Annotated in this window: 58 protein-coding genes and 1 pseudogene (2 of these 59 cut by a window edge); 41 read left to right on the top strand and 18 right to left on the bottom strand. The window is 66.1% G+C overall.

Translation table 11 applies throughout. From position 1 onward, the window contains the following. The 6 genes from aroC to UU9_RS16000 form a co-directional block, all read left to right on the top strand. Positions 1 to 94, top strand: partial view of a chorismate synthase gene (gene aroC, locus UU9_RS16025; protein WP_007082813.1) — the final stretch only. Its footprint begins 998 nt before the window's first position; only the last 94 of its 1,092 coding nucleotides appear in the window; its start codon lies beyond the left edge, outside the window; the stop codon is at positions 92 to 94. Positions 95 to 110: 16 nt separating this feature from the next. After that, entirely contained in the window at positions 111 to 1,127 is a 1,017-nt protein-coding gene (locus tag UU9_RS16020; protein ID WP_007082812.1) for a 2-hydroxyacid dehydrogenase, read from the top strand. A 16-nt stretch (positions 1,128 to 1,143) separates the two neighbouring features. Continuing rightward, complete coding sequence (locus UU9_RS16015; RefSeq protein ID WP_007082811.1) at positions 1,144 to 2,172, top strand: aspartate-semialdehyde dehydrogenase; 1,029 nt, start codon at positions 1,144 to 1,146, stop codon at positions 2,170 to 2,172. 363 nt (positions 2,173 to 2,535) lie between these two features. Further along, complete coding sequence (locus UU9_RS16010; protein WP_007082810.1) at positions 2,536 to 4,896, top strand: motility hub landmark protein FimV; 2,361 nt, start codon at positions 2,536 to 2,538, stop codon at positions 4,894 to 4,896. 95 nt (positions 4,897 to 4,991) lie between these two features. Next, positions 4,992 to 5,759: a tRNA pseudouridine(38-40) synthase TruA gene (gene truA, locus UU9_RS16005; RefSeq protein WP_007082809.1), complete on the top strand. Its 768-nt coding sequence runs from the start codon at positions 4,992 to 4,994 to the stop codon at positions 5,757 to 5,759. After that, positions 5,756 to 6,382 carry a phosphoribosylanthranilate isomerase gene (locus UU9_RS16000; protein WP_007082808.1) on the top strand — a complete coding sequence of 209 codons (627 nt, stop codon included), beginning with the start codon at positions 5,756 to 5,758 and terminating at the stop codon, positions 6,380 to 6,382. Before truA ends, UU9_RS16000 begins: the two co-directional genes overlap by 4 nt. 173 nt (positions 6,383 to 6,555) lie before the next feature. Here the strand turns inward: UU9_RS16000 and UU9_RS15995 are convergent, their stop codons facing one another. After that, positions 6,556 to 7,509: a LysR family transcriptional regulator gene (locus UU9_RS15995; RefSeq protein ID WP_007082807.1), complete on the bottom strand. Its 954-nt coding sequence runs from the start codon at positions 7,507 to 7,509 to the stop codon at positions 6,556 to 6,558. A gap of 105 nt (positions 7,510 to 7,614) precedes the next feature. Between UU9_RS15995 and trpB the strand changes: the two genes are divergently transcribed. From trpB to accD, 3 genes are all read left to right on the top strand, one after another. Next, positions 7,615 to 8,826, top strand: a complete 1,212-nt coding sequence (trpB, locus tag UU9_RS15990) for a tryptophan synthase subunit beta (protein WP_007082806.1) — start codon at positions 7,615 to 7,617, stop codon at positions 8,824 to 8,826. A gap of 131 nt (positions 8,827 to 8,957) precedes the next feature. Beyond that, on the top strand, positions 8,958 to 9,794 hold the full coding sequence (gene trpA, locus UU9_RS15985; RefSeq protein ID WP_007082805.1) for a tryptophan synthase subunit alpha: 837 nt from the start codon (positions 8,958 to 8,960) through the stop codon (positions 9,792 to 9,794). A gap of 45 nt (positions 9,795 to 9,839) precedes the next feature. Beyond that, on the top strand, positions 9,840 to 10,709 hold the full coding sequence (gene accD, locus UU9_RS15980) for an acetyl-CoA carboxylase, carboxyltransferase subunit beta (protein ID WP_007082804.1): 870 nt from the start codon (positions 9,840 to 9,842) through the stop codon (positions 10,707 to 10,709). Positions 10,710 to 11,145: 436 nt separating this feature from the next. Here accD and UU9_RS15975 read toward each other — a convergent pair whose 3' ends face one another. Next, complete coding sequence (locus UU9_RS15975; RefSeq protein ID WP_007082803.1) at positions 11,146 to 11,709, bottom strand: phosphatase PAP2 family protein; 564 nt, start codon at positions 11,707 to 11,709, stop codon at positions 11,146 to 11,148. Beyond that, positions 11,678 to 12,838, bottom strand: coding sequence for a glycosyltransferase family 4 protein (locus tag UU9_RS15970; RefSeq protein WP_007082802.1), 1,161 nt, complete (start codon positions 12,836 to 12,838; stop codon positions 11,678 to 11,680). Before UU9_RS15970 ends, UU9_RS15975 begins: the two co-directional genes overlap by 32 nt. A 156-nt stretch (positions 12,839 to 12,994) precedes the next feature. Between UU9_RS15970 and UU9_RS15965 the strand changes: the two genes are divergently transcribed. From UU9_RS15965 to hisIE, 16 genes are all read left to right on the top strand, one after another. Then, a complete protein-coding gene (locus UU9_RS15965; protein WP_007082801.1) occupies positions 12,995 to 13,429 on the top strand; it encodes a DUF4399 domain-containing protein in 435 nt (144 codons plus the stop codon). A gap of 71 nt (positions 13,430 to 13,500) precedes the next feature. Next, positions 13,501 to 14,901: a glutamate--tRNA ligase gene (gene gltX, locus UU9_RS15960; protein WP_007082800.1), complete on the top strand. Its 1,401-nt coding sequence runs from the start codon at positions 13,501 to 13,503 to the stop codon at positions 14,899 to 14,901. A 173-nt stretch (positions 14,902 to 15,074) separates the two neighbouring features. Next, entirely contained in the window at positions 15,075 to 15,353 is a 279-nt protein-coding gene (locus UU9_RS15955; RefSeq protein ID WP_007082799.1) for a hypothetical protein, read from the top strand. A 38-nt stretch (positions 15,354 to 15,391) separates the two neighbouring features. Beyond that, entirely contained in the window at positions 15,392 to 15,874 is a 483-nt protein-coding gene (locus UU9_RS15950) for a transcriptional repressor (protein WP_007082798.1), read from the top strand. Between the two features lie 140 nt (positions 15,875 to 16,014). After that, entirely contained in the window at positions 16,015 to 16,446 is a 432-nt protein-coding gene (locus UU9_RS15945; RefSeq protein WP_040671214.1) for a MerC domain-containing protein, read from the top strand. Positions 16,447 to 16,610: 164 nt separating this feature from the next. Next, positions 16,611 to 17,471 (top strand): cation diffusion facilitator family transporter, encoded by an 861-nt coding sequence (locus UU9_RS15940; protein ID WP_007082796.1) that lies wholly within the window; start codon positions 16,611 to 16,613, stop codon positions 17,469 to 17,471. An 86-nt stretch (positions 17,472 to 17,557) separates the two neighbouring features. Next, positions 17,558 to 17,719 carry a 30S ribosomal protein THX gene (locus tag UU9_RS17665; RefSeq protein ID WP_007082795.1) on the top strand — a complete coding sequence of 54 codons (162 nt, stop codon included), beginning with the start codon at positions 17,558 to 17,560 and terminating at the stop codon, positions 17,717 to 17,719. A 156-nt stretch (positions 17,720 to 17,875) separates the two neighbouring features. Further along, entirely contained in the window at positions 17,876 to 18,208 is a 333-nt protein-coding gene (locus tag UU9_RS15935) for a YerC/YecD family TrpR-related protein (protein ID WP_007082794.1), read from the top strand. Further along, positions 18,205 to 19,098, top strand: coding sequence for an ATP phosphoribosyltransferase (hisG, locus tag UU9_RS15930; protein WP_007082793.1), 894 nt, complete (start codon positions 18,205 to 18,207; stop codon positions 19,096 to 19,098). The genes UU9_RS15935 and hisG overlap by 4 nt, the downstream gene beginning before the upstream one ends. Before the next feature lie 22 nt (positions 19,099 to 19,120). Beyond that, positions 19,121 to 20,446 carry a histidinol dehydrogenase gene (hisD, locus tag UU9_RS15925; protein WP_007082792.1) on the top strand — a complete coding sequence of 442 codons (1,326 nt, stop codon included), beginning with the start codon at positions 19,121 to 19,123 and terminating at the stop codon, positions 20,444 to 20,446. After that, complete coding sequence (hisC, locus tag UU9_RS15920; RefSeq protein ID WP_007082791.1) at positions 20,443 to 21,495, top strand: histidinol-phosphate transaminase; 1,053 nt, start codon at positions 20,443 to 20,445, stop codon at positions 21,493 to 21,495. Before hisD ends, hisC begins: the two co-directional genes overlap by 4 nt. Continuing rightward, positions 21,492 to 22,556: a bifunctional histidinol-phosphatase/imidazoleglycerol-phosphate dehydratase HisB gene (gene hisB / locus UU9_RS15915; RefSeq protein WP_007082790.1), complete on the top strand. Its 1,065-nt coding sequence runs from the start codon at positions 21,492 to 21,494 to the stop codon at positions 22,554 to 22,556. Before hisC ends, hisB begins: the two co-directional genes overlap by 4 nt. Further along, positions 22,556 to 23,146, top strand: a complete 591-nt coding sequence (gene hisH, locus UU9_RS15910; RefSeq protein ID WP_007082789.1) for an imidazole glycerol phosphate synthase subunit HisH — start codon at positions 22,556 to 22,558, stop codon at positions 23,144 to 23,146. The genes hisB and hisH overlap by 1 nt, the downstream gene beginning before the upstream one ends. A gap of 10 nt (positions 23,147 to 23,156) precedes the next feature. Beyond that, entirely contained in the window at positions 23,157 to 23,888 is a 732-nt protein-coding gene (hisA, locus tag UU9_RS15905; protein ID WP_007082788.1) for a 1-(5-phosphoribosyl)-5-[(5-phosphoribosylamino)methylideneamino]imidazole-4-carboxamide isomerase, read from the top strand. Further along, the gene (gene hisF / locus UU9_RS15900; RefSeq protein WP_007082787.1) at positions 23,882 to 24,652 is read left to right on the top strand and encodes an imidazole glycerol phosphate synthase subunit HisF; all 771 of its coding nucleotides are present in this window, start codon (positions 23,882 to 23,884) and stop codon (positions 24,650 to 24,652) included. The genes hisA and hisF overlap by 7 nt, the downstream gene beginning before the upstream one ends. A 17-nt stretch (positions 24,653 to 24,669) precedes the next feature. After that, positions 24,670 to 25,296 carry a bifunctional phosphoribosyl-AMP cyclohydrolase/phosphoribosyl-ATP diphosphatase HisIE gene (hisIE, locus tag UU9_RS15895; protein WP_007082786.1) on the top strand — a complete coding sequence of 209 codons (627 nt, stop codon included), beginning with the start codon at positions 24,670 to 24,672 and terminating at the stop codon, positions 25,294 to 25,296. Between the two features lie 21 nt (positions 25,297 to 25,317). On the opposite strand, the gene UU9_RS15890 is transcribed toward hisIE, so the two are convergent. Continuing rightward, positions 25,318 to 25,557 carry a hypothetical protein gene (locus UU9_RS15890; protein ID WP_007082785.1) on the bottom strand — a complete coding sequence of 80 codons (240 nt, stop codon included), beginning with the start codon at positions 25,555 to 25,557 and terminating at the stop codon, positions 25,318 to 25,320. 295 nt (positions 25,558 to 25,852) lie between these two features. On the opposite strand from UU9_RS15890, the gene UU9_RS15885 reads away from it, so the two are divergent. Beyond that, complete coding sequence (locus UU9_RS15885; RefSeq protein ID WP_083839005.1) at positions 25,853 to 27,115, top strand: JmjC domain-containing protein; 1,263 nt, start codon at positions 25,853 to 25,855, stop codon at positions 27,113 to 27,115. Positions 27,116 to 27,123: 8 nt separating this feature from the next. Here the strand turns inward: UU9_RS15885 and UU9_RS15880 are convergent, their stop codons facing one another. From UU9_RS15880 to UU9_RS15860, 5 genes are all read right to left on the bottom strand, one after another. Next, positions 27,124 to 27,915: an MliC family protein gene (locus tag UU9_RS15880; RefSeq protein WP_007082783.1), complete on the bottom strand. Its 792-nt coding sequence runs from the start codon at positions 27,913 to 27,915 to the stop codon at positions 27,124 to 27,126. A gap of 92 nt (positions 27,916 to 28,007) precedes the next feature. Then, positions 28,008 to 29,012 (bottom strand): C13 family peptidase, encoded by a 1,005-nt coding sequence (locus UU9_RS15875; protein WP_007082782.1) that lies wholly within the window; start codon positions 29,010 to 29,012, stop codon positions 28,008 to 28,010. A 20-nt stretch (positions 29,013 to 29,032) separates the two neighbouring features. Next, positions 29,033 to 29,719 (bottom strand): acireductone synthase, encoded by a 687-nt coding sequence (gene mtnC, locus UU9_RS15870; RefSeq protein WP_007082781.1) that lies wholly within the window; start codon positions 29,717 to 29,719, stop codon positions 29,033 to 29,035. Positions 29,720 to 29,787: 68 nt separating this feature from the next. Further along, on the bottom strand, positions 29,788 to 30,348 hold the full coding sequence (locus tag UU9_RS15865) for a 1,2-dihydroxy-3-keto-5-methylthiopentene dioxygenase (protein WP_007082780.1): 561 nt from the start codon (positions 30,346 to 30,348) through the stop codon (positions 29,788 to 29,790). Further along, positions 30,345 to 30,992, bottom strand: coding sequence for a methylthioribulose 1-phosphate dehydratase (locus tag UU9_RS15860; RefSeq protein ID WP_007082779.1), 648 nt, complete (start codon positions 30,990 to 30,992; stop codon positions 30,345 to 30,347). Before UU9_RS15860 ends, UU9_RS15865 begins: the two co-directional genes overlap by 4 nt. Before the next feature lie 162 nt (positions 30,993 to 31,154). On the opposite strand from UU9_RS15860, the gene UU9_RS15855 reads away from it, so the two are divergent. Continuing rightward, positions 31,155 to 31,490: a high-potential iron-sulfur protein gene (locus tag UU9_RS15855; protein WP_007082778.1), complete on the top strand. Its 336-nt coding sequence runs from the start codon at positions 31,155 to 31,157 to the stop codon at positions 31,488 to 31,490. A 386-nt stretch (positions 31,491 to 31,876) separates the two neighbouring features. On the opposite strand, the gene UU9_RS15850 is transcribed toward UU9_RS15855, so the two are convergent. After that, entirely contained in the window at positions 31,877 to 33,355 is a 1,479-nt protein-coding gene (locus UU9_RS15850) for an amino acid permease (RefSeq protein ID WP_007082777.1), read from the bottom strand. Positions 33,356 to 33,444: 89 nt separating this feature from the next. Further along, complete coding sequence (locus UU9_RS15845; protein WP_007082776.1) at positions 33,445 to 34,974, bottom strand: amino acid permease; 1,530 nt, start codon at positions 34,972 to 34,974, stop codon at positions 33,445 to 33,447. 172 nt (positions 34,975 to 35,146) lie between these two features. On the opposite strand from UU9_RS15845, the gene UU9_RS15840 reads away from it, so the two are divergent. Then, positions 35,147 to 35,695, top strand: coding sequence for an NUDIX hydrolase (locus tag UU9_RS15840; protein ID WP_007082775.1), 549 nt, complete (start codon positions 35,147 to 35,149; stop codon positions 35,693 to 35,695). 91 nt (positions 35,696 to 35,786) lie between these two features. Here UU9_RS15840 and UU9_RS15835 read toward each other — a convergent pair whose 3' ends face one another. The 4 genes from UU9_RS15835 to UU9_RS15820 form a co-directional block, all read right to left on the bottom strand. Continuing rightward, positions 35,787 to 36,308: a 3-hydroxyanthranilate 3,4-dioxygenase gene (locus UU9_RS15835; protein ID WP_007082774.1), complete on the bottom strand. Its 522-nt coding sequence runs from the start codon at positions 36,306 to 36,308 to the stop codon at positions 35,787 to 35,789. Positions 36,309 to 36,543: 235 nt separating this feature from the next. Continuing rightward, positions 36,544 to 37,614: a PLP-dependent cysteine synthase family protein gene (locus UU9_RS15830; RefSeq protein ID WP_007082773.1), complete on the bottom strand. Its 1,071-nt coding sequence runs from the start codon at positions 37,612 to 37,614 to the stop codon at positions 36,544 to 36,546. 154 nt (positions 37,615 to 37,768) lie between these two features. After that, a complete protein-coding gene (gene parE / locus UU9_RS15825) occupies positions 37,769 to 39,658 on the bottom strand; it encodes a DNA topoisomerase IV subunit B (RefSeq protein WP_007082772.1) in 1,890 nt (629 codons plus the stop codon). Positions 39,659 to 39,773: 115 nt separating this feature from the next. Further along, a complete protein-coding gene (locus UU9_RS15820) occupies positions 39,774 to 41,576 on the bottom strand; it encodes an aminopeptidase P family protein (protein WP_007082771.1) in 1,803 nt (600 codons plus the stop codon). 176 nt (positions 41,577 to 41,752) lie between these two features. Here UU9_RS15820 and pyrG point away from each other — a divergent pair, with 176 nt between their 5' ends. The 8 genes from pyrG to truD all read left to right on the top strand — a co-directional run bounded on the left by pyrG (position 41,753) and on the right by truD (position 49,673). Next, complete coding sequence (pyrG, locus tag UU9_RS15815) at positions 41,753 to 43,423, top strand: CTP synthase (RefSeq protein ID WP_007082770.1); 1,671 nt, start codon at positions 41,753 to 41,755, stop codon at positions 43,421 to 43,423. 34 nt (positions 43,424 to 43,457) lie between these two features. Beyond that, positions 43,458 to 44,291 (top strand): 3-deoxy-8-phosphooctulonate synthase, encoded by an 834-nt coding sequence (gene kdsA / locus UU9_RS15810; RefSeq protein WP_007082769.1) that lies wholly within the window; start codon positions 43,458 to 43,460, stop codon positions 44,289 to 44,291. 67 nt (positions 44,292 to 44,358) lie between these two features. Beyond that, positions 44,359 to 45,660: a phosphopyruvate hydratase gene (gene eno / locus UU9_RS15805; RefSeq protein ID WP_007082768.1), complete on the top strand. Its 1,302-nt coding sequence runs from the start codon at positions 44,359 to 44,361 to the stop codon at positions 45,658 to 45,660. Between the two features lie 18 nt (positions 45,661 to 45,678). Further along, positions 45,679 to 46,020, top strand: coding sequence for a cell division protein FtsB (gene ftsB, locus UU9_RS15800; RefSeq protein WP_007082767.1), 342 nt, complete (start codon positions 45,679 to 45,681; stop codon positions 46,018 to 46,020). Further along, on the top strand, positions 46,017 to 46,712 hold the full coding sequence (gene ispD / locus UU9_RS15795) for a 2-C-methyl-D-erythritol 4-phosphate cytidylyltransferase (protein ID WP_007082766.1): 696 nt from the start codon (positions 46,017 to 46,019) through the stop codon (positions 46,710 to 46,712). Before ftsB ends, ispD begins: the two co-directional genes overlap by 4 nt. Before the next feature lie 46 nt (positions 46,713 to 46,758). After that, a complete protein-coding gene (gene ispF, locus UU9_RS15790) occupies positions 46,759 to 47,232 on the top strand; it encodes a 2-C-methyl-D-erythritol 2,4-cyclodiphosphate synthase (protein ID WP_007082765.1) in 474 nt (157 codons plus the stop codon). Next, the gene (mgtE, locus tag UU9_RS15785) at positions 47,229 to 48,623 is read left to right on the top strand and encodes a magnesium transporter (protein WP_007082764.1); all 1,395 of its coding nucleotides are present in this window, start codon (positions 47,229 to 47,231) and stop codon (positions 48,621 to 48,623) included. Before ispF ends, mgtE begins: the two co-directional genes overlap by 4 nt. 39 nt (positions 48,624 to 48,662) lie before the next feature. Continuing rightward, positions 48,663 to 49,673 carry a tRNA pseudouridine(13) synthase TruD gene (gene truD, locus UU9_RS15780; RefSeq protein ID WP_040671210.1) on the top strand — a complete coding sequence of 337 codons (1,011 nt, stop codon included), beginning with the start codon at positions 48,663 to 48,665 and terminating at the stop codon, positions 49,671 to 49,673. Between the two features lie 97 nt (positions 49,674 to 49,770). On the opposite strand, the gene UU9_RS15775 is transcribed toward truD, so the two are convergent. After that, entirely contained in the window at positions 49,771 to 50,313 is a 543-nt protein-coding gene (locus UU9_RS15775) for a Smr/MutS family protein (protein ID WP_040671227.1), read from the bottom strand. Between the two features lie 194 nt (positions 50,314 to 50,507). On the opposite strand from UU9_RS15775, the gene surE reads away from it, so the two are divergent. From surE to UU9_RS15755, 4 genes are read left to right on the top strand one after another with little or no spacing between them, the layout of a single operon-like run. Further along, the gene (surE, locus tag UU9_RS15770; protein ID WP_007082761.1) at positions 50,508 to 51,305 is read left to right on the top strand and encodes a 5'/3'-nucleotidase SurE; all 798 of its coding nucleotides are present in this window, start codon (positions 50,508 to 50,510) and stop codon (positions 51,303 to 51,305) included. Positions 51,306 to 51,353: 48 nt separating this feature from the next. After that, positions 51,354 to 52,004 carry a protein-L-isoaspartate(D-aspartate) O-methyltransferase gene (locus tag UU9_RS15765; protein WP_050982467.1) on the top strand — a complete coding sequence of 217 codons (651 nt, stop codon included), beginning with the start codon at positions 51,354 to 51,356 and terminating at the stop codon, positions 52,002 to 52,004. Continuing rightward, positions 52,004 to 52,609 carry a YqaA family protein gene (locus UU9_RS15760; RefSeq protein ID WP_007082759.1) on the top strand — a complete coding sequence of 202 codons (606 nt, stop codon included), beginning with the start codon at positions 52,004 to 52,006 and terminating at the stop codon, positions 52,607 to 52,609. Before UU9_RS15765 ends, UU9_RS15760 begins: the two co-directional genes overlap by 1 nt. 35 nt (positions 52,610 to 52,644) lie before the next feature. After that, on the top strand, positions 52,645 to 53,610 hold the full coding sequence (locus UU9_RS15755) for a peptidoglycan DD-metalloendopeptidase family protein (RefSeq protein ID WP_007082758.1): 966 nt from the start codon (positions 52,645 to 52,647) through the stop codon (positions 53,608 to 53,610). A gap of 21 nt (positions 53,611 to 53,631) precedes the next feature. Here the strand turns inward: UU9_RS15755 and UU9_RS15750 are convergent, their stop codons facing one another. Both UU9_RS15750 and yhbY read right to left on the bottom strand, forming a co-directional pair. Next, positions 53,632 to 54,021 (bottom strand): Mth938-like domain-containing protein, encoded by a 390-nt coding sequence (locus tag UU9_RS15750; protein ID WP_007082757.1) that lies wholly within the window; start codon positions 54,019 to 54,021, stop codon positions 53,632 to 53,634. A gap of 14 nt (positions 54,022 to 54,035) precedes the next feature. Then, positions 54,036 to 54,332 (bottom strand): ribosome assembly RNA-binding protein YhbY, encoded by a 297-nt coding sequence (gene yhbY, locus UU9_RS15745; protein ID WP_007082756.1) that lies wholly within the window; start codon positions 54,330 to 54,332, stop codon positions 54,036 to 54,038. An 80-nt stretch (positions 54,333 to 54,412) separates the two neighbouring features. Between yhbY and rlmE the strand changes: the two are divergent. After that, positions 54,413 to 54,508: pseudogene (gene rlmE, locus UU9_RS15740) on the top strand (23S rRNA (uridine(2552)-2'-O)-methyltransferase RlmE); it runs 554 nt beyond the window's last position.

Below are 54,508 nucleotides of genomic sequence, written 5' to 3'. Positions count from 1 at the left end.
GGCGATGGTGGCGCTGGTGCTGATGGACCAGGCGCTGCGCCACCGCGCGCAGTGCGGCGATGTGGGCGTGGTCGAGCCGCGCATCACCTCATGATGGTGAGGGGATACGCATGACGGCCAGGCCACGCGTGTGGGTTTCGCGCCCCACGTTTCCCGATATCGTCGCCCGCCTCGACCCGTATTTCGATGTCGTGGCGGAGCCGCGGGAGGTGATGTTTTCACCGGCCGAGCTGGCGACGAAGATCGCCGATTGCGATGCCGTCATCGTCGGCCTCAAGGAGCGCATCGGCGCCGCCGAGGTGGCCAAGGCCCCGCGTTTGCGTATCGTCGCGAACCTGGGCGTGGGCTACGACAATCTGGATCTCGCCGCACTCACGGCTGCCGGCGTCGCCGCTTCCAACACGGCGGGCGCGCTGGATGAAAGCGTGGCCGATTTCACCTGGGCGATGCTGCTGGGCGCTGCCCGCCGCATCGGCGAGGCCGAGCGCTGGTTGCGCGCCGGGCAGTGGCACGGCACCCGTTTCACCGACTGGCTGGGCATCGACGTGCGCGGCCGCACGCTGGGCATCCTGGGCATGGGCCGGATCGGCCAGGCGGTGGCGCGGCGCGCCGTCGGCTTCGGCATGCAGGTGATCTATCACAACCGTTCGCGGGTGCCGCAGGCGCTGGAAAGCGAGTGCCGGGCGCGCTGGGTGGACAAGGACGAGCTGCTGCGCACCTCCGATTTCCTGGTGCTGGCGTTGCCGCTGACGCCCGAAAGCCGGCATGCGATCGGCGCTGCCGAACTGGCGCGGATGAAACCGACCGCGGTGCTGGTGAACATCGCCCGCGGCGGCATCGTCGACGACGCGGCCCTGGCCGAGGCGCTGGCGCAAGGTCGGCTCGCCGCGGCGGCGCTGGACGTGTTCGAGGGCGAGCCGGTGGTGAATCCAAAACTGCTGGAACTCGACAACGTGTTGCTCAGCCCGCACATTGCCAGCGCCAGCCTCGATGCGCGCCGCGGCATGACCACGATGGCGGTCGACAATGTGGTGGCGTTGTTCGGACACGGTCCGCACGCCGGCCATCCGCCCACGATTCTCAACCCCGAGGTGCTGGCCGCGGCCAGCCCGACCACCCACCCCTGAGCCAAGAACAGCATCCATGAGCAAGAAGAGCAGTTACAAGGTAGCAATGGTCGGCGCCACCGGCGCCGTGGGCGAAACCGTGCTGGCGATCCTCGCCGAGCGTGATTTCCCGATCAGCGAGCTGGTGCCGTTGGCCAGCGAACGCACCGCCGGCAGCGAGGTCACGTTTGCTGGCAAGAAGATCGTGGTGAAAAACCTGGCCGACTACGATTTCGAAGGCGTGGACATCGCGTTCTTCTCGGCCGGCGGCTCGGTCAGCAAGGCGCACGCCCCGCGCGCGGCCGCGGCCGGTGCGGTGGTGATCGACAACACTTCGGAGTTCCGCTACCAGGACGACATCCCGCTGGTGATCAGCGAGGTCAACCCGCACGCCATCGCCGAGTACACCAACCACGGCATCATCGCCAACCCGAACTGTTCCACCATGCAGATGCTGGTGGCGCTGGCGCCGATCCACCACGACGTCGGCATCGAGCGGATCAACGTGGCCACCTACCAGTCGGTTTCGGGCGCGGGCCGCTCGGGCATGGACGAACTGGGCAAGCAGACGGCGGCGCTGCTGAATTTCCAGAGCGCGGAACCGGAGAAGTTTCCCAAGCAGATCGCGTTCAACGTGATCCCGCACATTGACGACTTCCAGCCCAACGGCTACACCAAGGAAGAGATGAAGCTGGTGTGGGAGACCCGCAAGATCCTGGAAGACGACACCATCCAGGTGAACCCGACCGCCGTGCGCGTGCCGGTGTTCTACGGCCACGCCGAGGCGGTGCACATCGAAACACGGGTCAAGATCAGCGCCGAGCGCGCTCGCGAACTGCTGGAGCAGGCGCCGGGCGTGGTGGTGCGCGATCAGCGCGAGGCGGGCGGGTATCCCACGCCGGTCAGCGACGCGGCCGGTACCGACCCGGTGTTCGTGGGTCGTATCCGCGAAGACATCTCGCACGAGCGTGGCCTGGACATGTGGGTGGTGTCGGACAATATCCGCAAGGGTGCCGCACTCAACGCGGTGCAGATTGCCGAACTGCTGATCGCCGACTACCTGTAAGCGCGCCACCTCAGGTTTGCCCACCGTGAACTGCGAACAAGCGGATTCGCGGTGGGCATTCTGCTTTTTGCAGGGCGCCGATAAACCGCGGTCCCGGGCAAATCCCCAGCTTCCTGCAGTACGCGCCGCCGCCATGACCGGGCCGCGAAACCGGTGCGGGCGGTGGCGAAGGGCTTCGTCACCGGTACTTCCGGTAACGTCGCGCCACGGCATGGGCGAGAACGCGCAACAGAAATGTGTCGCAAGTATTCGACCTGCCTATTGTTGATTGGCCAGTTTGTAACTTAAAGTGGCATGCGTTTCGAGAAGCCGCCGGTTTTGGCGGCCATATGAAAGTGCCAGGTTTGTTCGGGGGAACACGTGATGAATCGTTCGTTGAAGTGGTCGGTGCTGATGGCGCTGGCCCTGGGCAGCAGCCAGGTCATGGCGCAAGGCAGTGGGCAGGCCGGTGCGCTGGATCTCGGCCAGATCCAGGTCAAGTCGGCCCTCGGCCAGCCCTTGCTGGCGGAAATCCCGGTGCATTCGAGCCATCCGGCCGACCTGCACAACCTCAAGGTGCAACTGGCCTCGGGCGAGGATTTCGCGCGTGCCGGCATCGCCGGCGGTCGCACGACCTTGCCGCTCGAATTCAAGGTTGTCGACCTCGGCAACGGTCGCCAGGTGATTCGCATCACCAGCAGCACGGCGGTGGACGATCCCTACCTCGACCTGTTGCTGCAAGTCGATGGTGCCGCCGGCAAGAGCGTGCGCGAATACACGCTGCTGCTCGATCCACCCGGTTCGGTCGCCGCTGCACCGGCGTACACGCAAGCTCCGGCGCCGGCACCGCGGGCAGCGCCCGTGCATCGCGCGGCACCGGCAGCCGCTGCACCCGCCGCTGCGCCCGCACCCCGTGCGAACGCGGCGGCCAATGGCAACTATGGTCCGGTTCAGCGGGGCCAGACCTTGTCGACGATCGCGCGCAGCGCCGTGCCCGACGCCGATGTGCACCAGGTCATGCTGGCATTCAAGCGGGCCAATCCCGACGCTTTCTACCGCGACAACATCAATGCGCTGAAGAGCGGTGAGGTGTTGCGCGTGCCCACGCGCGAGGAGATCCAGTCGACCGAGCGTGCGGCTGCCGTCGCCGAAGTGCGTCGCGAAAACAGCGACTGGCGCGCCACCGCCGCCAGCACGCCGACCACCGTGGCCGATGCGGCCACGCGCGCCTCCACCAGCAGCGCGCCGGCTGCCAGTCAGGCGTCGTCGGCCGATCGTCTGGCGCTGGTTCCGGCCAGTGCCGGCAAGTCGTCATCGGGTGCCGACAAGGCCTCGGCGGCGCTCAAGCAGGATCTGTTGCGCAGCCAGGAAAGCATCGCCAACCTGCAGCAGCAAAGCGGCGACCTGAAGGATCAGCTCAAGGAGCTGGCCGACATCAACAGCAAGAACAAACGCTTGCTGGCACTGAAGGACAACCAGATCGCCGAGTTGCAGGCAAAGCTGGCCGCCGCCGGCCAGCCGGTGGCGGGCGCGCCGAAGAGCGCCGCCGTCGTTGCGGCGCCTGCCGCCGCGGCCACGACCAGTGCCGCGAGCAAGGCCGAACCCGCCGCCCTCGCACTGGCTGGCACCGCCGCTGCCCAGCCGACACCGGCACCTGTCGCCGCCGCATCCACGGCAACGACCACCGCAACCACCGCGGCGATGACGGCGCCGGCAAAGACCGAAGCCCCCGCCACGGCCAAACCGGCGGCGCAGCATCCTGCGCCCAAGCCGGCGTCGAAGGCGGCCGAGGCCGAGCAGCCCTGGTATATGCAGCAGGTGACGTGGCTCGCCGCGGGCGGCGTGGTCGTGCTGCTGCTGTTGCTGGCCTTGCTGGGTCGTCGCAAGAAAGCCGTGAAACTGCCGGCAGCGGCGGCATCGTCCTCGCTGGCCGACCGCTTTGCCGCGGCGCCTGCGGATGAATATGGCGGCGATGACGTTGACCAGAACGAATTGCTGGATCAGCTGGCCGAGCACCCGGATGACGTGAGCCTTCATCTGGAACTGGTGAGCCTGTACTACTCGCGCCGCGACGTGGAGCACTTCGAGGCGGCAGCGGAGGCGATGCATGCGCATATCGTCGATCCGCAGCAGGAGGAATGGCAGGACGTGGTGCACATGGGCGAGGATCTTTCGCCCGGTCATCCGTTGTTCGCCGCTCACGACGACATGTCCGCCGAAGATGAAACCCAGCTGCGTCCGGCATTCGATATCGACCACTACGGCGAAGAAACCGAGTTCGCGCCGGTTGCGCCGGCTTCGCCGAAAAAGGTGAGCGAGTACAACTTCAACTTCCAGCTCTCGCCGACACCTGCCTCGTCGGAGCCGCCGAAGGCGCCTTATACCGAAGCCCCGCCGGCGGATGAATTCGGGTCATTCCAATCGGAGGACGACATCCTGCCTCCGTCGCCCGCCGCCGAGTTCGAACCGCTGGACATCGGTGAACCGGTTGCCGAGGAACCTGCTTCCACCTGGAAGTTCGATGACGATGAAGTGGCTGCTCCGGCCGAGTCGCTCGATCACGATGCGGGTGCCGAGCCGGGCGAATTCAGTGACGATCCGGTCGACACCAAGCTCGATCTGGCCCGTGCCTACATGGACATGGGCGACGCCGATGGTGCCCGTGCCATGCTCGACGAAGTGCTGCGGGAAGGCACCCAGATGCAGCGCGACGTGGCGCAGCGGTTGTCCGACAGCCTGAGCTGAGCGGGGAATCGCGCTTGATGCAACGGGCCGGCTTGCCGGCCCGTTGTCGTTGGCGTACTGCTAATCTTTGTTGTTTTCTTTCCGGCTTACACGTCATGCGCATCGCCCTGGGCATCGAATACGACGGGACCGATTTCTTCGGCTGGCAACGGCTGAAGGAGGGTCCCAGCGTGCAGGGCCGACTGGAACAGGCGCTGTCGCGGGTGGCCGATCATCCGGTGGAAGTCAGCTGTGCCGGCCGCACCGACGCGGGCGTGCACGGGCGTTGTCAGGTGGTGCATTTCGATACGCCGGCGCAACGGGACATGCGCGGCTGGGTGCTGGGCAGTTGTTCCAACCTGCCGGACAGCATGGCGGTGCTGTGGGCGCAGCCGGTGGCGGACGATTTCCATGCGCGCTACGCCGCCCGCAGCCGGCGCTACCGTTACCGTATCCTCAACCGTCCCGTGCGCGCGGCGCTGGAGGCGCGCTACGTGACATGGGAGCGCTTGCCGCTGGATGCCGAGCGCATGCACCAGGCGGCACAGGCATTGCTGGGGCTGCACGATTTCAGCGCGTTCCGCGCGCTGTCCTGCCAGGCCAAACATCCCCATCGCACCGTGTTGTCGGTCGATGTGCGGCGCGATGGCGAATACGTCACGCTGGAGATCGAGGCGAACGGTTTCCTGCATCACATGGTGCGCAATATCGTGGGGTCGCTGCTGCTGGTTGGCCGTGGCGAGCGGGCGGTTGAATGGATGGCTGAACTGCTGGCTGGATGCGACCGGCAGGTCGCCGGTCCCACCGGCCCGGCGTCCGGCCTCACGTTTGTCGGGCCGCGCTACGAAGCCCGTTGGGGCCTGCCACCGGAGGTAAGCCAATGACCCGCATCAAATGTTGCGGCATGACCCGCGTCGAGGATGCGCTGCTGGCGGCTCGCCTGGGCGCCGATGCCATCGGCGTGGTGCTTACCGCGCGCAGCAAGCGCCGCGTGGCGCTGGATCAGGCCGCATCGATCGTGGCCGCCATGCCGGCCTTCGTCACCACGGTGGCGTTGTTCATGGACGACGACGCGGAGCTGGTGCGGCAGGTGCTTCACGACGTGCGTCCGGACCTGCTGCAATTCCATGGCGGCGAAACCGACGCCTGGTGCCAGCAGTTCGACCGGCCTTTCCTGAAGGCCGTGGCGATGGGCGAGGGTGCCGCGGCGTTGCCGGCATTGCAGGCTTACCCGCACGCCCGCGGCTTGCTGCTGGATGGTCACGGCGCGGGCGAGGCCGGTGGCAGCGGCAAGACCTTCGACTGGTCGTTGATTCCGGAAGAGCTGGCACCGAGGCTGATCCTGGCGGGCGGTCTGGTCCCGGAGAATGTCGGCATGGCCGTGCGTAAAGCGCGACCCTGGGCCGTCGATGTGGCCAGCGGCATCGAATCGGCGCCGGGCATCAAGGATGCCGCGCGGATGGCGGCGTTCATCGAAGCCGTTCGCGCTGCGGACGGCGCGCTGTAGCTTTCGCAACAACGCGTTGGAGCTTTCCCGCGGCGTGCCCCCTCTCCTTGCCCTCCTCCACCCACAAGGGGACTCCCTTCGGTCGCCGCAGGGGAGAGGGGAATTACGGCTTCTTTCGGTGCTGAGGCGCGGCGTTGGATGAGCTGCGCGCCGCTAAACGTGAAAGCCCGAAGCTACCGTAACCTCCTCTCCCCTGCGGGGAGAGGACCGAGGAGAGGGGCGGATGCTTGCGGGGAATTTCCCTCATCAGCCAGTTCGGCTCGCAGCCAGGCGGCCAATGCCGGTGCACGGCTGTCGTGCAATCGTTCGGGTACGGCCAGGATCCACGCGGCGGCGGTGGGCACGAATCCCCACGGCGCCAGCAGGCGCCCGGCGGCCAGTTCGTCGGTGACCAGCGGCGCGGGGACAATCGCCACGCCCAGACCGGCAACGGCTGCTTCCAGCAGGTAATAGAGATGAGGAAAGCCCTGGCCCGCCGGTGGCGGGACCGACAGATGGGCGGCCTGCGCCCAGTCGTGCGCCGCTTGTGGCCGCGACGCCGTATGCAGCAAGGGTTCGTCGAGCAGGCAGCTTGCGGGTTTTCCCTGCAAGGACGGCCAGCCGCCGTAGCGCGGGCTGACCACGGGGCCGACGGTTTCCGGCGCCAACACTTCCACCCGCCAGCCTTTGGGCCACGGTGGCGCGGCCAGCAACAGAGCGGCATCGAAGCCGTCGAGCGCGTGCGGCAGGGGTTCCTCCAGCGCCGACAGATGCAGGAAAAGATCGGGCAGGTCGCTGCCCAGCCGCTCCAGCCGCGGTATCACCCAGCGCGCCAACAGGCTGCCGGGGCAGCCCAGCACGAACGGTGCGCGGACGGCGTCGCGGCGAATGTCGTGGCAGGCGTCGCGGAGTTGACCCAGCGACATGGCGGTGGCATCACGCAGGCGCTGGCCCGCGGCGGTGAGGGCGATGCCGCGCCCTCGGCGTTGAAACAGGGGCAGGCCAAGCTCGGCCTCCAGCGCACGGATCTGCCGGCTCACCGCACCATGGGTGACGTGCAGTTCGTCGCCGGCGCGGCTCATGCTTTCCAGCCGCGCCGCCGCTTCGAAAGCGCGCAAGGCGTTCAACGAGGGCAGGTCGCGCAACATGTCGTGTGAGTTTTCCTGACGAGTAGTGGGCGATCTTATCGCTTTTTGCGGTGATGGCGCTGGGTTATGGTGGCCACTCTCCGTTGCTGACCACGAGCTTTCCGCATGCCTACCATCGACGACTTCCACGCCTGGCCCGACGAGCACGGCCGCTTCGGCAACTACGGTGGCAGCTACGTCGCCGAGACGCTGATGGCGCCGCTGGCCGAGTTGACCGAGGCCTACCTGCGCCTGCGCAAGGACCCCGAATTCATCGCCGAGCTCGACCGCGACCTGAAGTACTACGTCGGCCGGCCCAGCCCGATCTATCACGCCGAACGCCTGTCGCAGCACGTGGGCGGCGCACGCATCCTGCTCAAGCGCGAAGACTTGAACCACACCGGCGCGCACAAGATCAACAACACGGTCGGCCAGGCACTGGTCGCCAAACGCATGGGTAAACCGCGCATCATCGCCGAGACCGGCGCCGGCCAGCACGGCGTCGCCAGCGCCACGGTCGCCGCGCGACTGGGCCTGAAATGCGTGGTCTACATGGGTGCGGTGGATATCGAGCGGCAGAAGATGAACGTCTATCGCATGAAGCTGCTGGGCGCCGAGGTGGTGCCGGTGACGTCCGGCTCGAAGACGCTCAAGGACGCGCTGAACGAGGCCATGCGCGACTGGGTCACCAACGTGGCCGACACCTTCTACATGATCGGTACCGTGGCCGGCCCGCATCCATACCCGCTGATGGTGCGCGACTTCAATGCCATCGTGGGTCGCGAGGCGCGTGCGCAGATGTTGCAGGATTATGGCCGGCTGCCTGATGCGCTCACGGCCTGCGTCGGCGGCGGCTCCAATGCGATTGGCCTGTTCCACGAATTCCTCAACGATCGCGACGTGCGCATCGTGGGCGCCGAAGCGGCCGGCGACGGCATCGAAACGGGCCATCATGCGGCGTCGCTGGCGGCGGGCCGCCCCGGCGTGCTGCACGGCAATCGCACTTACGTGTTGTGCGACGACAACGGCCAGATCACCGAAACCCATTCGGTTTCCGCCGGCCTGGATTATCCCGGTGTCGGCCCCGAACACTCGTTCCTGAAAGACGCTGGTCGCGCCGAATACGTCGGTGTCACCGATGATGAAGCCTTGCAGGCATTCCATCTGCTGGCGCGCACCGAAGGCATTCTGGCCGCACTGGAATCCAGCCACGCGGTGGCGCAGGCGATCAAGCTGGCGCGCGAGTATCCGAAGGACGGCCTGATCCTGTGCAATCTGTCCGGCCGCGGCGACAAGGATGTGCATACGATCGCCGCGCGCGAAGGAGTGGAGGTATGAGTACGGGATTTGGGAGACGGGATTCGGGATTCGGCAAAAGCGGGCGATCCCGCTATGCATGTGTTCCGCGCAAGCCCATGGCTTTTGCCTTCTCGCCCGCAGCCATCCACATCTCATTCGAGTAATACGCCATGCCGAATCCCGTATCCCCCATCCCGAATCCCGGCTCCCGGCGCATCGATCGCCGCTTCGCGGCCCTGAAAGCCGCCAGCCGCACCGGCCTGATCCCCTTCGTCACCGCCGGTGATCCGTCGCCCGAGCACATGGTCACGCTGATGCATGCGTTGGTGGAGGGCGGGGCCGATCTGATCGAGCTGGGCGTGCCGTTTTCCGATCCGATGGCCGATGGCCTGGTGATCCAGCATGCCAGCGAGCGGGCGATCGCCAAGGGCGTCGGCATCGGTGAGGTGCTGGGCTGGGTGGCTGCGTTCCGCCAGCGCGATGCCCAGACGCCGATCGTGCTGATGGGTTACCTCAACCCGGTCGAGATCCACGGCTACGCGCGTTTCGCGCAGGAGGCGGTGCAGGCCGGCGTGGATGGCGTGTTGCTGGTCGATTGTCCGCTGGAGGAAGCAGCCGTATTGCAGCCGCTGCGCGATGCCGGCTTGCAGCAGATCCTGCTGGCGGCGCCGACGACCGCGCCGCAGCGGATGGTGCGGTTGTGCGAGGCGGCGGAGGGCTTCCTGTATTATGTGTCCTTTGCCGGGATCACCGGGGCAGGGCAGCTCAGCACGCACGACATCGCCGGGCGCGTGGCCGATGTCCGGGCGCAGGCCAAGGTACCGGTGGCGGTGGGTTTCGGCATACGCGATGCACAGAGCGCGAAGGAAATTGCGGCGTTTGCCGACGCGGTGGTGATCGGTAGCGCGCTGGTCGCGCGGTTGGCGGAAGCCACCGGGCCGGACGATATCGCCGGCCGGGCGAAGGATTTCCTGCAGCCGATCCGGGCAGCGCTGGACGCACACTGAGCGGTCATCTGGCCGTTTCAGGTCAGAAACGTTTGAGGTGTTTGCATGAACTGGTTGCAGAAAATCATGACCCCGCGCACGCGGCCCCAGAGCTCCACCGCCGGCAAGGGATCGGTGCCCGAGGGCGTGTGGGAGAAATGTGGTGGCTGCGGCGCCGTGTTGTACCGGCCCGAACTCGATCGCAACCTGATGGTGTGCCCCAAATGCGGCCATCACCATTACATCGCGGCACGCACGCGGTTGCGTGCGCTGCTGGATGAAGGCTCCGGGCAGGAGCTGTGGGCCAGCATGGAGCCCACCGATCCGCTGAAATTCCGCGATTCGAAAAAGTACCGCGACCGCATCATCGCCTCGCAGAAAAAGACCGGCGAGAAAGACGCGCTGCTGGCCATCAGTGGCAAGCTGAAAGGCCGCCCGTTGATGGCGGTGGCGTTCGAGTTTGCCTACATGGGCGGCTCGATGGGCTCGGTGGTGGGCGAGAAATTCACCCGCGCCGCGGAACGAGCGTTGGCCGACAAGAGCGCATTGGTGTGCTTCTCCGCCACCGGCGGCGCGCGCATGCAGGAGGCGCTGTTTTCGCTGATGCAGATGGCCAAGACCTCCGCCGCACTGGCGCGCCTGCGCGATGCCGGCGTGCCGTACATCAGCGTGCTGACCAACCCCACCACCGGCGGCGTTTCGGCCAGCCTGGCCTTGCTGGGCGACATCAACATCGGCGAACCGAAAGCGCTGATCGGCTTTGCCGGCCCGCGCGTGATCGAGCAGACCGTGCGCGAAACGTTGCCGGAGGGCTTCCAGCGTTCGGAGTTCCTGGTCGAGCACGGCGCCATCGACATGATCGTCGACCGCCGCGAGATGCGCGACAAGCTGGCCGACCTGCTTGGCATACTCGGGCGCGAACAACGCGCGGCCTGACCGCCAAGCTGTCGCCATGCGATGCCGCCTTCGGGCGGCATCGTCGTTTGCGCGAGCGGGTTTTCCACAGCGGTTGTGGAAGCAGGTCGGTAAAGCCTGTGGACAAGCCGCGGCCACGGCTTTTGCATCAGTCACTTGCTACGCATTGCGCAGTAATTGCGCAGCGGCTTTCCACGCGGCGGCGCCGGCGCGGTGCCAGTTTTCCACAGCGGTTGTGCGCCGCTTCTGTACAAGCCTGTGGACAACACCGACGCATCCTTTGCCGACAATCACTTGGCACGGCATGTCGATGTTTTGCCCAGTTCGCGATGGCGCATCGCGAAGTTCTCCACAGCGATTGTGGACCACCGTTGGCAAAGCCTGTGGACAACCAGGCTATGTGTCTGAGCGCAAAGGAACTGCCGACGGCGTGCGCAGTGGCTGACCAGGCGAAGGTTCAGACCAGTGATTGCATCACCCACAGCGACGAGGTGCCGAGCCCTCCGCCGATGGCGATGGCGGCGAGTACATCGCTGGGATAGTGCAGGCCGAGAATCACCCGCGAGGCGGCGACCAGCGCGGTGAAGCCCAGCAGCAGGGACGCCATCGGCGGATACCAGGCCAGCGCGACCACGGTGAAACTCACCGCCTGCAAGGTGTGCCCCGAGGGGAAACTGAACTCGTCCAGCGGCGGCACGTGCGCGATCACGCCGGGGCAGGAGCGGTAGGGCCGGGGCCGGCGCGTCCAGCGTTTCAGCAGACGGTACAACAGCAGCGCGGCCAGTCCGGTCACGGCCATGTGTGTGGCGGCGGTGAGGCCGTCGCGTCCACCGAACAGGGCCAGCACCGCCATCAGCGTGTACCAGAACACGCCGTCGCCAAGGCGGCTGATCGCGCCGAAGAACAAGCCGACCATGCGCCGGGCGCCCCAGCGGTTGGCCGCCACGCAGACGCGGCGATCCAGTGCAAAACGTGGCCCGAGCAAAAGCTCAGGCGTGGGCGATGGTGGCGGCGTGCTCATGCAGGTTCTCCTCGGCCATCTCGCGCAACAGGGTTTCGAAATCGCAGATCACGGCCTCGGGCGACAGGCCGGCCATGCCGACGTGGGCGGCACGGCCCATGTATCGGATCAGCGCCGGATTGCTGGCCAGCTTTACCGCCGCATCGATGAAGGCAGGTGCGTTGCCCGGCTCGATGCCATAGCCGTTGATGCCGTCGACCAGGTGTTCGCGCGCGGCACCCTGGGCATAGGCGACCACGGGCAGGCCGGCAGCCAGCGCCTCCAGGACCACGTTGCCGAAGGTTTCGCTGAGGCTGGGGAAGGGAAACAGGTCGGCGCTGGCGTAGTGGCGTCCCAGCGCTTCGCCGCGCTGCACGCCGGCATGGATGAAGTCCGGGTGCGCCGCCATCAACGCGGCGCGAGCCGGGCCATCGCCGACCCATACGTAGCGTGCCTGTGGCAGCTGCTGCTGGATGGCGCGGAAGGCATCTATCGCCAGGTCGAGGTTCTTCTCCGGCGCGATGCGTCCCACGTAGAGGACCACGGGCGCGGACGCATCGGCGCCCCATGCGGCGCGCAGGCTGTCGTCGCGTCGGGAAGGGTGGAACAGCTGCGTGTCCACCGCCCGTCGCAACAGGCGCGCATTGGAGATGCCCATGTCGTGCAACTCCCGCACCAGCGCGTGGGTGGGCACCAGGGTGGCGGCCGCCCGTTGGTGAAAGCGGCACAGGTAAGCACGAACCCATGGCGTCAGCATGCCCACGCCGTAGTGTTCGGCGTAGCTGTCGAAGCGGGTGTGGAAACCGCTGCTCAGCGGAATGCCCAGGCGCCGCGCCGCGCGCATCGCCGACCAGCCAAGCGGGCCTTCGGTGGCGACGTAAACCGCGTCTGGCCGCTGCAGCTTCCAGTGCTGATTCAACGTGCGCCCGGCTGGCAGGCCGAAGCGCAAGCCGGGGTAGCGCGGTAGGGCGCCACCGCGCACCTCGAGTACATCGATGCCCGGTTCGTCCTGCTGCGGTCGCGCCTGGCGCGGGCGGATCAGGTCGACATCATGGCCGCGGGCCGCCAGGCCGGCGGCGAGGCTGTGGACGGTCAAGGCCACGCCGTTGATTTCCGGCGGATAGGTTTCGCTGACGATACCGATGCGCATGACATGCCCCGTGCTGGCTTGACCCAGCTTCGCGGGCCGGCGTTGCGTCGGCATGGCGGGTGCATGACATCACGGTGACGCCAGGCACGCGTGCGGTTTCTTTGGCGGCGACACTGCGCCTACACTGGCCGTTGTCATCACGCTTGGAGAATGAATGTGAAACGTATCCTGCTTGCGCTTGCCCTCACCGGACTGGTCGGTTCCGCGATGGCTGCCGATGCACCGGGTTTGCCCGTCACCAAGGCGCCCGCCGGTGCCGAGGTCTACATCATCTCCCCCAGTGACGGCGCCACCGTGGGCCAGGATGTCACCGTGCGCTTCGGCCTCAAGGGCATGGGCGTGGCACCGGCTGGCGTGGCCAAGGAGCACACCGGTCATCATCACCTGCTGGTCGACGTGACCGAGCTGCCCGCCGCCGGCAAGCCGATCCCGGCCGACACCCATCACATCCATTTCGGCGGCGGCCAGACCCAGACCACGTTGGAGCTGGCGCCGGGCACGCACACGCTGCAACTGGAACTGGGCGACCAGAACCACGTGCCGTTCGATCCGGCGCTGGTGTCGAAGAAGATCACCATCCACGTGAAGTAGCCATCGCGTCGGTTATCGGTGGCGGATCGGCTAAAATCGGTGGCTTCATTCCCACCTTGCCGACGCCACCGATGACCGTACGTACCCGCTTCGCTCCCAGCCCCACCGGTTTCCTGCATATCGGCGGCGCGCGTACCGCGCTGTACTGCTGGCTGGAATCGCGTCGTCGCGGTGGCGAATTCGTTTTGCGCATCGAGGACACCGATCGCGAGCGCTCCACCGACGCGGCGGTGCAGGCGATCCTCGATGCCATGCACTGGCTCGGCCTCGATGCGGACGACGGCCCGTACTACCAGACCCAGCGCCTCGATCGCTACAAGCAGGTAGCCGATGAACTGGTCGCCGCCGGCAAGGCCTATTACGCCTACGAGACCAAGACCGAGATCGAGGCGATGCGCGAGGCCGCCATGGCGGCGGGCGAGAAGCCGCGCTACAACGGCTACTACCGCGACCGCAACGAACCGCTGCGCGACGATCCGAACCGGGTGATCCGTTTCCGCAACCCCGCAGAGGGTTCGGTGGTGTTCGACGACAAGGTCAAGGGCCGCATCGAGTGGGCCAACAGCGAGCTGGACGATCTGGTGATCTTCCGCTCCGATGGCTGGCCTACCTACAACTTCGCCGTGGTGGTCGACGACATCGACATGGGCATCACCGAGGTGATCCGCGGCGACGACCACGTCAACAACACGCCGCGGCAGATCAACATCTACAAGGCGCTGGGTGCCAAGGTGCCGGAGTTCGCGCACCTGCCGATGATCCTGGACAAGGAAGGCAAGAAACTCTCCAAGCGCACCAGCGCGGTCAGCGTGATGGAATACCGCAGCGACGGTTTCCTGCCGCACGCGATCCTCAACTACCTGGTGCGGCTGGGCTGGTCGCACGGCGATCAGGAAATCTTCTCGCGCGAGGAAATGATCGCGCTGTTCGACATCGCCGACGTCAACAAGGCTGCCTCGCGCTTCGATACCGAGAAGCTGGCCTGGCTCAACCAGCATTACCTGAAAACCGACGAACCGCAGACGCTGGCGGCCGAGTTCGAATGGCATCTGGCGCATGCCGGCATCGACTTCAGCCAAGGCCCGGCACCGGCCGACGTGATCGTGGCGCTGCGCGACCGCGTGCACACGCTGAAGGAAATGGCCGAGCGCGCGAAGATCTGGTACGCGCCGATCGCCGAGTGGGATGAAAAGGCCGTCGCCAAACACCTGAAGAACGACTCGGCACCGGCAGTGCTGGACGCGGCAAAAGCGCTGCTGGCCGAATGCACCTGGCAGCCCGAGCCGATCCACGACGTGATCGCCGAGGTTGCCGCGCAACTCGAACTGGGCATGGGCAAGATCGCGCAGCCCTTGCGCGTGGCGATGACCGGCACCCAGGTGTCACCGTCGATCGAGCACACCATTTACCTCGCCGGCCGCGCCGAGGCGCTCAAGCGCATCGATGACGCGCTGGCGCTGGCGCGGGAGTAAGCGACGATCCAGATGGAGTTCGAGGGAATGCGCCCCCATCCGGCTGTCGCCACCTTCCCCCGCACGCGGGGGAAGGGATCACGCGTGGCAGCCCTCGGTGTTTCCTTCCCCCGCTTGCGGGGGAAGGTGCCGAAGGCGGATGGGGGCGCTCTCCGTTTTTCCAGGCAAACCCCATGAATGACCTGCTCGCGAAGGCATTGCAAGGCGTCGACCCCGATGCCCCTGGAGCCTTCTGGCAGATCTTTGCCAATCTGTTGCATTTGGTGCCGTGGGCAGCCATGTTCTGGTGGAACCTGCTTTTCATCGCCATCGGCGCCCTGTTGGGCCGCTGGCGGGGACGCACGGCGGAAGGCGTGGCGTGGGCGGCGGTGCTGGGTCCGATCGGCTGGCTGGTGATCCTGTTCAGGCATCGCCGGAAACAGCAGGTCATGCCGCCACCGCTGCCGCGCTGAACGCGCCGGCATTATGATCGACAACGAGGTGAATCAACGTGGCACACGAAGGCGCCGACATCCTGCACGCCCACCCGCATCATCACGATGCGAAGGGCTTCGTGCATGCGGTCGAAGCGGCCAGCCAGGCGCGTGGCCTGCGCCTGACGCCGCTGCGCAAGGAAGTGCTTGAGCTGATCGCCAGCGAGCGCAAGCCGATCAAGGCCTACGACCTGCTGGCCTTGCTGCGCGAGAAGCACGGCAATGCGGCGCCACCCACGGTCTACCGGGCGCTGGATTTTCTGCTCGAGAACGGCTTCATCCACAAGCTGGAATCGATCAACGCCTTCGTCTCCTGCCATCACCCCGACGAAGCCCATCAGGTTCCGTTCCTGATCTGCGATGTCTGCTCCAGCGCGCAGGAAGTCTGCGATGAACGCGTGGCAAGCCTCATCGAGGCCCAGGCCAGCGCCTTCGGTTTTCGTCCGCAGGCGCAAACGCTGGAAGTGCACGGCGTCTGCAAGCGCTGCCACAAGGCCTGACCCGCGCCCCCCGTTGTGGGAGCGCCTCCAGTCGCGATGCTCTTCCGCAGGCCCAAAAATGAAGTGGCGCTCAGTAATGTTATAAAGTAACATTCCAGCACAGGCAGAAGCGGCCATCTCCGGCGGCGCCCGGCAACGCGATGAATTCAGAACAAGCGAGCAAAACCCGGTGGTGGCGCATGGCCGACCGCGTCGGTGCGGTCGCATCGTTCCTGTGCGCGATCCATTGCGCGCTGCTGCCCTTCATGATCGCGGCCTTGCCTTTCCTCGGCATGGAATTCCTGGCGGACCATCGCTTCGAACGCGGCTTCGTGATGTTTGCCTGCGTGCTTGCGCTGCTGGTGCTGGTGCGTGGTTTCCGCCGGCACCGGTGGTCGCTGCCGTTGCTGCTGGCCGCGCCGGGGCTTGGCCTGCTGCTGCTCGGCGTGACGTATGCCGAGAGCTATTCCATCGTGCTGCACAGTGCGCTGGTGACCTGCGGTGGCTTGCTGCTGGCCGCGGCGCATTTCATCAACCTCCGCCGTGACCACCGGGGCGATGGCCATGTTCATGGTCCCCAGTGCGCGCACTGAGCGCCTGTGTTTCTTCGAGTTCCCGCGCGTGCGAAGGGTGATTGTGTAACGGCAGGCCCGCTTTCTAGCATGGGCGCATGAGTCACCCGCCTTCACACGATCACCGCCACGCGCACGATCACGATCACCCGCCTACCGTGACCACGGACCGTCGCGGAAAGCTGATGTGGGCGTTGTGTCTGACCGTGGCGATGACGGTGGTGGAAATTGTCGGCGGCTGGTGGTCCGGCTCGCTGGCCTTGCTGGCCGACGCCGGCCACATGACGGTGGATTCGCTGGCGCTGCTGCTGGCCTTCATCGGCGCGCGCATGGCAGTGCGTCCCGCCGATGCGCGACGCAGTTACGGCTATGGCCGGATCGAAGTGCTGGTTGGCTTCGTCAACGCGTTGAGCCAGTTCGCGCTGGTGGGCTGGATCGTCTACGAGGCCGTCGTTCGCCTGCGGCATCCGGCGCCGATCCTGTCGGGGTTGATGCTGGGCGTGGCGGTCGCCGGCTTGCTGGTCAACGCGGTGGTCCTGCGCACGCTGCACGGCCACGCGCACGATGACGTGAACATGGCCGGCGCAAGCCTGCACGTGCTGGGCGATCTGCTCGGCTCGCTGGCGGCGGTGGGTGCGGCGCTGGCCATACGCTGGTTCGGCTGGTTGTGGGCCGATCCCGCGTTGTCGCTGGTCGTGGCGGTGTTGCTGCTTGGCAGTGCCTGGCGGTTGCTGCGCCGCTCGTCGCACATTCTGCTGGAGGGCGTACCCGAGGGGCTGGATACCGCCGCCGTGGAAGCCGCCTTGCGCGAAGCCGACGATGCCATCTGTGATGTTCACCACCTGCATCTATGGCAACTGGCCTCGGGTTCGCGGATGGCCACCGTCCACGCCGAACTGCGCGAGGATGCCGACAGCGCCCAGGCAATGCGGGCGATCAACGACGTGCTGCGCGAGCGTTTCGGCGTGCAGCACGTTACCGTGCAGATCGACACCGGCGGTTGCCTCGACCGCCACGGTGGTTGCGCCGAACATGTACCGCACTAGAACCCGGCCGGGGCCTCACGGCTATGGCCTGGGTGGCCGCACTGCTATGATTCAAGCCTCCCCACGATACGCATCAAGGAGTTTCCATGGGCAAGGGTGATCGCAAGACGCGTCGCGGCAAGACCAACCGCGGCAGCTATGGCAACAGCCGCGCGCACGCCGCGCAGCCGGCAGTGGTCGGCGCCAAACCGACGGTGACCAAGCCGGCGGCGGCCAAGAAGGCAGCACCGAAGAAAAAGTCGGCCTGATCTCCACCTGACGAAAGCCCCACTCCGGTGGGGCTTTTTCGTTCGAGGCCGTGTCCGGTGGGTTTTCCCGACGCGCGCATCCGCATTTTCAACGCTTGCCGCACTGCGGCACACTGCGTATGATGCCGACCCAACGTATTAACGCGTTAGTACATTATGAAGCGTCGATCGCGGGATCCCGAGACACCCATCGCGTCCGCCGAGCTCAGTCTCTGCGAGGCGTTGCTGTCGTTGAAAAACGCCGAGGAGATGGCTGCTTTCCTGCGTGACCTGTGCACGCCGTCGGAGCTGGAAGTACTGGTCGATCGCTGGCGCGTGGTGCCGCACCTGCTTGAGGGTGTGTCGTATCGCGAAATCCATGAGCGCACCGCCGTCAGCATCACCACGATCGGGCGGGTGGCGCGTTATCTCAACCAGGGCAGTGGCGGCTATGTGGCCGCCGCCGCCCGTGCCGCACGGCGACGGGCGCAGAAGAGGACAGATGCATGAAGGAACGTGACCGATTGCGGATCGCGATGCAGAAATCGGGCCGGCTTACCGAGCCCGCGCTGGACTTGCTGCAGCGTTGCGGCCTGAGCTTCCGCCAGAGCCGCGACAAGCTGTTTTGTTTCGGCGAAGGCGAGCCGGTCGATTTGCTGCTGGTGCGCGACGACGACATCCCGTCGCTGATTGCCCAGGGCGTGTGCGACCTGGGCATCGTCGGGCGCAACGTGCTGAACGAATTCCAGCTCACCGCCGGTGAGGAAAGCCCGCCGCTGGCGGAATTGCGCCCGCTGGGTTTTGGCCGCTGCCGCTTGTCCATCGCGGTGCCGCAGGAGTTCGAATACCAGGGCCCGCAACATCTCGAAGGCACGCGCATCGCCACCTCGTACCCCGGGTTGCTGGCTGCGTGGTTGCGCGAGAAAGGCGTGAATGCCGGCGTGATGACGCTGGCCGGCTCGGTCGAGATCGCCCCGCGACTGGGTACTGCCGACGCGATCTGCGACCTGGTGCAGAGCGGCGGCACGCTGGTGGCCAACCAGTTGCGCGAGACGGACGTGCTGCTGGAAAGCGAGGCGGTACTGGCCGCCGCCGGCGCCCCGCCGGCCGACGAGCGCGGCGACATGCTGGAGCTGTTGCTGAAACGCCTCGACGGCGTGATCCAGGTGCGCGAGTCCCGCCTGCTGCTGTTGCAGACCTCGCGCCAGACCTTGGAGGCGGTCACCCGGCTGCTGCCGGGCGGCCCGCAGCCGACCCTGATGCCCGTGGCCGGCCAGCCCGACCAACTGATGCTGCAGGCGCTGTGCGCCGGCGAGGTCAGCTGGCGCCAGCTGGAGGAAATCAAGAAGGCCGGCGCGCGCGAGATGTTCGTGTTGCCGGTGGAAAAAATGTTGGCGTGAAATTGAAGCCGGATATTGAACGATGAAACAGCTGGACTGGAATCAACTGGACGAATCCGCACGGCGTGACGCGCTGGCGCGCCCCACGCAGTCACGCACTGACGACCTGAGCGGCGGCGTGGCGCGCATCGTCGCTGCCGTGCGCGAACGTGGCGACGATGCCTTGCGCGAATTCAGCGCCGCCTACGATGGTTGCACGCTGGACGCGCTGGAGGTGACCGAGGCCGAGTTTGCCGCGGCTGAAGCTGCGCTCGATCCCGTGCTGAAGGCGGCGATCGACGAGGCGGCTGCGCGCATCGAGCATTACCACCGCGCTACCGCGTCAAAGCCGGTCGCCGTGGAAACCGCGCCCGGCGTGCGACTGGAGCGCGTCGTGCGACCGATCAATCGAGTGGGCCTGTACGTGCCCGCCGGTACCGCACCACTGCCGTCCACCGCCTTGATGCTGGGCGTGCCGGCGCGTGTGGCCGGTTGCCGCAGCGTGGTGCTGTGCTCGCCGGCGCGTGCCGACGGCAACTGCGACGCGGCGGTGTTGTATGCCGCACGCGTCACCGGCGTGCACCGTGTATTCAAGATTGGCGGCGCGCAGGCGATCGCGGCGATGGCCTATGGCACCGACTCGGTGCCGCGCTGCGACAAGCTGTTCGGGCCGGGCAATGCCTGGGTCACCGAAGCCAAGCTGCAGGTGTCGGTGGATGCCAACGGCGCGTCGATCGACATGCCGGCCGGCCCTTCCGAAGTGCTGGTGATTGCCGACGAGCTGGCCAACCCGGTATTCGTCGCAGCCGACCTGTTGTCGCAGGCCGAGCACGGCGTCGATTCCCAGGTGATTCTGCTTACCCCGTCGAAGGCCATGATCGAGAAGGCCGCCAGCGAGGTCGAGAAGCAGTGCGCGGAGTTGCCGCGCAGCGAGATTGCAGTGAAGTCGCTGGCGCAGAGCCGCCTGATCCTGGTGGACTCGCTGGCGCAGGCGGTGGACGTGAGCAACCGCTACGCGCCGGAGCACCTCATCGTGCAGGTGCAGGACCCCCACGCGCTGCTCGATGGCATCGAATCGGCGGGCGCGGTTTTCCTGGGCGAATGGGCACCCGAATCGCTGGGCGATTACTGCAGCGGCAGCAACCACGTGCTGCCCACCTACGGTCATGCACGCAGCTACAGCGGCGTATCGGTATCGAGCTTCCAGAAGCAGATCACCGTGCAGGACGTCAGCGCGGCCGGGCTGCGCGCGATCGGTCCTTGCGCCGCCACGCTGGCGGCGGCCGAACAGCTGGAAGCCCACCGGCGCGCCGTGACCTTGCGGCTGGCCGCGCTGGACGCGCGCGAAACGACGGAAGCCTCGCCATGAGCGTGCTCGACCTGGCGCGGCCGGAGATCCGCGCGATGCAGCCGTATTCGTCGGCACGCATGGAAGCCAGTGGCGGGAAGGTTTTTCTCAACGCCAACGAATCGCCGTGGGCGTCAAACGGGGATGACCTCGGCTGCAATCGTTATCCCGATCCGCAGCCCGCGGCGCTGATCGATGCCTTGGCCGCGCTCTACGGCGTGCAGCGCGAACAGCTGCTGGTAGGCCGCGGCAGCGACGAGGCCATCGACCTGCTGGTGCGTGCGTTCTGCCGCGCGGGCGAGGATGCGATCCTGATCCAGCCGCCCACGTTCGGCATGTATGCGGTGTGCGCGCACATCCAGAACGCCGCCGTGATCGAGGTGGCGCTGGCCGCCGATTTCACGCTGGACGTGGACGCGGTGCTGGCGGCGGTGACGCCCGCGGTGAAGCTGGTTTTCATCTGCTCGCCGAACAACCCGACCGGCCAGACGGTGCCGCGTGCCGCGGTGGAACGACTGGTGCAGGCCCTGGCCGGCCGTGCCGTGCTGGTGGTGGACGAAGCCTACGTGGAGTTCGCGGAAGCGGGCAGCGTGGCCGATCTGATCGGCCAGTACGACAACCTCGCCATCCTGCGCACCTTGTCCAAGGCCTGGGCACTGGCCGGCGCGCGCGTGGGCACCTTGCTGGCACACGCCGACGTGATCGCCTTGCTGCGCCGGATCATGCCGCCGTACCCGTTGCCGTTGCCCTGCGTCGCGGCGGCGCTGGCCGCGTTGTCGGCGCCCTCGGTCGCGGCCGAACATATAGCGGTCATCGACGAACAGCGCGGCGTGATGCGCGCGGCGCTGGCGCAGGTCGCGGGCGTGCGCGAAGTACTGCCGTCGCAGGCGAATTTCCTGGCCGTGCGCTTCGATGACGCCGGCGCCGTCTACCAGCGCCTGCTGGCCGCCGGCATCGTGGTGCGCGACGTGCGCCGTTATCCCAACCTTGCCGATGCACTGCGCATCACCATCGGCACGCCGGCGGAAAACGCCCGCGTGCTGGCCATACTCCAGGGAGGTGCGGCATGAGCCGCAAGTTGCTTTTCGTCGATCGCGACGGATGTCTGATCGAGGAGCCCACCGACGAGCAGATCGACAGCTACGAGAAGCTCGCCTTGCTGCCGGGCGTGATCGCCGCGCTGCAGCGTTTCGTCGGCGCGGGCTACGAACTGGTGATGGTGACCAACCAGGATGGCCTGGGCACCGAGAGTTTTCCCGAGGCGCATTTCAGCGGCCCGCATGACTTGCTGTTGCGGATATTCGCGTCGCAGGGTGTGCGTTTCCACGAGGTGCTGATCGATCGCAGCTTTCCGCACGAAGGCCTGGATACGCGCAAGCCGGGTATCGGCCTGATGCGGCATTATCTCGCCGACGACAGCTGGAGCCGCGCGGCGTCGGCGATGGTCGGCGATCGCGAAACCGACCTGCAATTCGCCGCCAATCTGGGCGTACGCGGTTTCCGCGTGGGGCCGCAGGGCGTGAGCTGGCAGGAGCTGGCGCATCAGTTGCTGGATGCGCCGCGCACCGCCACGGTCACCCGCAACACCAAGGAAACCCGCATTACCGTCAGCGTGAACCTGGACAAGGTGGCCGAGCCGAAGGTGCATACCGGCCTGGGCTTCTTCGACCACATGCTGGAGCAGATCGGCAAGCACGGCGGTTTCGCGCTGGAACTGCGCTGCGACGGCGATACCCACATCGACGATCACCACACCATCGAGGATTCCGCGCTGGCGCTGGGGCAGGCCATGAAACAGGCGCTGGGCGACAAGCGCGGCATCGGCCGCTACGGCTTCACGCTGCCGATGGACGAGTCGCTGGTCAGCGCCGCGCTGGATCTTTCCGGGCGGCCGTACTTCGTGTTCGAGGGCAGTTTTCCGCGCGAGCGCGTGGGCGACATGGCAACCGAACTGGTGCCGCATTTCTTCCGCTCGCTGTGCGAAACGATGGGCGCGAACCTGCGCCTCACCGTGCAGGGCGAGAACGCGCATCACATGATCGAAGGCTGCTTCAAGGCAGTGGCGCGCACCCTGCGCCAGGCGATCCGTCGCGATGGCAACGAGCTTCCCAGCACCAAGGGCACGCTGTAATGAGCGTCGTGCTGGTCGATGCCGGCGGTACCAATATCGGCTCGGTACGCTACGCGCTGCAGCGACTGGGCGTGGATGCCGCCTTGACGGCGGACGCGGCGGCGATTCGGGCGGCGGACAAGGTGATCCTGCCCGGCGTGGGCGCTGCGGCGCCCGGCATGGCGCGGCTGCGCGAGCTGGGGCTGGTGGATCTGCTGCGCTCGCTGACCCAACCCGTGTTGGGCGTTTGTCTGGGCATGCAACTGCTGTGTGAACGTTCGGCCGAGGGCGACACCGAATGCCTGGGCCTGATTCCCGCGCCGGTGCTGCGCTTTGTCGAAGCGCCCGGCTTGCGCGTGCCGCACATGGGCTGGAACCGCCTGGAAACAACGCGGCGACATCCGCTGGTGGACAGCCTTGGCAGCGACGATCAGGCGTATTTCGTGCACAGCTATGCCGTGCCCGTAGGCGATTACACGCTGGCCACGGCCGATTACGGTGGCGCGTTTTCCGCCGTGATCGCGCGCGGAAATTTCCACGGCATGCAATTTCATCCCGAGCGTTCCGCCGCCGTGGGGGCGCGGCTGCTCGGCAATTTCCTCAAGCTATGACGGCGTTCTCATGACGAGTTTTGCGGTGATTCCCGCGATCGATCTGCGCGGCGGCCAGGTGGTGCGGCTGAAGCAGGGCGACTATGCGCAGCAGACCACCTACGCCGCCGATCCGCGCGAACTGGCCTGGAGTTATGCCGAGGCGGGCGCGGACTGGCTGCACCTGGTCGACCTCGACGGTGCCCGCTCGGGCAACCTCGACAACCTGGCGGTGATCCGTTCGATCGCCGCCAGCGGCATGCGCATCCAGGCCGGTGGCGGCGTGCGTGCGGAAGAAGATCTGCACCGCCTGTTCGATGCCGGCGTGCACCGCGTGGTACTGGGCAGCGTGGCCATTCGCGATCCCGAGCAGGTGGCGCGCTGGCTCGACAATCACGGCGCCGAACGGCTGGTGATCGCGCTGGACACGCGCCGCATCGGCGATCGCTGGGCCTTGCCCAGCGCCGGCTGGACCGAAGTGGAAACCCGCACGCTGGATGAACTGGCGCCCTGGTATGCCGAGCGCGGTGCGCGCCACCTGCTGTGCACCGATATCGATCGCGACGGCATGCTGGCCGGGTTCAATCTCGACCTGTACCGGCACCTCGGCGAAAGCGTGCCGCAACTGGCCTTGCAGGCGTCCGGTGGCGTGCGCTCGCTGGACGATATCCGTGCCGCCCGCGACGCCGGCGCGCGTGGCGTGATCTTGGGCCGCGCGCTGCTGGAAGGCCGTTTCACCCTGGCGGAAGCGCTGGCATGTTGAGCCGCCGGCTGATTCCCTGCCTGGACGTGCGCGACGGCAAGGTGGTCAAGGGCGTGCGGTTTCGCGATCACGTGGTGATGGGCGAAATCGTGGAGCTTGCGCTGCGCTACCGCGATGAAGGCGCCGACGAGCTGGTGTTCTACGACATCACCGCCAGCCCCGAAGGGCGCAGCGTGGATCGCGGCTGGGTCGAAAAAGTGGCGCGGGCGATCGACATCCCGTTCTGCGTGGCCGGCGGCATCCGCTCGGTCGACGACGCGCGCGCCGTGCTGCACGCGGGTGCCGACAAGATCTCGGTGAACTCGCCCGCGCTGGAACGGCCCGGATTGATCGACGAACTGGCCGCCGCGTTCGGCGTGCAGTGCGTGGTGGTCGGCATCGATTCGCTACGTGACGCCGACGGCGAATGGCGCGTGCGCCAGTACACCGGTGACCCCAGCAAAACCCAGGCGCTGGCGCGCCGCACGCTGGACTGGATGGCCGAGGCACAGCAGCGCGGCGCGGGCGAGATCGTGCTCAACTGCATGGGCAGCGACGGCGTGCGCCGCGGCTACGATCTGGAGCAACTGCAGGCCGCGCGTGCGATCTGCAGCGTGCCGTTGATCGCCTCCGGCGGCGCCGGTGAACCCGAACATTTCCGCGACGCTTTCGTCGAAGCCGACGTGGACGGCGCGCTGGCCGCCAGCGTGTTCCACTCCGGTGCGATCGCGATCCCCGCACTCAAACACTATCTGCACGAGCAGGGCGTCCCGGTACGCCTGTAGCACGAGGAATCACAGCGATGAGCGATACCACCGATACCAGCCGCCTCGATTGGTCCAAGGGCGAAGGCCTGTTGCCCGCCATCGTGCAGCACTGGTTGAGCGGCGAAGTGCTGATGCTCGGCTACATGAATGCCGACGCGCTGGCCGAAACGCAACGCAGCGGCCACGTCACCTTCTACAGCCGCAGCAAGCAGCGACTGTGGACCAAGGGCGAAGTCTCCGGCCACGTGCTCGACCTGAAATCGATCCGCATCGACTGCGATGCTGACACCTTGCTGATCCAGGCCGACCCGCACGGTCCCACCTGCCACGAAGGCACCTCAAGCTGCTTCGGTACTGGCGACGACGTGCGTCCGCCGCTGGGTTTCCTGGCCGAACTCGACGCCCTGGTCGCGCAACGCCACGCCGACCGCCCCGAAGGCAGCTACACCACGAAACTGTTCGACGGCGGCATCCGCCGCATCGCGCAGAAAGTGGGCGAAGAAGGCGTCGAGACCGCGCTGGCGGCGGTGGCGCAGGGCGATGAGGAGCTGCTGGGCGAGGCCGCGGATCTGGTGTTCCATCTCACCGTGGCGTTGCGCGCCCGGGGCTTGTCGCTGGCGGATGTGGCCAAGGTGCTGGTCGCGCGGCATCGCAAACCCTGAACGCGAGAAGTTGGTAGCCGCTCAGCCGCCGCAACCACCGCAACATATCGTGGGCAGCTGAACCACCTGGTCCGGTGCGATCGTCCAGCCCGTTCGCTGCATGACATCGATCAGATCCCCGATGGTCACGAACGACGAGATGCGCAGGGTCGAACCGCTGGGGTCGAGGTCCACAAGCGCATTCGAGTCGACATCGAACATGGCGTCTTCGACGGCTTCGAGTTGCGGGCGTGTGTCGGTAATGGCGATGTGGAATTCCATCGTTGTGTCTCGCTCATGAAATCCTTGGTTGGTTGGGCCGATCTTCATCGCGCCGGGAGGCCAGCGTCTTGATCCTGATCATGTTTAGCCGCGGGTGCGACGATTCGGCGCGGGAAGCTTGTCTCGTTCTTGACGAGCGTCAATGAGGGGGACGGGTCGGTACATCGACCATTCGCGCAACGCCCATGACGACGTCGCCCCGGGCTCCGGTGCGGCACTGCAGGCCTTTTGCAATACTACGTAGCGCGCAGCGGAAAGCTTTCGGCCCTGCGATCAACTCAAGAAAAGAAGATCCATGAACCCGATAGATTTTCATTCCCTGCTCGACCCCGGCACATCCGCAGAGCCGCCCGCGCCTGCAGCATTGAGTGGCCGTGAACTCCAGGAGTTGCTGAGTCCGTTCGATGCCGGGGAATTCGTGGATTCCTTTTTCTCGCGCACGTCGGTGAGCGTCAAAGGGCATCCCGGAAAATTCGACCATATTTTCGGTTGGGCGAGATTGAGGCAGGCGCTTGCGCGCGGGAAGGCGCTGGCCGGTACCAGCTACAACATAAAAGCGGCCTTCACGCGTGGTGAGGAGGCCGGAAGTTCACGGGGCATGATCGACGCGGACCATAACCAGGTCGCCGATTTGCTCAACGCAGGCGCGACGATCTGCATCACCGATATCCACCTGGCCGATCCCGTGCTTTGCCAATGGGCGCAAGCCGTCCGCGCGCAGCTCAATTTCAATGGTCTCGTGGGCGCCAATTGCTACATCTCGCCAGACGGCTCGGGCCTGCCCACGCATTACGACAAGCGGGTTGCCACCAGCATTCAGATCGCCGGCAGCAAGCGCTGGCGATTCTCCATGAAGTCGGCCAAGCCGTGGCCGCTCGAGAATGCCGTGTATCAACCCGGCATCAATGCGGATGTCGGCACGCTGCCCGAGCATATGGAGTTTGGCGAGGTGGAGCTCAATCCCGGCGACTTGCTCTGCCTTCCCGCCGGGGCCTGGCATTCGGCGCGTGGCGTGGGCTATTCGCTGGCGCTGAATGTCTATTTTTCGCCCCGTAATTTGCTTTTTGACCTCGGACCGCTACTTCAGCGCCTCTCGGTGTCGAGCGAGAAATGGCGAGGCGGGCCGCCTGCCACACTGGAGAAAGCCCGGGGAAGCATGCCGGACGCGGTATCTGCGTATATCAGCGAATGCCTGGACGAAATCAGCAAGGCGGCCGCCGAGCCCTGGCTGAAATCGCTGAAGCAGGAGCCGTTCACGGGATGGAAAGCGGCACCGCTGTTGCCGGTGCCGAAGATAGCGCCGGAGCAGCGATTCGGCGTGGCCGCGTCACTGCGTTTTGTCCAGGTGCAGGACGACATCGTCGTGCCGTGCGAGACCGGCGTGCTCAAGTTTCCCGTCGCCATGGGGCCGATATTCCAGCAGCTGTCGTCCCAGGTGGGGAGCTTCACCATTCCCGACGTGCTGACATGGCAGCGGGACCCGGGTGGTCCGGGGCGTGACGAGATGTTGTTCGCGCTGAAAATGTTGTACGAGCACGGCATCCTCAGGATGGAATAACCGCGCCATCAGGGCGCGCGACAAGCTACACCACTGGCCGACGGATAGGTCTCGCCGTTGCGCAGCGGCGACAGCCACGCGTCGTGCATGCCCTTCGTCCACCATTGCCAATGATCGCCCACGTAACGCGCGCCGTCGGCCGAGATGGCGATATGCAGGCGGTGGGTGTTTCCGTCGAGCGACAGCACGGCGGTGGTGCTGTCGGGGTAGCTGGCCTGCACTTTGCGGCCGTCTTCGCAGGTATAGGAAAGCACCGGCGTTGCCACGGCGCGGAATGGCGTGAGCGTATAGGTGGACGGCTTGCCACCGGCGCCGCACAGATGGCCGGTGAAGGCGGTTGAAACCTTTTCCCCGCCGATGGCCAGATCGATGAAGGCAGGGGATTCGCAATGCCCATCCTCGTAGACATTGCCGGAGACCCAGCGCATTTCGTTTTCCACGGCTGCGCCGGGTGCCAGCTGGATCGTCGACGGTGCGGGAGCGTTGGGCGCTTGGGCGATGATGTCCAGGGGCCGCTTGTCGGCGCCGGTCAGCACGGGCTGCGGTTGCGCGGGGAGGATGCAAGCGGCGGTTCCGCTGTTGCGCACGGTCAGCATGGTGCCGGAGTGGGACATGCCGTTGAACCGGCCGTCGCCACTGTCGACGCTGAAGACCAGTTGCGATGCACGGCATGTGTCGGCAGCGGCCGGGGGCGGGCTGGCGACCGGTGCGTGCGAGGAGCACGCCGCGATCGTGCACAGCGACAGCAAAACCGGCGCGGCGCGAAATGCCGTCGTTGATGCCGCAAGCTGCGTTTTCATGGGCGCACTCCGCTGAAATCAGCGGCTGAAGCTAGCACGCGTGGTCGTGGCGGCAGGTGAAGCGCGCGACGGTTCGGGAGGCGCGTCGTCGATCAGTGCGCGATGTTTGCCGGATCCGTCGATACGGTTGCCGGCGCGAATGGAACCTTCGCTCCGGGCTCGACGCCCTTGCGCCACAGATCCAGTTGCGCGGTGATGCCCTTGCCGACATCGAGCTGCGGCTCCGATGGCGTGAGCTTGTCCCGGCTTTCCCAGCCGGCGATGGTTTTGCTGGCGCGCTGGAAGGCGTCGGTGAACGTGTTGGTGTGGTTCAGCGCATCGACCAGCCAGGCCTTGCCGAAATAGGTGATGTCCGAATCACTGCCGCAGCCGAACGAGCTGCGGTCGCTGCGCGCGGCAGTGATGACCAGCGTGCCGTCGCCACGCAACGGCGGCACGAACCCGCCTGAGTAGCAGGCGTTCACCACCACGACTTTCCAGCGGAAGGCATGCTCGCGCAGGACGCCGGCGAGATCATTCGCACCGATCTGGTCGAGCGGTACCGGATCCATGTCGACCAGCAGGTAGTGGTCCTCGCTGCCGTGGCTGGTGACGTAAAGCATCAGGATGTCCTCCGGGTGCATCACGCGGGCGAGCCCGTCGAGCACCGCCTCGAGGTTGCTCCAGCTGGCCAGCGGACGCGTGTCGAGGGAGGCGGGATTGTTCTCCAGCACCAGCGTGTGGGTGGCGGCGCCGAAGCGGGCGGGAAACAGCCTGGCGGCGTATTCGACCTCGTTGCGAAAAACATCCTCACTGGCATCGCCGGCAAAAGCCACCAGATAGAGATTCGGCCTGCCGTCGATGCGCGGCGTCAATTGCGCCAGCGCGTTGCGTACCAATCGGGGTTGCGCATAGATGAGCTGTTCGGGTGACGGGCTGCCCGCGGGCCAGCGATCATCGGTGACCGCGTCCATTGCCATCGGTGCCGCGGCAACGGAAGCCGCCGACGTTGCATCAGGGACATGCGCGGCCGCCGCTGTGGGTGCGGCGGGCTGCCACCATGTGGTCAGCCAGACACCGGCGACGAAAGCGAGCAGGGCGATCAACAGCGGGCGCATGGTCGGCCTTCCGCGGGCAGTCAGAGCGCGATCGCGTCGAAATCGGCAAAGACCGGGTGGCGGGGCCGGGCTGGCGCCTCCAGTGGCGGACGCACCAGCCAGCCGGTCTGGAAACCCGCCTCCCGGGCGGCGTCGAGTTCCTCGACGATGTCGGAAAGAAACAGCGTGTGTTGCGGCTGTTCGTCGATCGCCGTCGCGATGCGGCGGTAGGATTCCGCTTCGCGCTTGGGTCCGGTTTCGGTATCGAAATAGCCGGCGAAAAGCGGCGTGAGATCGCCCGCTTCGCTATGCCTGAAAAACAGCTGTTGTGCCGGTACCGAGCCGGACGAATAGACGTACAGACGCAGGCCGTCGGCGCGCCATTGGCGCAGGCGGGCGGCCACTTCGGGATACATGTGGGCCACGTAGTCGCCGGCTTCGTAGCCGGCCTTCCAGATCATGCCCTGCAACGCCTTCAGCGCGGTGGACTTGCGATCCTCGTCGATCCAGCGCAGCAGCAGTTCGATCACTTCCTGGCGACTGGCTTCGATGAAACCCGCCTCCTTCGCCGCTTCATGCAGCCAATGCTGCACCTCGGGCTGGTCGGCATGGGTTTCGACAAAGGCCGGCAAGCGCTTGCGGGCGTACGGAAACAGCACGTCGCGCACGAAGGTGATCGCGCTGGTGGTGCCTTCGATATCGGTGACGACGGCGCGGATTTCGATCATGGGAGGCGGGATTCGGAATTTGGGATTCGGGATTCGGGATTCGCAAGAGCCTCGCCTGCGACGGGTATCTACGAGGTGTGGACGAGGGGCGACATGCGGGGGAATCGGCTGGCCAGGTCGGTGCCGGTGAATTGGGCCACCCAGCCTTCCTTGTTGGTGAACAGGCGGATCGCCACGAAGTACGGCGATTCGCTCATGTCGAACCAGTGCGGGGTGCCGTCGGGTACGCCGATGAGGTCGCCTTTCTCGCACAGCACGTCGTAGACCTTGTCGTTGATGTGCAGGGTGAATTGCCCCGCACCAGCCACGAAAAAGCGCACCTCGTCCTCGCTGTGGGTGTGCTCGCTGAGGAATTTCTGGCGCAGCGTGGCGCGGTCGGGATGGTCGGGCGTGAGGCTGATCACGTCCACGCTCTGGTAACCCTTTTCCGCCATCAACCGGTCGATGTCGCCACGGTAGGCGGCGATCACTTCATCCTGGCTGGCGCCGGGCTCGATCGGCTGGCTTGCCTCCCAGCGCTCGAAACGCACGCCGACCTTGCCCAGCTCGCGGGCGATGGCGGCATGGTCGCGGTGCTCGGCCAGCGCCGCTTGCGGTTGTGCCTCGTCGAAAATGCGCAGCTGACTCATGATGACAATCTCCTCAGATCCATTTCGCATTCGAGCAGGAATTCGAGTGCTTCGAGATGGCGGCGGGCCTCGGCTATGTCGCGGCCCCAGGTGTAGATGCCGTGGCCGTCGATAAGGTACGCGTGCAAGGGTTTGCCGGCATCCAGCCAGGCATCCACCTGGGCCACCAGATCAGGCATGTGCTGGGTGTTGGGAAACACCGGAATTTCCAGCACGCTGTCGTGGCTGGTGTAGCCGCTGATGGCCTTCTGCAATTCCCAGCCCTGAAGCTGGATGGTGCCGCGCGCGGCGTAGAGTCGCGATGCCACGCTCTGGGTGCGCGAATGGGTATGCAGCACGGCGGTCATTTCCGGCCAGCGCCGGTAGACCTGCGTGTGCAGCGCGGTTTCGGCGCTGGGCCTGGCCGTGGTGCCCACCGCGTGGCCGTGCAGGTCGATCAGCATGATGTCATCGCGGCCGAGGTGGCCCTTGTCGCGGCCTGAGATGGTGATGGCCGCGTGTTCGTCGTCCACCCGCATCGAGAAATTGCTGCTGGTGGCCGGCGTCCAGCCAAGCGCCGCCAGTTGCCGCGCGGCATCGGCGATGGCGTCGGCGCGGCTGTCGAACAGGCTCTGGGACATCGTGGCGGGCAGCTGCTGGGTCATACGGTTTGGCCGTCCAAATCAATCGGCATCATACCACGGGCCCCTTCGCGCCAAGGGCGTAATGCGAGCCATTCGCGCAAGTCAGGAAGCGTTGAGGTAAATGGCGTGACACTTCCGCGATCCGGTGCAGGGTGCGCCGGTCACCTCGACGGAGACTCTGCCATGTCGAAAGAAAACGATATCGAATCGCGCCGCCACTTCCTGAAAATCGCAGCGGGCACCACCGCGGCTGCCGTGGTCATGGGCGGCTTGCCGCGTCTTGCACGCGCCGCCGATCTGCCGGCGGTGAGCCCCACTGATCCGACCGCCAAGGCGCTGGATTATGTGGAGGACGCGACCAAGTCGACCAATCCGAAGTACAAGGCCGGCGACGTGTGCCACAACTGCCAGTTCTATACGGCCACCAACACCACCGGCCGTGGACCTTGCCAGTTGTTCCCCGGCAAGTCGGTCAATGCGAAGGGCTGGTGCGTGTCGCACACGCCGAAGAAAGCCTGATCACATAGCTTCGTACAACGAAAGAGGCCGGCTCGAAGGAGCCGGCCTCTTTCGCATGCGCGCTTGTGGGCGGCGCAATCACGAACAGGGAATGGGGGCGGAGCCAGAGAAAGTGCTGCCCGACACGCCAGGTTGAGGAGCTGACCCTGCCTGACGTGCCGGGCGGCGATCCGGGGCCCACTGCCAAGTGATCAACCCGCGGATCGCCATGATACCCCCGCGTGAGCCCGTTGGGGCAATCTCGGGCGGGATTTTCCGGAAAAATATTTCGTTAAATTCATCTAAAACAGTCACTTGCATCGTAGTCCTGATGCAGTGCCCGATATTGGACGATGGTCGGCGCCAATCATGCGGCAGGCGCCACAATTGGACGAAATTTACGTCTTTTAGGCGCCGTTCCGCGCCATTTCCTGCTGATGAAGATGGCTGTGCCGGCGTCCATAGCCGAAATAGATCACCAGCCCGATCACCGTCCACAACACCATCAGCCCCCAGTTGTACCAGGCCATGGTGGCGAGCAGGGCGGCGCAGCTGAGAATGCCCAGGGAGCAGATCAGCGGCGCCCACGGCACCCGGAACGTGCGCGGCAATTCCGGCCGCGTGTGGCGCAGGATCCACACCCCCGCGCAAACCGCCATGAAGGCGATCAGGGTGCCCATCGAAACCAGGTCACCCAACACGTCCAGCGGGAAGATGGCGGCCAGCAGCGCGATGCCCGCGCCGGTGATCAGCGTATTGAGGTGTGGCGTGCGATAACGTGGATGGATGCGCGTGAACACCTTCGGCAGCATGCCGTCGCGGCCCATGATCATGAAGATGCGCGGCTGGGCGATGATCATCACCAGCACCACCGAAGCCAGGCCCAGCATCGCGCCCACTTCCACCAGCCAGCGCAGCCAGCCGAGCGCGGGGTGCCCCTGCAGCGCGGTCACCACTGGCTCGTTGGTGCCCAGCAGCGTGTAGGAACTGAGTCCGGTCATCACCGCGGCCATGGCGATATACAGCACCGTGCAGATGGCCAGCGAAGCGAGGATGCCGATCGGCAGGTCGCGTTGCGGGTTGCGCGATTCCTGCGCCGCCACCGACGTGGCCTCGAAACCGATGTAGGCAAAAAACACCATCGCCGCGCCACGCAGGACGCCGCCCCAGCCGTACTTGTAGTGACCTTGCGATTCGGGGATGAAAGGGTGCCAGTTGGACGGGTCGACGTAGCGCCAGCCCACCACGATCACCAGCGCGATCAGGCCCACCTTCAACACCACCATGGCCGCGTTGGCGAGGCTCGATTCGCGGATGCCGACGTAGCAGAGCCAGGTCAGCAACAACACCAGCACCACCGCAGGCAGGTTGAACAGCGCCCCCGTGGCGATCAGTTGATGGTCGGCGGTGAATGCCAGCGGCGCGTTGGTCAGCGCCGCCGGCAGGCTCAAGTCCATGCTGAAGGTGTGGCCGATATGGTCGAGCAGGCTCAGGAAATAACCCGTCCAGCTCACGGCTACCGCCGAGGCGGATACGCCGTATTCCAGCACCAGGTTCCAGCCGATGAACCACGCCACCAACTCGCCCAGGGTGGCGTACGCGTAGGAGTAGGCGCTGCCGGATACCGGGATGAGGGTGGCGAATTCGGCGTAGCACAGCGCGGTGAACGTGCTGCAGATGGCTGCCAGCAGAAACGACAGGATCACCGCCGGCCCCGCGTGATCGGCGGCTGCCTGGCCCGTGATCACGAAGATGCCGCCACCGATCACCGCGCCGATGCCCAGCGCCGTCAATCCGATCGGCCCCAGCGTGCGGCGCAGGGTGGGGCCGTTGGCATCGTCGGCATCGCTGAAATCGGTCTTGCGGGCGAGCAACTGTTTGAGCATGGCCACTTGTCGTCGGGAGCGGATGGTTGTTGCGCCGCGTGCGCGACACGTTGTGTGTGAGCGGCCTGCGCCGTGCCGGCCGCTGCGTCTCAGCGCGCGCCCTGGCGCAGCTTGCTGTGGCGGTAGCCGTAGAAGCCGTAGATCAGGAAGCCGATCACGATCCAGCTCACCAGCAGCGGCCAGCGCACCTCGAAAGCCTGCCAGAACAGGAACAGGCAGGCGGCCGCGCCCAGCGGACAGACCAGCCACGGCACCGGCACGCGGAACGCGCGCGGCAGCTCCGGCCGCGTGCGGCGCAGCACCAGTACGCCGATGCAGACGGTGGCGAAGGCTAGCAAGGTGCCCATCGACACCAGGTCGCCCAGCACATCGACCGGGAACAGGCCGGCCAGGATGCTGGCGATCACGCCGACCATGATGGTGCCCACGTAGGGCGTGCGGTGCTTCGTGTGCAGGCGGCCCAGTGCCTGCGGCAGCAAACCGTCGCGCGACATCGAATAGAAAATGCGCGGCTGGCCCATCAGCATCACCAGGATCACCGAGCTCAGGCCGGCCAGCGCCGCGAACACCACCAGGATCTTCAACGCGCCAAGGATGTAACTGGAGGGACTGCCGGCGGCGACGGTGCCGAGTACATAGTTGATCGCGGTGGCAACCGGCTCGGGCGTGTTGAGCATGCGGAACGGCGTGGTGCCGGTCATCACCGCGGCCATCGCCACGTACAGTACGGTGCACAGCAGCAGCGAGCCGAGGATGCCGATCGGCATGTCGCGCTGCGGGTTCTTCGCCTCGCCGGCGGCCGTGGAGACCGCGTCGAAACCGATATAGGCAAAGAACACCAGCGTGGCGCCGCGGTAGATGCCGCTCCAGCCGAACTTGGAGCCGCCCTCGTTGGCGGGGATGAACGGGTGCCACAGATCGGGGTTGATGTAGTTGAACATAACGATCAGGAACAGCAGGATCACCGACACCTTGATCGCCACGATGATCGCGTTGACCGTCGCCGACTGGGTGATGCCCATGTAGCACAGCCAGCTGATCGCGCCGACGATGATGATGGCCGGCAGATTGATCAGTGCGCCGGTGGTGACCAGCGTGTGGCCGCCTTCGGCAAACGTGAGCGGGGCCGAGGACAGCGCCGCCGGCAAGGTGAAATTCAGGCCGGTCATCGAGCTGAGCATGCGCAGCAGTTCGCCGAAGTAGCCCGACCAGGCCACCGCCACGGTGGATGCGGCGAACAGGTATTCCAGCACCAGTGCCCAGCCGACGAACCAGGCCACCACTTCGCCCAGGGTGGCGTAGGAATAGGAATAGGCGCTGCCGGAAACCGGCAGCATCGCGGCGAACTCCGCGTAGCACATGCCGGCCAGGCCGCAGGCCACGGCGGCGATCAGAAAGCTGAGGATCAGTGCGGGGCCGGCGAACTGTGCCGCCGCCGTGCCGGTGATGGCGAAGATGCCCGCGCCGATGACCGCACCCACCCCAAGCATCACCAGGTGCCGCGCCGTCAAGACGCGTTTGAGGGTGACCTCGCCTTCGGCGCTACCCTCCACCGGCTCGCCCGCATCCACATGGGGCATGGCCTTGATGGGATGGGTGGCAAAAAGATTTTTGATCATCAAGCGCCCCTTGGCATGAATGCGTCCGCTAGTGCGCTGCAGCAGTGCGCGACGCGTGGTGCGGAGATGCGAATAGTGGGCCAACATAGCCGAGCGTTGGGGGTTGTACAAGCTGGATTCAGGCCTCGCGAAGGCTTGCTGCAGCGCACTTTCATGAACCGGATGGACGACGATGCAGGCACCACAAAACTTTCTGATCGAGTCACTGCGTCGCTACCGTGACTTATGGCAGGGGGAGAAAAAAACCGTCGCGCAATTCGAGGATTTCCTGCGCAGCCACCCCGAGGTCTTCCAGCGGAGCCATGCCGTGGCGCACTTCACCGGCTCGGCATGGCTGGTCAGCGGCGACGGCGAGCGCGTGTTGCTGATGCATCACCGCAAGCTCGACCGCTGGCTGCAGCCCGGCGGCCATGCCGATGGCGATCCCGACCTGGCAGGCGTGGCCTTGCGCGAAGCGCAGGAGGAAACCGGCGTGCCGGGTTTGCGCGTCGAAGGCGACATCTTCGATATCGACCGCCACCGCATTCCGCTGCGTGGAGCCGAGCCGGAGCATTGGCATTACGACGTGCGCTACGTGGTGCGGGCCGGGGGCGATGAACGCTTCGTGGTCAATGGCGAATCACGCGCGCTGGCGTGGCGGCCGGTGACGGAGGTGGCCGCCGATGAAAGCCTCGATACGTCACTGCGTCGCATGGCGCGTAAATGGCTGGCGCTGCGCTAACACCTGTAGGAGCGACTTCAGTCGCGATGCTCTTGCGTTGAAGCTCCAAAGCAGAAGCATCGCGACTGAAGTCGCTCCCACACACCAGGTTCTACGAATATTTCGCCGGCGCCGGATTGACGTGCCCGCAGGCCTTGCAGGTGCGCGCCTCGATCGAGCCGTAGAAGCGGTCGAACACTGGCGGAAAATCGTGTTCGATGCTGTCGAGCACGAAGTACTCCTCGAACAGGGTGTGGTTGCAGTGCTCGCAGAACCACAGCAGGCCATCCTTTTCATTGGCGAGGCGACGGCGTTCGATCACCAGGCCGATCGATCCGGGCATGCGCTGCGGCGAGTGCGGCACGCGCGGCGGCAGGTAGAAAACTTCGCCGGCGCGGATCGGTATATCGCGCGGTTGGCCCTCGTCCTGCACCTTCAGGATCATCTCGCCTTCCAGTTGGTGGAAGAACTCCGGGCCTTCGTCGTAGTGGTAGTCGGTGCGCGCGTTGGGGCCGGCCACGATCATGATGATGAAGTCGCCATCGACGATGCACTTGTTGCCCACCGGCGGTTTCAGCAGATGGCGGTGTTCGTCGATCCAGCGTTGCAGGTTGAGTGGTGGTAGCAGGGCCATGCGTAGTTCCCGAAGAATAGGTCAGCGCCGAATGCCACTTGTCTGATGGTCATCCGGCTCCCAAAGCCGTTCGCGCTGAGCGTAGTCCGCGCAGCGGGCGGAGTCGAAGCGGTGCCCGGTTGGGGCGGCCCAGGCGGCGTGTCCTTCGACTCCGGCCTTTGGCCTACGCTCAGGATGAACGGATCTTTCCAGGTAAATCCGATGGCAGCTCAATGACACGTGCGTCGGCCAGGTATCACGCGTCGACCCAGCGCCCGCTTTGGATGACCTGCTCCAGCCGCGCCTGCTCGTTGGCCACGTCGAAGCCTTCGGCGGCGAGCCAGTCGTCGTTGTAATACGTCTTGCGATAACGCTCGCCGCCATCGCAGATCAGCGTCACCACCGGTCCCTTTTCACCGCTGGCGCGCAGTTCGCACATCAGTTGCAGGGCGCCGACCAGGTTGGTGCCGGTGGAGCCGCCGCAGCGGCGGCCCATCAACCGCTCCAGCACACGCAACGCCGCCATGCTGGCGTTGTCGGGTACGCGGATCATGCGGTCGATCACCCCACGGATGAACGACGGCTCCACCCGCGGCCGGCCGATGCCTTCGATGCGCGAGCCGCAATCCAGCCGCAGCGAGGCGTCGCCGCTGTTGAAGTAATCCATGAACACGGAGTTTTCCGGGTCCACCACCGCCAGCTGGGTGCCGTCGCTGCGGGCGGCGCCGTAGCGGATGTAGCGGCCGATGGTGGCCGAGGTGCCGCCGGTGCCGGCGGAAACCACGATCCAGCGCGGCACCGGATCGAATTCGCGCTCCATCTGCCGGAAGATCGACTCGGCGATGTTGTTGTTGCCGCGCCAGTCGGTGGCGCGTTCGGCGAAGGTGAACTGGTCCATGTAGAAGCCGTCGGACTCGCGCGCCAGTTGCTCGGCGGCACCGTAGACGTCAGTGCCGTCGATGAGATGGCTGCGTCCGCCGAAGTGCTCGATCTGCGCGATCTTGTCGCACGAGGTGCGCCGCGGCATCGCGGTGATGAAGGGCAGGCCGAGCAGGCGGGCGAAGTAGGCTTCGGAGATCGCGGTGCTTCCGCTGGAGGCCTCGATCACCGGCTGGTCTTCATGCAGCCAGCCATTGCAGATCGCGTACAGGAACAGCGAGCGCGCCAGCCTGTGCTTCAGGCTGCCGGTGGGGTGTGCGGATTCGTCTTTCAGGTACAGCGGAATGCCGGGAAACGCAGGCAGGTCCAGCCGGATCAGGTGCGTGTCGGCCGAACGCGCCGCCTCGGCGGCGAGGATCTCGATGGAGCGGCGGGTCCAGCTGGGCATGATGCGATGGCCTGCGGTTCGTGTTGTGTTTTTGCGGCGCGGCCCTTCGACTTCGCTGCGCTACGCTCAGGGAGAACGGTCTGGGGATTACGCCTATCTAGAGCCGCTCTCCCTGAGCGTAACGCAGCGAAGCCGAAGGGCAACCTGACGCCGGTCAAACCTCAAGCGTCGCCAGGTCGCCTTTCTCTTCCAGCCACGCCTTGCGGTCGCTGGCGCGCTTCTTCGCCAGCAGCAAATCCATCACGCGCGCGGTGCCGTCTTCCTCGGCGGTGGTCAGCTGCACCAGCCGGCGGGTGTCGGGATGGATGGTGGATTCGCGCAACTGCGGCGGGTTCATTTCACCCAGGCCCTTGAAGCGGGTGGTGCTGACCGCGCCCTTCATTTTCTCGCGCTCGATCCGCTGCAGTATCGCCACCTTTTCGCTTTCGTCGAGGCAATAGAACACCTGCTTGCCCACGTCGACACGGAACAGCGGCGGCATCGCCACGAACACGTGGCCCTCGCTGACCAGCTTGGGGAAATGCTTGAGGAACAGCGCCGACAGCAAGGTGGCGATGTGCAGGCCGTCGGAGTCGGCGTCGGCCAGGATGATCACCTTGCCGTAGCGCAGGCCGCTCAGGTCGTCCTTGCCCGGGTCGCAGCCGATAGCCACGGCCAGGTTGTGCACTTCCTCGGAGGCCAGCACCAGGGTGGATTCCACTTCCCAGGTGTTGAGGATCTTGCCGCGCAACGGCAGGATCGCCTGGAACTCCTTGTCGCGCGCCTGCTTGGCGCTGCCGCCGGCCGAATCGCCTTCGACCAGAAACAATTCCGTGCGGGTGAGGTCGGTGGCGGTGCAGTCGGCCAGCTTGCCGGGCAGGGCGGGACCCTGGGTGATCTTCTTACGCACCACCTGTTTGGAGGCTTTCAGCCGCGCGCTGGCCCGCTCGATCGCCAACTGGGCGATGCGTTCGCCGATCTCGGTGTGCTGGTTCAGCCAGATGCTGAAGGCGTCGTGGATCACGTTCTCGACCATGCCTGCGGCCTGGCGCGACGAGAGCCGCTCCTTGGTCTGGCCGGCGAACTGCGGATCCTGCAGCCGTGCCGACAGCACGAACGACAGCCGCTCCCATACGTCTTCGGGCGCCAGCTTCACGCCGCGCGGCAGCAGGTTGCGGATGTCGCAGAATTCGCGGATGGCCACGGTGAGGCCGCTGCGCAGGCCGTTGACGTGGGTGCCGCCTTGGGCGGTGGGGATGAGGTTGACGTAGCTCTCCTGCACCAGCTCGCCTTCGGGCAGCCAGGCCAGCGCCACGTCCAGGCCTTCGGTGTTGCGCGCCACGTGGTGCACGAACAATTCGGCGGGCAGCGCCTCGGCGCCATCGAGTTCGCCGCTCAGATAATCATGCAGGCCGTCTTCGTAGTACCACTCGATGACTTCGCCGCTGGCCGCGTCGGTGAGCTTCACGTTGAGCCCGGCGCACAGCACCGCCTTGGCGCGCAGCAGGTGCTTCAGCTTGGGCAGCGAGATCTTCGGCGAGTCGAAGTATTTGGGGTCGGCCCAGAAGCGCAGCGTGGTGCCGGTGCGCTTTTTCGGCACCGTACCGAGCAGCTCCAGCTCGCTGGCGCGGTCGCCGTTCTCGAACGCCATGCGCTGCTCGTTGCCGTCGCGGCGGATGGTGACCTCCACCCGCGTGGACAGCGCGTTCACCACCGACACGCCCACGCCATGCAGGCCGCCGGAGAAGCTGTAGTTGTCGCCGGAAAACTTGCCGCCCGCGTGCAGCCGGGTGAGGATTAGCTCGACACCGGGGATACCCTCGTCGGGATGGATGTCCACCGGCATGCCGCGACCGTCGTCGCTCACCTCCACCGAGCCGTCGGCGTGCAGGGTCACCTCGATATGGCTGGCGTGGCCGGCCAGCGCCTCGTCCACCGAGTTGTCCACCACCTCCTGCACCAGGTGGTTGGGCCGGCTGGTGTCGGTGTACATGCCGGGCCGGCGCTTGACCGGATCCAGGCCGGAGAGGACTTCAATATCGGCGGCGTCGTAACGATTGCTCATGGGGCGATGACTGTGAAGGGTAACGGGGCAGGATGGGCGGCAGGGGCGGGCGGGTCAAGGGCGGGAGCAGGAGTTGTGTCGCCATCTCCCACCGCTCGCCACTCACTTCAGGGTTTCACCTCAACGGTTCGCAATGTCGATGCAGCCAGGCCAGGTCGTCGCCATCCAGCAGCGGGCTCAGGGCGGCGCGTACGGTGGCGTGGTAGTCGTCCAGCCAGGCGCGTTCATCGGGGTTGAGCAGGGCCGGCTCCAGTGCGCGGCGGTCGAACGGACACAGGGTCAAGGTCTCGAACGCCAGGAATTCGCCGAATTCGGTCTGGTCGGCGGCGATCACCACCGCCAGGTTTTCGTGGCGGATGCCGTGACGGCCGGGCTTGTACAGGCCCGGTTCGATCGAGCTGATCATGCCCGGCTCCAGCGGCACCAGCGCGCCACCGGCCGAGGGCGGACGGATGCCGTGCGGACCTTCGTGCACGTTGAGGAAATAGCCCACGCCGTGGCCGGTGCCGTGGCCGTAATCCATGCCGCTGGCCCACAGCGGCGCGCGCGCCAGCGCATCCAGTTGCGGGCCGCTGGCGCCCTTGGGGAAGCGGGCACGCGACAGCGCGATCATGCCCTTCATCACCAGGGTGGCGTCGCGCCGTTGTTCCGGCGTGGTCTCGCCCAGCGCCAGCACGCGGGTGATGTCGGTGGTGCCACCCAGGTATTGACCACCCGAGTCGACAAGCAGCAGGCCTTCTGCCTGCAGCATGCTGTGCGCCTCGGGCGTGGCGCGGTAATGCGGCAACGCGCCGTTGGCCAGGTAGCCGGCGATGGTGGCGAAGCTTTCGCCGATCCAGCCCGGCTGCGCCGAACGTTGCCGGTGCAGCAGCGCGTCGACGTCCAGTTCGGTGAGCGATTCGCCGGCGGCCAGCCGCTCTTCCAGTTCGCGAAACGCGCGCACCAGCGCCACCCCGTCATGGCGCATCACCTCGCGGATATGGCCGAGCTCGGCCGCGGTCTTGATGGCCTTGAACGCGGTACTGGGATTGGCCGCCTCGATGCGTGCCGCATGCGCCGGGATCGCGGCGGCGATGGCGCTGACCACGCGGCTGCTGTCCAGCAGCAGTTTGTCGTCGGCGGTCAGCGCGCCCAGGGCGCGGGTGATGGTTGCGTAAGGCGCGATATCGATGCCATCGGCGGCCAGTTCGGCGACCAGTGCATCTTCGAACTTGGCCCGATCGACGAACAGCACGGCGCGACCTTCGGCCTCGACCAGCAGGTGCGCCAGGAACACCGGATTGCACTCGACGTCGCTGCCGCGCAGGTTGGTCAGCCAGGCGATGTCGTCCAGGCTGGAAAGCAAATGGTGGCTGGCGCCCTGCGCGCGCATCGTCTCGCGCAGCCGCGCCAGCTTGTCGGTGCGCGGCACGCGGGCGTAGACGGGGTCATGGGCGAACACCGGCGCCTGCGGCAGGGCCGGGCGGTCGGGCCAGATCAGACCGGGCAGATCCAGGTCGATGCGCACGGTGGCACCGCCGACGGCCAGCTTGCGCTCGATCTGGCGCTGGCCGTTGACGGAAAGGCTGTCACCGGCCACGGCCAGCACGTCGCCTCGCTGCAGTTGCTGCTGCAGCCATGCGAGGTGATCGGGTACGTCTGCCACGCGTTCCTTCATCAACGCGATGCCGCTGCCGGGCAGTTGCTGCTCGGCTTGCGAGAAATAGCGCGAATCCGTCCATAGCCCCGCCTTGGTCGCGCTGATCACGAGGGTGCCGGCCGAGCCGTCGAAACCCGACAACCAGGTACGTGCCTGCCAATGCGCAGGCAGGTATTCGGACAGGTGCGGGTCGGCGCTGGGGACGAGTACGGCGGCAATGCCGTGTTGCTGCATGGCGGCGCGCAAGGCGGCCAGGCGGGTCGGGACAGGTGGATTCATCCATCAATGTTAGCAGGCCGACCCACGCTGCTTTGGGCTGATTTTCCGCATGCCGCACACAGGATGGCGCGGCATTTTTCGGTGCCAGCTGAATCTTTCGCCAGTAATTTGCGTTGATCCCTCGCGGCTGGACGCCGATGTCGCTAAAATGCCGATTTCCAGCACGGCTGAATTTCATGACCCCCCTGATCTTCGTCACCGGCGGTGTAGTGTCCTCGCTTGGCAAGGGCATCGCGGCGGCGTCACTCGCGTCCATTCTCGAGGCTCGCGGGCTCTCGGTCACCATGATGAAGCTCGACCCCTATATCAATGTCGATCCGGGCACGATGAGCCCGTTTCAGCACGGCGAGGTCTATGTGACCGACGACGGTGCCGAGACCGATCTTGACCTGGGGCATTACGAGCGCTTCATGCGTACCCGCCTCACCGGCAAGAATTCCATCACCACCGGCAAAATTTACGAAAGCGTGATCCGCAAGGAGCGCCGCGGCGATTACCTCGGCGCCACCGTGCAGGTGATCCCGCACATCACCGACGAGATCAAGCACTGCATCCACGAGGCCACGCGCGGTTTCGACGTGGCGCTGGTGGAGATCGGCGGCACCGTGGGCGACATCGAATCGCTGCCGTTCCTGGAGGCCATCCGCCAGCTGCGCGTGGAGCAGGGCCCGGAGAAAGTGGTGTTCATGCACCTCACCCTGGTGCCGTATATCAAGGCTGCTGGCGAGATCAAGACCAAGCCGACCCAGCATTCGGTGAAGGAACTGCGCTCGATCGGTATCCAGCCGGACATCCTGCTGTGCCGCTGCGAGGACGCCCTGCCGGAGGCCGAGCGCCGCAAGATCGCGCTGTTCACCAACGTGCCCGAATCCGCCGTGATCAGCGCGCCCGATGTCGACGTGATCTACAAGATGCCGCTGTGGCTGCACAGCCAGGGGCTGGACGACATCGTGGTAAAGCGGCTCGGCCTGGATGCCGATCCGGCGGACCTGTCCAGCTGGCAGCGCACCGTCGACGCCGTGGAGCACCCGAAGAACGAGGTCACCATCGCCATCGTGGGCAAGTACGTGGAGCACAAGGACGCGTACAAGTCACTGGCCGAAGCGCTGCGCCATGGCGGCATCCGCCAGCAGACGCGGGTGAACCTGGACTGGATCGACTCCGAGCAGATCGAGGCCGAGGGCGCCGCCGAAGTGCTGGGCAAGGTCGACGCGATCCTGGTGCCCGGTGGTTTCGGCAAGCGCGGCTTTGAAGGCAAGGTGTTGACGGCCAAATACGCGCGCGAACACCGCGTGCCGTACTTCGGCATCTGCTACGGCATGCACGCGGCGGTGGTGGATTTCGCCCGCAACGTGGCCGGCCTGACCGACGCCGACTCCAGCGAGAACGACCGCAACACCGCCAACCCGGTGATCGGCCTGATCACCGAATGGACCACCGCCAGCGGCGAAGTCGAGCAGCGCACCGACCGCTCCGACCTGGGCGGCACCATGCGCCTGGGTGCGCAGGAATGCCGACTCAAGGCGGGCACGCTGGCGCGCCAGCTTTACGGCCAGGAAGTGGTGCGCGAGCGCCATCGCCATCGCTACGAATTCAACAACCGCTACCGCCAGTCGTTCGAGGATCAGGGCCTGGTGATCTCCGGCAAGTCGATGGATGACCTGCTGGTGGAAGTGGTGGAATTGCCGCCGCAGAAGCATCCGTGGTTCCTGGCCTGCCAGGCCCATCCTGAATTCACCTCCACCCCGCGCGACGGCCATCCGCTGTTCAGCGACTTCGTCCGCGCGGCCGCCGAATACAAGGCCGTGCGTGAGGGCGAACCGTTGGCCGCCCAGGCCAGCGCATGACGCGGTCTTGCCTATTGATCGGGAAATACGTCCTATGAAGCTTTGCGGATTCGATATCGGGCTGGATCAGCCGCTGTTCCTGATCGCCGGCCCCTGCGTGGTGGAGTCCGAGCAATTGCAACTGGACACCGCCGGCACGCTGAAGGAAATCACCAGTGGGCTCGGCATCCACTTCATCTTCAAATCCAGCTTCGACAAGGCGAACCGCTCATCCGGCGAAAGCTTTCGCGGGCCGGGGCTGGAAGAAGGCCTGCGCATCCTCGGCGAAGTGAAGCGCCAGATCGGCGTGCCGGTGCTCACCGACGTGCACGAATACACGCCGATGGACGAAGTGGCGTCGGTGGTCGACGTGCTGCAGACGCCGGCGTTCCTGTGCCGGCAGACCGATTTCATCCAGAAGGTGGCGCGCGCCGGCAAGCCGGTGAACATCAAGAAGGGTCAGTTCCTGGCGCCGTGGGACATGAAGCATGTGGTGGCCAAGGCCAAGGCCGCCGGCAACGACGACATCATGGTCTGCGAGCGCGGCGCCAGCTTCGGCTACAACAACCTCGTCTCCGACATGCGCTCGCTGAGCGTGATGCGCGACACCGGCTGCCCGGTGGTGTTCGACGCCACCCATTCGGTGCAATTGCCGGGCGGGCAGGGCGCCACCTCGGGCGGCCAGCGCGAATTCGTGCCGGTGCTGGCGCGCGCCGCCGTGGCGGTGGGTGTGGCCGGGCTGTTCGCCGAGACGCATCCCGATCCCAGCAAGGCGCTGAGCGATGGCCCCAACGCGTGGCCGCTGGACAAGATGAAGGCGCTGCTGGAGGCGCTGCTGGAACTCGACGCCGTCACCAAGCGGCATGGCTTTCTCGAACAAGGCGTGTAGTCATCCGGCCGCGCGCGAATTCGCCCCTACAACCCACAGACCATTCAACTCGACCAACGGAAACCGCATGAGCAACCAGATCACCCGCATTCACGCCCGTGAAATCCTCGACTCGCGTGGCAACCCCACGCTGGAAGCCGAAGTCACGCTCGCCGACGGCGCGTTCGGCCGCGCCGCGGTGCCCAGCGGCGCCTCGACCGGTTCGCGCGAAGCCGTTGAACTGCGCGATGGCGACAAGTCGCGCTACGGCGGCAAGGGCGTGAAAAATGCGGTGGCCAACGTCAACGGAGCCATTGCCGACACGCTGAAGGGTTTCGATGCGGCGGACCAGAAAGGCCTGGATGCGAAGCTGATCGCGCTGGACGGCACGCCCAACAAGGGCAAGCTGGGTGCGAACGCGCTGCTTGGTGTTTCGATGGCCGCGGCGCATGCGGTGGCCGCGTCGCGCGGCGAGCCGCTGTGGAAGTACCTGTCGAAGGACGGCAAGCCCGGCGCCCTGCCGGTGCCGATGATGAACATCATCAATGGCGGCGAGCACGCGGACAACAACATCGACGTGCAGGAGTTCATGGTGCTGCCGGTCGGCCTGCCCAGCTTCGCTGAAGCGCTGCGCGCCGGTGCCGAGATCTTCCACGCGCTGAAGAGCGTGCTGAAGGGCAAGGGCCTCAACACTGCCGTCGGCGACGAGGGCGGCTTCGCACCCAACCTGCGCTCCAACATCGAAGCGCTCGACACCATTCTCGAAGCGGTCAACAAGACCGGCTACAAGGTGGGCAGCGAGATCCTGCTGGGCCTGGACGCCGCCAGCTCGGAGTTCTACAAGGACGGCAAGTACGACCTGGCCGGCGAAGGCAAGAAATACAGCTCGGCCGAATTCGTCGACCTGCTGGCCGGCTGGGCCAAGCAGTACCCAATCATCACCATTGAGGACGGCATGGCCGAAGGCGACTGGGACGGCTGGAAGCTGCTGACCGACCGGATCGGCGATTCCGTGCAGGTGGTGGGCGACGACCTGTTCGTGACCAACCCGGTGATCTTCCGCGAAGGCATCGAGAAGAAGATCGCCAACTCGATCCTGATCAAGGTGAACCAGATCGGCACCCTGTCCGAAACCCTGGAAGCCATCGCGATGGCCGATGCGGCGAAGTACTCGGCCGTGATCTCGCATCGCTCCGGCGAAACCGAGGACACCACCATCGCCGACATCGCGGTGGCCACCACGGCGACCCAGATCAAGACCGGCTCGCTGTGCCGCAGTGATCGCGTGGCCAAGTACAACCAGCTGCTGCGCATCGAGGAAGCCCTGGGCAGCGCCGCGCGCTATGCCGGCCGCGACGCGTTCCCCAACCTGACGCGCCTGCCCGGTTGACGGGAGTCACGACATCCCATGCTGCGCTGGGTTGCCCTGATCCTGATCGTCACGCTTGTCGGGCTGCAGCTGAAACTGTGGTCCGGCAGCGGTGGCGTGCGCGAGGTGGACACCTTGCGTGTTTCGTTGAAGAAGCAGACTGACGAAAACGCGCGGCTGGTCCAGCGCAACCAGGCGCTGGCGGCCGACGTGCTGGATCTGAAGCATGGCGAGCAGGCGGTCGAGGCGCGTGCACGCAACGAGTTGGGCCTGATCAAACCCGGCGAGACGTTCTATCAGGTGGATGAGCGGCCGGCCACGGCGGCCAGCGTTTCGCTGCCGCCCCCGCCGCCCGCTGCGCCACCCGCGGGCGCGCAATGACCGGCGCGCTGTGGTGCGTGGTGCCGGCCGCCGGGCGCGGCACGCGGGTGGGTGGCATGTGTCCCAAGCAGTACCTGCCGCTGGCGGGTCGACCATTGATCGAACACACGCTGGAGCGTCTTGCCGCACACCCGCAAATCGCCGGCCTGCTGGTGACGCTGGGTGCGGATGATGCGCGCTGGCCGGGTATCACCGAGCTCAACGGCAAGCGCGTGATGACGGCCCCGGGCGGTGCCGAACGCAGCGACTCGGTATTGGCCGGCATCGACGCGTTGCCGGCCACGGTGGGGCAGGACGACTTCGTGCTGGTGCACGATGCGGCACGTCCCTGCGTGCGCCTGGCCGACATCAGCGCGCTGATCGAGCAGGGATGTGCGAAGGATGGTGGCCTGCTGGGTGCCCCGCTGCGCGACACGTTGAAGCGCGCCGACGCGGCCGGCTGCAGCGCGCAGACGGAGCCGCGCGATCAGCGCTGGCGCGCGTTCACGCCGCAAATGTTCCGCCGTGGTCAACTGGCTTCGGCCTTGCGCGCGGCGGCGAAGGACGGCCGCGCCGTAAGCGACGAGGCCATGGCGATGGAATTGGCTGGTTACGCCCCGTTGCTGGTGGAAGGCGCCGAGGACAACATCAAGGTCACCACCGCGGCGGACTTTCCGCTGGCGGCGTACCTGCTTTCAAGGATCGTGACATGAACGCAATCGCGAGGGACTCTTTCGCGCTTTCACCCGGCATGCCGCGATGAGGATCGGGCAGGGCTTCGACGTGCACGCGTTCGGCGAGGGCGACCACGTCATGCTGGGCGGCGTGCGCGTGCCACATGAGCGCGGGCTGGTGGCGCATTCGGATGGCGACGTGGTGATCCATGCGCTGTGCGACGCGATTTTCGGCGCACTGGCACTGGGCGACATCGGCACGCATTTCTCGCCGCGCGACGAGCGTTGGCGCGGTGCCGACAGCCGCCAGTTCCTGCGCCACGCCGCCCAGTTGATGAAGCAGCAGGGCTACAGGCTGGGTAACGTGGATGTCACCGTGATCGGCGAAGCTCCGAAAGTCGGCCCGCACGTGGCATCCATCCGTGAATGCCTCGCCGCCGATCTCGGCTGCGACGTCGGTCGCATCAGCGTCAAGGCCACCACCACTGAAAAACTCGGCTTCTGCGGCCGGGGCGAAGGGATTGCCGCGCAAGCGTGCGCCCTGCTGGAGCACGCGTGACCGAGGTAGAAGCCCGCAGCGCCGCCAGCCGGCTGCACGACCAGCTCGACGTCATCGTCGAGTTGCTGCATCGGCACGAGGCGGACGGCCGTCTGCCCGCGGATGTGCTGGTGGATCTGCGCCAGCAGCTCGACGAGCTGCATCCGGCGGACATCGCCTTCATCCTCGAATCGCTGCCGCTGGATGACCGTCTGGCGATCTGGCAACTGGTGAAGGCCGATCGCGACGGCGAGATCCTGCTGGAAGTCTCCGACGCCGTGCGCGAATCGCTGATCGCGGATATGGATCGCCACGAGATCCTTGCCGCCGCCGAGACCCTCGACGCCGACGAACTGGCCGACCTGGTCGAAGACCTGCCCACGGCGATGCTGCCGGAGCTGATGGCGGGCCTGGACGCACAGCAACGCGAGCAGGTGCAGTCGGCGCTGTCCTACGAGGACGACCAGCTCGGCGCGCTGATGGATTTCGAGATGGTGACCATCCGCGAGGATGTAAGCCTGGAAGTGGTATTGCGCTACCTGCGCCGCTGGGACGAACTGCCGGCGCAGACCGACAAGCTGTTCGTGATCAACCAGGACAACCTGCTCACCGGCGTGCTGCCGCTGCACTGGCTGCTGGTCAACGCGCCGGACAAGATGGTGAGCGACGTGATGGCGCCCGACGTCAACACGTTCCACCCCGAGAACGACGCCTACGAAGTGGCGCAGGCGTTCGAACGCTACGACCTGGTGACCGCCCCCGTGGTGGATGACAACGGCCACCTGATCGGCCGCATCACCATCGATGCGATGGTCGACGTGATCCGCGAGGAAGGCGAGAGCGAGGCGTTGAGCCGCGCCGGTCTGCGCGAGGAGGAGGACATCTTCGCCTCGGTGTGGGCCAGCTTGCGCAACCGCTGGTCGTGGCTGGCGATCAACCTGGTGACCGCGTTCATCGCGTCACGGGTGATCGGCCTGTTCGAGAATTCGATCGAGCGGCTGGTGGCGCTGGCCGCGCTGATGCCGATCGTGGCCGGCATCGGCGGCAACTCCGGCAACCAGACCATCACCATGATCGTGCGCGCGCTGGCCTTGAACCAGATCACCGCCGAAAGCGCCAAGCGCCTGTGGCGCAAGGAACTGACCGTGTCGCTGCTGAACGGACTGATCTGGGGCGGCGTGATCGGCGTCGTGGCGTGGTGGCTTTACGACAGCCTGTCGCTGGGCCTGGTGATGACCGCGGCGATGACGTTGAACCTGTTGCTGGCCGCGTTCGCCGGCGTCGGCATTCCCGTGCTGATGACCCGGTTCGGGCGCGACCCGGCGCTGGGTTCCAGCGTGCTGATCACCGCGATGACCGACAGCGGCGGCTTCTTCATCTTCCTCGGCCTGGCCTCGATTTTCCTGATGTAACGCAGCGTCCGCTGCCTGCACCACGCACTCTGGATATTCATGTCCGAACTCCCTTACGCCTGCGGCACTCCACCCTTGACCGCGCGGCTGCGTGCCAGCCCGGAGGATTTTCAGGTGGAGGAAATCCTCGGCTATGACGCCGACGGCGCCGGCGAGCATGTCCTGTTGTGGGTGGAGAAACGTGGCGCCAATACCGACTGGGTGGCCCGCGAGCTGGCCCGGTTCGCCGGGGTGGCACCGGTCGCGGTGGGTTACGCGGGCCTGAAGGATCGCCACGCGGTCACCCGGCAGACGTTTTCCCTGCAACTGGCGGGCAAGCCCGATCCGGATTGGTCGACCTTCCCGCATGCGGAAGTGAAAGTGCTGGCGGCCACGCGCCATTCGCGCAAACTCAAGCGCGGCGCGTTGCGCGGCAATCGCTTCGTGCTGGTGTTGCGCGAGGTGCAGGGCGATCGCGAGGCGGCCGAACAGGTGCTGCAGCAGATCGCCGCGCGCGGCGTGCCCAACTATTACGGCGAGCAGCGCTTCGGCCGCGAAGGCGGCAATGTGGCGCAGGCGCGGGCGATGTTCGCGGGGCGCAGGGTGGAACGCAGCAAGCGCTCGTTCCTGCTGTCCGCCGCGCGCTCGCAGATATTCAACGAGGTGCTGGCCGCGCGGGTCGAGCGGCAGGCGTGGGACACGCCGCTGGCGGGCGAGATCTGGTCGCTGGCCGGCTCACGCTCGTGGTTCGGGCCGGAGCCTTTCACCGCGGTGCTGGCCGAACGTCTGGCCCGCGGCGACATCCATCCCTCGGGTCCGCTGTGGGGGCAGGGCGAACCGCCCACGCAGGATGAAGCCGGTGCGCTGGAGCGCGAGATCGGCGCCGCGCACCAGGACTTGGCCGACGGGCTGGCGGCGGCGCGCATGGATCAGGAGCGTCGCCCGCTGCGCTTGCTGCCGCACGATCTGAAGTGGCGCTGGCTCGCTGACGACGCGCTCGAGCTGGTCTTCGAATTGCCCGCTGGCGCCTACGCCACCGTGGTGGTGCGCGAACTCGCCGCCGTGATGTAGGGGCGGTTTCATTCGCGCTGCTCTTTTGCCTTGGAGCCCCAGAGCAAGAGCATCGCGACTGAAGTCGCTCCCACCATCCGCATGGTGCAGCTTTCCCTTAGCGCTTGAGCAAAACGACTACCGCGCCCGTGCCGCCCAATGCCGGCCGCGCCGATGCGAAGGCGATCACATCGTCCCGTCGACGCAGCAGGCGATCGGTGAGCGCTTTCAATACCGGACCCGCTGCGCGCGAACGCAAACCTTTTCCGTGCACGATGCGCACGCAGCGCCAGCCTTCCCGTCGCGCCTCGGCCAGAAAATCCACGATGCTGCTCTGGGCTGCGGCGGCATTCATCTGGTGCAGGTCGATGTGATCCTGCACGCTGAACTGGCCGCGTTTGAGTTGCCGCAGCAGCCTGGGTGAATAGCCGTCGCGCAGATAGCTCAGTTCCTCGCCCACTTCGAGGGCGGCAGGGTCGAAGTCGAGCTTTAGCAGATCGCCTGCCACCGCCGCCTCGTCGGCCTCGAACATGCGTGGGTAGGGCGCCGGCTTTGCCGCCGCCGGGGGCGCGGCCACCGCTTCGAGCGGCCGCGTGCCGCCGATCGCCTCGCGAAACAGGCGGCTGTCGTCATCGCTGATCGGCGCGGGCTGGCGTTTCATGCGGCCATGGTAATGCGTCGCACCGCGGACCGGCGCCATGTGAATGCGTGGCCTCGCTACGGTAGACTTGAACGCTTGGAGCGCATCGCGCTGGATAAACGTGTCTGGTGGAAATTTTGTGGCCCGGCAGCTTGCCCGGCTCGTCCCTCCCACCGGTTCGGCGGCTGCAGCTCAACGGTTTCCTACGGATCAGCATGCGAGTTCTGGTAAGCAACGATGATGGCGTGGATGCACCGGGCATCCGCGTGCTGGCCGATTGCCTGGGCACGGTCGGCACCGTGACCGTGGTGGCGCCGGACCGCGACCGCTCCGGCGCCAGCAATTCGCTGACCCTCGACGCGCCGGTGCGTGTACTGCCGATGGGCGACGGCTATTACCGCGTGGCTGGCACGCCCACCGATTGTGTCCATCTGGCGTTGTCGGGGCTGCTGCAGGATGAGCCGGATATCGTGGTGTCGGGCATCAACAACTCGGCCAATCTCGGCGACGACGTGATCTATTCGGGCACGGTGTCGGCGGCGATGGAGGGGCGTTTCCTGGGGTTGCCGGCCATTGCCGTCTCGCTGGTCAGCAGCGACCACCAGGGGACGCATTACGAATCGGCGGCGCGCGCGGTGCTGTTGCTGATGCAGCGCTTGCTGGTCGATCCGCTGCCGGCCGATACGATTCTCAACGTGAACGTGCCCGACCTGCCGTGGAAGGAGATCGCCGGTTTCGAGGTCACCCGGCTTGGCCGCCGCCATCGTTCGGCGCCGTCCGTGTTGCGGGCTGACCCGCGCGGCCGTCCGATCTGGTGGATCGGGCCGGCGGGTGAGGTTGATGATGCCGGACCGGGGACGGATTTCGATGCGGTGCGCCGTGGCTTTGTTTCGGTCACGCCCATCCACGTGGACCTGACCCGGTTCCAGGCGCTGGAGAAAGTCAGCAGCTGGATGCAGGCGTTGACCGATGATCTGGCGGACGGATCCGCCACCCAACATGAGGTTGTTTGAACGGTGAATCCCTATCCTCTGCCAGCCGCGGCCTTCAAGGGCGAAGGCATGACTTCGCAGCGTGCGCGCGACAGGCTGGCCAACAGTCTGAAAGATGCCGGCATCCGTGACCCGCGCGTGATCGAAGTGATCCGCAACACGCCACGGCATCATTTCATCGACCAGGCGCTGCATGCGCGCGCCTACGAAAACACGGCGTTGCCGATCGGCCACGGTCAGACCATTTCGCAGCCGTGGGTCGTGGCGCGGATGACCGAGGCGCTGCTGGAATCGTTCGACGCCAAAGGGGGCATGCCGCGCAAGGTGCTGGAGATCGGCACCGGTTCGGGCTACCAGGCGGTGGTGCTGGCGGCGCTGGTGCCGCAATTGTTCACGGTGGAGCGGATCGAGGAATTGCTGCGCCAGGCGCGGCGACGTTTTCGGCAGCTCGGGCTGCCCAACGTGCGCTCCAAGCACGACGACGGCAAATTGGGTTGGGCCGACGAGGCGCCGTTCGACGCCATCATCCTCACCGCTGCAGGAGATACCGTGCCCACCCGCATTCTCGACCAACTGACCCCCACGGGCGTGCTGGTGGCACCGGTGGGTTCGCCCAGCAGCCAGACGCTGATTCGCCTGCGTGGCGACGGGCAGGGCGATTTCATCCAGGAAGAACTGGGTGCCGTGAGTTTCGTGCCCCTGCTTGGCGGGATCGGCTGATGCGCCTGTTCGAGCGGCTTTACGCCCGTGCGCTGGTGTGGGCGCGCGAGCCGCGCGCGGTCTATTACCTGTCCGGCCTGAGTTTCGTCGAGGCGTTCATCTTCCCGATTCCGCCGGAAGTGATGCTGGCACCGATGATGCTGGGCAAGCGGCAGCGGGCGTTCCATTTCGCGAACATCAGCCTGCTGTTCTCGCTGCTCGGCGCGCTGGTGGGTTATCTGCTGGGTCACTGGGCCTTCCACGCCCTGAAACCCGCGCTGGAAGCGCTGCATTTCCTGGCGCCGATCGAGCACGGCGTGGAGGTGCTGCGAACCCAGATGGCAACCCATCACTGGGGCATGTTCGGCGTGCTGATCCTGGCCGCCCTGCAGCCGGTGGTGCCGATGAAATTCATCACCTGGGCGTCGGGTATCGTGGGTGTGCCGATCCTGCCGTTCCTGGCGTGCATGGCGCTGGGGCGCGGCAAGCGGGTCTGGTTGCTGGCTTTGCTGATCCGCTTCTTCGGTGATCGCGCCGAACGCATTCTGCACAAGTACATCGAGTGGTTCGGCTGGGCGGCGCTGATCGTGCTTGCTGCATTGTTGGGATGGTGGTTGTTGCGTTGAACCGGCGCATCATGAAAAGGAGTGGACGGCTCGTTATGCTGATGACCATGAATCGAATGCCGCACCTGTTCTTCGTCTCGCTCGCGACGCTGGCCTTGGCCGGTTGCGGAACCATGCGCAGTTCGGTGGTGTTCGAGCCGGCCGCCGGCCAGGCCCCCACGACAGCTCCCGCGGTATCGACCAGGGCTCCAGTGGCATCGACGGTTGCGCCTCCGGCCCGTACGCCCATTCCGGGTGGCACGTATGTCGTGGCGCATGGCGACACGCTGTATTCGATCGCATTCCGCAGCGGCGTCGACTTTCGCGATCTGGCCCAGTGGAACGGTGTCGCCGCGCCGTTCACCATCTGGCCTGGCCAGACATTGAAACTGTCGCCCCCGGCAGCCGCCGCCGCGCCGGCCGCGCCGTCGTCACCGCCAGCTACGGCTGTGGCATCGGCACCGGTATTCCAGACGATTCCGCCCGCTACCGCCACGCCTGTGCCGGCCACGACACCAGTCGCGGGGGCGGTTGGGGCCGGTACGGTTCAATCGGCCACGGTTGCCGCCGTACCTGTCGCCGGTGAGGCTGCGCCGCCCAGCCTGCCTCCGGCGGCTCCGCCTGCTGCCGTGGGTGCCTCGCATTCGGCCGGCGGCATCACCTGGCGTTGGCCGGCATCAGGTTCGGTAATCAAGCGGTTCAAGGCCAGCGATGCCATTCCAGGCATCGAGATCGCCGGCAATTCGGGCGAACCCGTGCGCGCGGCAGCGGGCGGCGTGGTGGTCTACAGCGGCAATGGACTGGTGGGCTACGGCGAGCTGGTGATCATCAAGCACAGCGACAGCTATCTTTCCGCCTATGGCCACAACCGCAAGCGGCTGGTCAAGGAAGGGCAGCACGTCAGCGCAGGCCAGCAGATTGCCGAGATGGGCTCCACCGGCGCCAGCCGCAACGAGCTGCAGTTCCAGATCCGCAAGGACGGAAACCCGGTGGATCCGCTGAGGTACCTGCCGGCGCAATGATCGCCGGCGCCAGGCTGGCGGTCAGGAAACCGTGGCGGCGCCACCAAGAATGAACGCGGCAAGCACCCGGCGCCCTTCACCGGCCAGCAGGTTGTATGTGCGTGCGGCCGCCGCATTGTCCATCACCTCGATACCCACGCCCTTGCGCAGAAAGCCGGCCATGAAGGCCGCGGCAGGGAAGACCTGTCGCGCCCCGGTGCCCAGCAGCACCAGCTCCGGCTGCAACGCGAGCAAGGTCTCGACGTGATCAGCCGCAAGCGCGCTGGCGTTTTCCACCGGCCAGTTTTCGACAACCTGGTTCGGCGCGAGCAGGAAGCTGCGCTGCAGTTCCCGATCGGCCAGGGTGATGGCGCCGACGTCCACGTGGCGCACGTAAAGGTAATCGTCGGGGCGATCCAGCGAGAGATCCATCGGATCCTCCTGCGTTAACGGGGCAAGGCGATTTTGGGCTCGTCGGCGTTGCGGCGAAACAGCACCACGACGTGACCGATCTGGTGGATCTTTTCGGCCTGCGTGCCGCCGGTCAGCACATCGATTTGTGCCTGCCGTTCGTCCTTGTCGCCGCCGGACAGCTTGACCTTGACCAGTTCGTGGATATCCAGCGCCTGGTTCAGCTCCTTCACCACCGCTTCGGTGGCTCCCTTGTTGCCGAGCAGGACCACGGGGCTGAGGTCGTGCGCAAGGCTGCGCAGGTAGCGGCTCTGCGAAGATGAGAGGGGCATGCGGGGTGGCCGATTCGCGGTGGGGGAACCGCAAAGGGTATCATGCGCCCTCCAGCTCCCCACAAGTGACCATCGACGACATGGCCCGCAGCAAGAGCAGCGCCGTCTGGCTGCGCGAACATTTCAAAGACGAATATGTGAAGAAGGCCCAGGCGGCCGGCTTGCGTTCGCGCGCG

The organism is Rhodanobacter fulvus Jip2 (assembly GCF_000264315.1).
In the GTDB taxonomy this organism is placed as follows: Bacteria; Pseudomonadota; Gammaproteobacteria; order Xanthomonadales; family Rhodanobacteraceae; genus Rhodanobacter; species Rhodanobacter fulvus.
Note: the sequence above shows the minus strand (reverse complement) of the source record. Positions and strands in the feature narration are given on the sequence as shown.

Excerpts from the sequence above, each read along its gene's own strand:
- UU9_RS16020 (WP_007082812.1), top strand. The coding sequence starts at position 111 with ATGACGGCCAGGCCACGCGTGTGGGTTTCGCGCCCCACGTTTCCCGAT.
- UU9_RS16015 (WP_007082811.1), top strand. The coding sequence starts at position 1,144 with ATGAGCAAGAAGAGCAGTTACAAGGTAGCAATGGTCGGCGCCACCGGC.
- UU9_RS16010 (WP_007082810.1), top strand. The coding sequence starts at position 2,536 with ATGAATCGTTCGTTGAAGTGGTCGGTGCTGATGGCGCTGGCCCTGGGC.
- truA (WP_007082809.1), top strand. The coding sequence starts at position 4,992 with ATGCGCATCGCCCTGGGCATCGAATACGACGGGACCGATTTCTTCGGC.
- UU9_RS16000 (WP_007082808.1), top strand. The coding sequence starts at position 5,756 with ATGACCCGCATCAAATGTTGCGGCATGACCCGCGTCGAGGATGCGCTG.
- UU9_RS15995 (WP_007082807.1), bottom strand. The coding sequence starts at position 7,509 with ATGTTGCGCGACCTGCCCTCGTTGAACGCCTTGCGCGCTTTCGAAGCG.
- trpB (WP_007082806.1), top strand. The coding sequence starts at position 7,615 with ATGCCTACCATCGACGACTTCCACGCCTGGCCCGACGAGCACGGCCGC.
- trpA (WP_007082805.1), top strand. The coding sequence starts at position 8,958 with ATGCCGAATCCCGTATCCCCCATCCCGAATCCCGGCTCCCGGCGCATC.
- accD (WP_007082804.1), top strand. The coding sequence starts at position 9,840 with ATGAACTGGTTGCAGAAAATCATGACCCCGCGCACGCGGCCCCAGAGC.
- UU9_RS15975 (WP_007082803.1), bottom strand. The coding sequence starts at position 11,709 with ATGAGCACGCCGCCACCATCGCCCACGCCTGAGCTTTTGCTCGGGCCA.
- UU9_RS15970 (WP_007082802.1), bottom strand. The coding sequence starts at position 12,838 with ATGCGCATCGGTATCGTCAGCGAAACCTATCCGCCGGAAATCAACGGC.
- gltX (WP_007082800.1), top strand. The coding sequence starts at position 13,501 with ATGACCGTACGTACCCGCTTCGCTCCCAGCCCCACCGGTTTCCTGCAT.
- UU9_RS15955 (WP_007082799.1), top strand. The coding sequence starts at position 15,075 with ATGAATGACCTGCTCGCGAAGGCATTGCAAGGCGTCGACCCCGATGCC.
- UU9_RS15945 (WP_040671214.1), top strand. The coding sequence starts at position 16,015 with ATGAATTCAGAACAAGCGAGCAAAACCCGGTGGTGGCGCATGGCCGAC.
- UU9_RS15940 (WP_007082796.1), top strand. The coding sequence starts at position 16,611 with ATGTGGGCGTTGTGTCTGACCGTGGCGATGACGGTGGTGGAAATTGTC.
- UU9_RS17665 (WP_007082795.1), top strand. The coding sequence starts at position 17,558 with ATGGGCAAGGGTGATCGCAAGACGCGTCGCGGCAAGACCAACCGCGGC.
- UU9_RS15935 (WP_007082794.1), top strand. The coding sequence starts at position 17,876 with ATGAAGCGTCGATCGCGGGATCCCGAGACACCCATCGCGTCCGCCGAG.
- hisG (WP_007082793.1), top strand. The coding sequence starts at position 18,205 with ATGAAGGAACGTGACCGATTGCGGATCGCGATGCAGAAATCGGGCCGG.
- hisD (WP_007082792.1), top strand. The coding sequence starts at position 19,121 with ATGAAACAGCTGGACTGGAATCAACTGGACGAATCCGCACGGCGTGAC.
- hisC (WP_007082791.1), top strand. The coding sequence starts at position 20,443 with ATGAGCGTGCTCGACCTGGCGCGGCCGGAGATCCGCGCGATGCAGCCG.
- hisB (WP_007082790.1), top strand. The coding sequence starts at position 21,492 with ATGAGCCGCAAGTTGCTTTTCGTCGATCGCGACGGATGTCTGATCGAG.
- hisH (WP_007082789.1), top strand. The coding sequence starts at position 22,556 with ATGAGCGTCGTGCTGGTCGATGCCGGCGGTACCAATATCGGCTCGGTA.
- hisA (WP_007082788.1), top strand. The coding sequence starts at position 23,157 with ATGACGAGTTTTGCGGTGATTCCCGCGATCGATCTGCGCGGCGGCCAG.
- hisF (WP_007082787.1), top strand. The coding sequence starts at position 23,882 with ATGTTGAGCCGCCGGCTGATTCCCTGCCTGGACGTGCGCGACGGCAAG.
- hisIE (WP_007082786.1), top strand. The coding sequence starts at position 24,670 with ATGAGCGATACCACCGATACCAGCCGCCTCGATTGGTCCAAGGGCGAA.
- UU9_RS15890 (WP_007082785.1), bottom strand. The coding sequence starts at position 25,557 with ATGGAATTCCACATCGCCATTACCGACACACGCCCGCAACTCGAAGCC.
- UU9_RS15885 (WP_083839005.1), top strand. The coding sequence starts at position 25,853 with ATGAACCCGATAGATTTTCATTCCCTGCTCGACCCCGGCACATCCGCA.
- UU9_RS15880 (WP_007082783.1), bottom strand. The coding sequence starts at position 27,915 with ATGAAAACGCAGCTTGCGGCATCAACGACGGCATTTCGCGCCGCGCCG.
- UU9_RS15875 (WP_007082782.1), bottom strand. The coding sequence starts at position 29,012 with ATGCGCCCGCTGTTGATCGCCCTGCTCGCTTTCGTCGCCGGTGTCTGG.
- mtnC (WP_007082781.1), bottom strand. The coding sequence starts at position 29,719 with ATGATCGAAATCCGCGCCGTCGTCACCGATATCGAAGGCACCACCAGC.
- UU9_RS15865 (WP_007082780.1), bottom strand. The coding sequence starts at position 30,348 with ATGAGTCAGCTGCGCATTTTCGACGAGGCACAACCGCAAGCGGCGCTG.
- UU9_RS15860 (WP_007082779.1), bottom strand. The coding sequence starts at position 30,992 with ATGACCCAGCAGCTGCCCGCCACGATGTCCCAGAGCCTGTTCGACAGC.
- UU9_RS15855 (WP_007082778.1), top strand. The coding sequence starts at position 31,155 with ATGTCGAAAGAAAACGATATCGAATCGCGCCGCCACTTCCTGAAAATC.
- UU9_RS15850 (WP_007082777.1), bottom strand. The coding sequence starts at position 33,355 with ATGCTCAAACAGTTGCTCGCCCGCAAGACCGATTTCAGCGATGCCGAC.
- UU9_RS15845 (WP_007082776.1), bottom strand. The coding sequence starts at position 34,974 with ATGATCAAAAATCTTTTTGCCACCCATCCCATCAAGGCCATGCCCCAT.
- UU9_RS15840 (WP_007082775.1), top strand. The coding sequence starts at position 35,147 with ATGCAGGCACCACAAAACTTTCTGATCGAGTCACTGCGTCGCTACCGT.
- UU9_RS15835 (WP_007082774.1), bottom strand. The coding sequence starts at position 36,308 with ATGGCCCTGCTACCACCACTCAACCTGCAACGCTGGATCGACGAACAC.
- UU9_RS15830 (WP_007082773.1), bottom strand. The coding sequence starts at position 37,614 with ATGCCCAGCTGGACCCGCCGCTCCATCGAGATCCTCGCCGCCGAGGCG.
- parE (WP_007082772.1), bottom strand. The coding sequence starts at position 39,658 with ATGAGCAATCGTTACGACGCCGCCGATATTGAAGTCCTCTCCGGCCTG.
- UU9_RS15820 (WP_007082771.1), bottom strand. The coding sequence starts at position 41,576 with ATGAATCCACCTGTCCCGACCCGCCTGGCCGCCTTGCGCGCCGCCATG.
- pyrG (WP_007082770.1), top strand. The coding sequence starts at position 41,753 with ATGACCCCCCTGATCTTCGTCACCGGCGGTGTAGTGTCCTCGCTTGGC.
- kdsA (WP_007082769.1), top strand. The coding sequence starts at position 43,458 with ATGAAGCTTTGCGGATTCGATATCGGGCTGGATCAGCCGCTGTTCCTG.
- eno (WP_007082768.1), top strand. The coding sequence starts at position 44,359 with ATGAGCAACCAGATCACCCGCATTCACGCCCGTGAAATCCTCGACTCG.
- ftsB (WP_007082767.1), top strand. The coding sequence starts at position 45,679 with ATGCTGCGCTGGGTTGCCCTGATCCTGATCGTCACGCTTGTCGGGCTG.
- ispD (WP_007082766.1), top strand. The coding sequence starts at position 46,017 with ATGACCGGCGCGCTGTGGTGCGTGGTGCCGGCCGCCGGGCGCGGCACG.
- ispF (WP_007082765.1), top strand. The coding sequence starts at position 46,759 with ATGAGGATCGGGCAGGGCTTCGACGTGCACGCGTTCGGCGAGGGCGAC.
- truD (WP_040671210.1), top strand. The coding sequence starts at position 48,663 with ATGTCCGAACTCCCTTACGCCTGCGGCACTCCACCCTTGACCGCGCGG.
- UU9_RS15775 (WP_040671227.1), bottom strand. The coding sequence starts at position 50,313 with ATGAAACGCCAGCCCGCGCCGATCAGCGATGACGACAGCCGCCTGTTT.
- surE (WP_007082761.1), top strand. The coding sequence starts at position 50,508 with ATGCGAGTTCTGGTAAGCAACGATGATGGCGTGGATGCACCGGGCATC.
- UU9_RS15765 (WP_050982467.1), top strand. The coding sequence starts at position 51,354 with ATGACTTCGCAGCGTGCGCGCGACAGGCTGGCCAACAGTCTGAAAGAT.
- UU9_RS15760 (WP_007082759.1), top strand. The coding sequence starts at position 52,004 with ATGCGCCTGTTCGAGCGGCTTTACGCCCGTGCGCTGGTGTGGGCGCGC.
- UU9_RS15755 (WP_007082758.1), top strand. The coding sequence starts at position 52,645 with ATGCTGATGACCATGAATCGAATGCCGCACCTGTTCTTCGTCTCGCTC.
- UU9_RS15750 (WP_007082757.1), bottom strand. The coding sequence starts at position 54,021 with ATGGATCTCTCGCTGGATCGCCCCGACGATTACCTTTACGTGCGCCAC.
- yhbY (WP_007082756.1), bottom strand. The coding sequence starts at position 54,332 with ATGCCCCTCTCATCTTCGCAGAGCCGCTACCTGCGCAGCCTTGCGCAC.